Source organism: Amycolatopsis sp. NPDC003731 (assembly GCF_053586895.1).
Window position 1 is genome coordinate 1 of sequence record NZ_JBSFNC010000074.1, and the last position, 43,892, is coordinate 43,892.

General features: G+C 72.5%; 39 protein-coding genes and 1 pseudogene. 15 read left to right on the forward strand and 25 right to left on the reverse strand.

Annotation, left to right across the window (positions count from 1 at the left end; translation table 11 throughout):
* Positions 1-121: 121 nt before the first annotated feature.
* The gene (ggt, locus tag ACWDN5_RS27185; RefSeq protein WP_449678258.1) at positions 122-1,918 is read right to left on the reverse strand and encodes a gamma-glutamyltransferase; all 1,797 of its coding nucleotides are present in this window, start codon (positions 1,916-1,918) and stop codon (positions 122-124) included.
* A gap of 127 nt (positions 1,919-2,045) precedes the next feature.
* On the opposite strand from ggt, the gene ACWDN5_RS27190 reads away from it, so the two are divergent.
* From ACWDN5_RS27190 to ACWDN5_RS27205, 4 genes are read left to right on the forward strand one after another with little or no spacing between them, the layout of a single operon-like run.
* Positions 2,046-3,410, forward strand: coding sequence for a hypothetical protein (locus ACWDN5_RS27190; protein ID WP_449678259.1), 1,365 nt, complete (start codon positions 2,046-2,048; stop codon positions 3,408-3,410).
* 56 nt (positions 3,411-3,466) lie between these two features.
* Positions 3,467-3,796 carry a PadR family transcriptional regulator gene (locus ACWDN5_RS27195; RefSeq protein WP_310975069.1) on the forward strand — a complete coding sequence of 110 codons (330 nt, stop codon included), beginning with the start codon at positions 3,467-3,469 and terminating at the stop codon, positions 3,794-3,796.
* On the forward strand, positions 3,793-4,506 hold the full coding sequence (locus ACWDN5_RS27200) for a hypothetical protein (protein ID WP_449678260.1): 714 nt from the start codon (positions 3,793-3,795) through the stop codon (positions 4,504-4,506). Before ACWDN5_RS27195 ends, ACWDN5_RS27200 begins: the two co-directional genes overlap by 4 nt.
* Entirely contained in the window at positions 4,503-4,721 is a 219-nt protein-coding gene (locus ACWDN5_RS27205; protein WP_310975066.1) for a hypothetical protein, read from the forward strand. Before ACWDN5_RS27200 ends, ACWDN5_RS27205 begins: the two co-directional genes overlap by 4 nt.
* Before the next feature lie 84 nt (positions 4,722-4,805).
* Here the strand turns inward: ACWDN5_RS27205 and ACWDN5_RS27210 are convergent, their stop codons facing one another.
* Entirely contained in the window at positions 4,806-5,006 is a 201-nt protein-coding gene (locus ACWDN5_RS27210) for a hypothetical protein (protein WP_449678261.1), read from the reverse strand.
* A gap of 23 nt (positions 5,007-5,029) precedes the next feature.
* Positions 5,030-8,467 carry a caspase, EACC1-associated type gene (locus tag ACWDN5_RS27215; RefSeq protein ID WP_449678262.1) on the reverse strand — a complete coding sequence of 1,146 codons (3,438 nt, stop codon included), beginning with the start codon at positions 8,465-8,467 and terminating at the stop codon, positions 5,030-5,032.
* A gap of 200 nt (positions 8,468-8,667) precedes the next feature.
* Between ACWDN5_RS27215 and ACWDN5_RS27220 the strand changes: the two genes are divergently transcribed.
* Entirely contained in the window at positions 8,668-10,326 is a 1,659-nt protein-coding gene (locus ACWDN5_RS27220) for a CotH kinase family protein (RefSeq protein WP_449678263.1), read from the forward strand.
* Position 10,327: 1 nt separating this feature from the next.
* Here ACWDN5_RS27220 and ACWDN5_RS27225 read toward each other — a convergent pair whose 3' ends face one another.
* The 17 genes from ACWDN5_RS27225 to pyrR form a co-directional block, all read right to left on the reverse strand.
* Positions 10,328-11,188: a DUF3616 domain-containing protein gene (locus ACWDN5_RS27225; protein WP_449678264.1), complete on the reverse strand. Its 861-nt coding sequence runs from the start codon at positions 11,186-11,188 to the stop codon at positions 10,328-10,330.
* A gap of 19 nt (positions 11,189-11,207) precedes the next feature.
* The gene (locus tag ACWDN5_RS27230) at positions 11,208-11,684 is read right to left on the reverse strand and encodes a hypothetical protein (RefSeq protein WP_449678265.1); all 477 of its coding nucleotides are present in this window, start codon (positions 11,682-11,684) and stop codon (positions 11,208-11,210) included.
* Complete coding sequence (locus ACWDN5_RS27235) at positions 11,668-11,889, reverse strand: hypothetical protein (protein WP_449678266.1); 222 nt, start codon at positions 11,887-11,889, stop codon at positions 11,668-11,670. Before ACWDN5_RS27235 ends, ACWDN5_RS27230 begins: the two co-directional genes overlap by 17 nt.
* Positions 11,890-11,895: 6 nt before the next feature.
* A complete protein-coding gene (locus ACWDN5_RS27240) occupies positions 11,896-12,573 on the reverse strand; it encodes a Crp/Fnr family transcriptional regulator (RefSeq protein WP_449678267.1) in 678 nt (225 codons plus the stop codon).
* Positions 12,574-12,614: 41 nt separating this feature from the next.
* Entirely contained in the window at positions 12,615-14,711 is a 2,097-nt protein-coding gene (locus ACWDN5_RS27245) for a primosomal protein N' (protein ID WP_449678268.1), read from the reverse strand.
* A gap of 156 nt (positions 14,712-14,867) precedes the next feature.
* Positions 14,868-16,070 (reverse strand): methionine adenosyltransferase, encoded by a 1,203-nt coding sequence (gene metK / locus ACWDN5_RS27250; RefSeq protein WP_310975235.1) that lies wholly within the window; start codon positions 16,068-16,070, stop codon positions 14,868-14,870.
* Between the two features lie 92 nt (positions 16,071-16,162).
* Positions 16,163-17,383: a bifunctional phosphopantothenoylcysteine decarboxylase/phosphopantothenate--cysteine ligase CoaBC gene (gene coaBC / locus ACWDN5_RS27255; protein ID WP_310975051.1), complete on the reverse strand. Its 1,221-nt coding sequence runs from the start codon at positions 17,381-17,383 to the stop codon at positions 16,163-16,165.
* Positions 17,376-17,645 carry a DNA-directed RNA polymerase subunit omega gene (rpoZ, locus tag ACWDN5_RS27260; protein WP_005152353.1) on the reverse strand — a complete coding sequence of 90 codons (270 nt, stop codon included), beginning with the start codon at positions 17,643-17,645 and terminating at the stop codon, positions 17,376-17,378. Before rpoZ ends, coaBC begins: the two co-directional genes overlap by 8 nt.
* Positions 17,642-18,295: a guanylate kinase gene (gene gmk, locus ACWDN5_RS27265; RefSeq protein ID WP_310975050.1), complete on the reverse strand. Its 654-nt coding sequence runs from the start codon at positions 18,293-18,295 to the stop codon at positions 17,642-17,644. Before gmk ends, rpoZ begins: the two co-directional genes overlap by 4 nt.
* Entirely contained in the window at positions 18,292-18,609 is a 318-nt protein-coding gene (gene mihF / locus ACWDN5_RS27270) for an integration host factor, actinobacterial type (protein WP_003096398.1), read from the reverse strand. Before mihF ends, gmk begins: the two co-directional genes overlap by 4 nt.
* Positions 18,610-18,716: 107 nt before the next feature.
* On the reverse strand, positions 18,717-19,565 hold the full coding sequence (pyrF, locus tag ACWDN5_RS27275) for an orotidine-5'-phosphate decarboxylase (RefSeq protein ID WP_310975043.1): 849 nt from the start codon (positions 19,563-19,565) through the stop codon (positions 18,717-18,719).
* An 8-nt stretch (positions 19,566-19,573) separates the two neighbouring features.
* The gene (gene carB, locus ACWDN5_RS27280; RefSeq protein WP_310975041.1) at positions 19,574-22,888 is read right to left on the reverse strand and encodes a carbamoyl-phosphate synthase large subunit; all 3,315 of its coding nucleotides are present in this window, start codon (positions 22,886-22,888) and stop codon (positions 19,574-19,576) included.
* Complete coding sequence (gene carA / locus ACWDN5_RS27285; protein ID WP_449678269.1) at positions 22,888-24,009, reverse strand: glutamine-hydrolyzing carbamoyl-phosphate synthase small subunit; 1,122 nt, start codon at positions 24,007-24,009, stop codon at positions 22,888-22,890. Before carA ends, carB begins: the two co-directional genes overlap by 1 nt.
* Positions 24,006-24,500, reverse strand: coding sequence for a PH-like domain-containing protein (locus ACWDN5_RS27290; protein WP_449678270.1), 495 nt, complete (start codon positions 24,498-24,500; stop codon positions 24,006-24,008). The genes carA and ACWDN5_RS27290 overlap by 4 nt, the downstream gene beginning before the upstream one ends.
* Positions 24,500-25,786: a dihydroorotase gene (locus ACWDN5_RS27295; RefSeq protein ID WP_449678271.1), complete on the reverse strand. Its 1,287-nt coding sequence runs from the start codon at positions 25,784-25,786 to the stop codon at positions 24,500-24,502. Before ACWDN5_RS27295 ends, ACWDN5_RS27290 begins: the two co-directional genes overlap by 1 nt.
* Positions 25,783-26,715 (reverse strand): aspartate carbamoyltransferase catalytic subunit, encoded by a 933-nt coding sequence (locus ACWDN5_RS27300; RefSeq protein WP_449678272.1) that lies wholly within the window; start codon positions 26,713-26,715, stop codon positions 25,783-25,785. Before ACWDN5_RS27300 ends, ACWDN5_RS27295 begins: the two co-directional genes overlap by 4 nt.
* Complete coding sequence (gene pyrR / locus ACWDN5_RS27305) at positions 26,712-27,311, reverse strand: bifunctional pyr operon transcriptional regulator/uracil phosphoribosyltransferase PyrR (protein ID WP_310975031.1); 600 nt, start codon at positions 27,309-27,311, stop codon at positions 26,712-26,714. Before pyrR ends, ACWDN5_RS27300 begins: the two co-directional genes overlap by 4 nt.
* Before the next feature lie 248 nt (positions 27,312-27,559).
* On the opposite strand from pyrR, the gene bldD reads away from it, so the two are divergent.
* A complete protein-coding gene (gene bldD, locus ACWDN5_RS27310; protein ID WP_003096372.1) occupies positions 27,560-28,048 on the forward strand; it encodes a transcriptional regulator BldD in 489 nt (162 codons plus the stop codon).
* A 105-nt stretch (positions 28,049-28,153) separates the two neighbouring features.
* Here bldD and nusB read toward each other — a convergent pair whose 3' ends face one another.
* Genes nusB through ACWDN5_RS27325 form a run of 3 tightly spaced genes read right to left on the reverse strand, consistent with a single transcriptional unit; the run spans position 28,154 to position 30,306 of the window.
* Entirely contained in the window at positions 28,154-28,609 is a 456-nt protein-coding gene (nusB, locus tag ACWDN5_RS27315) for a transcription antitermination factor NusB (protein WP_310975013.1), read from the reverse strand.
* Positions 28,609-29,172, reverse strand: coding sequence for an elongation factor P (gene efp / locus ACWDN5_RS27320; RefSeq protein WP_310975012.1), 564 nt, complete (start codon positions 29,170-29,172; stop codon positions 28,609-28,611). Before efp ends, nusB begins: the two co-directional genes overlap by 1 nt.
* Before the next feature lie 45 nt (positions 29,173-29,217).
* Positions 29,218-30,306, reverse strand: a complete 1,089-nt coding sequence (locus tag ACWDN5_RS27325; protein ID WP_310975011.1) for a M24 family metallopeptidase — start codon at positions 30,304-30,306, stop codon at positions 29,218-29,220.
* A gap of 68 nt (positions 30,307-30,374) precedes the next feature.
* On the opposite strand from ACWDN5_RS27325, the gene ACWDN5_RS27330 reads away from it, so the two are divergent.
* A complete protein-coding gene (locus ACWDN5_RS27330; protein WP_310975010.1) occupies positions 30,375-30,788 on the forward strand; it encodes a B-4DMT family transporter in 414 nt (137 codons plus the stop codon).
* Between the two features lie 418 nt (positions 30,789-31,206).
* On the opposite strand, the gene ACWDN5_RS27335 is transcribed toward ACWDN5_RS27330, so the two are convergent.
* Positions 31,207-32,685: a beta-xylosidase gene (locus tag ACWDN5_RS27335; protein ID WP_449678273.1), complete on the reverse strand. Its 1,479-nt coding sequence runs from the start codon at positions 32,683-32,685 to the stop codon at positions 31,207-31,209.
* Between the two features lie 593 nt (positions 32,686-33,278).
* Positions 33,279-35,327: a hypothetical protein gene (locus ACWDN5_RS27340; protein WP_449678274.1), complete on the reverse strand. Its 2,049-nt coding sequence runs from the start codon at positions 35,325-35,327 to the stop codon at positions 33,279-33,281.
* 135 nt (positions 35,328-35,462) lie between these two features.
* Here ACWDN5_RS27340 and ACWDN5_RS27345 point away from each other — a divergent pair, with 135 nt between their 5' ends.
* The 8 genes and pseudogenes from ACWDN5_RS27345 to ACWDN5_RS27380 form a co-directional block, all read left to right on the forward strand.
* A complete protein-coding gene (locus ACWDN5_RS27345; RefSeq protein ID WP_449678275.1) occupies positions 35,463-36,515 on the forward strand; it encodes a hypothetical protein in 1,053 nt (350 codons plus the stop codon).
* Complete coding sequence (locus ACWDN5_RS27350) at positions 36,508-39,630, forward strand: hypothetical protein (protein WP_449678276.1); 3,123 nt, start codon at positions 36,508-36,510, stop codon at positions 39,628-39,630. The genes ACWDN5_RS27345 and ACWDN5_RS27350 overlap by 8 nt, the downstream gene beginning before the upstream one ends.
* Before the next feature lie 26 nt (positions 39,631-39,656).
* Positions 39,657-40,421: a hypothetical protein gene (locus ACWDN5_RS27355; protein WP_449678277.1), complete on the forward strand. Its 765-nt coding sequence runs from the start codon at positions 39,657-39,659 to the stop codon at positions 40,419-40,421.
* Positions 40,418-41,230: a hypothetical protein gene (locus tag ACWDN5_RS27360; protein WP_449678278.1), complete on the forward strand. Its 813-nt coding sequence runs from the start codon at positions 40,418-40,420 to the stop codon at positions 41,228-41,230. Before ACWDN5_RS27355 ends, ACWDN5_RS27360 begins: the two co-directional genes overlap by 4 nt.
* Complete coding sequence (locus tag ACWDN5_RS27365; RefSeq protein WP_449678279.1) at positions 41,227-41,655, forward strand: hypothetical protein; 429 nt, start codon at positions 41,227-41,229, stop codon at positions 41,653-41,655. The genes ACWDN5_RS27360 and ACWDN5_RS27365 overlap by 4 nt, the downstream gene beginning before the upstream one ends.
* Positions 41,652-42,473: a hypothetical protein gene (locus ACWDN5_RS27370; protein WP_449678280.1), complete on the forward strand. Its 822-nt coding sequence runs from the start codon at positions 41,652-41,654 to the stop codon at positions 42,471-42,473. Before ACWDN5_RS27365 ends, ACWDN5_RS27370 begins: the two co-directional genes overlap by 4 nt.
* Positions 42,470-43,684, forward strand: coding sequence for an OmpA family protein (locus ACWDN5_RS27375; protein ID WP_449678281.1), 1,215 nt, complete (start codon positions 42,470-42,472; stop codon positions 43,682-43,684). Before ACWDN5_RS27370 ends, ACWDN5_RS27375 begins: the two co-directional genes overlap by 4 nt.
* 19 nt (positions 43,685-43,703) lie before the next feature.
* A pseudogene (locus tag ACWDN5_RS27380) lies at positions 43,704-43,892 on the forward strand (hypothetical protein); the annotation flags it as partial.

Here is a 43,892-nt window from a genome sequence, read left to right on the forward strand (position 1 = left end):
GGTCGTCCGCCCAGGCCACCGGGTCGTCGTACCCGGTGGCCGGGACGTCGGAGGCGCCGTGGCCCCGGACGAATGAGTCATTCGCGACGTTCCGGCCAGGGGATACGAGCGACCTCAGCCCCTACCAGCGCGCTGGCCACACCACCTGCGCCGCGCCCTGGCCGCGCCGTACCGGCTCGGCCGCCGCCAGCCAGCGGCCGTCGCGCAACCTCTCCACGCCCGTGGCCGCTCCGATCTCCGCCGGGGCCGTCGAGAAGCCCTGGCCCCTCGCCTTCAGCTCCGCCGTCTCCGGCTGGTCCAGGAAGGCCTGCTCCACCTGGGCCGCCGCCGCGTTGCGCTGGGAGGCTCGCGGGGCCGCGATCGCCTGCTCCAGCGACAGCCCGCGGTCCAGGCGGCCGAGGATCACCTGGAGGACCGTCGTGATGATCGATGCTCCGCCCGGCGAGCCCGTCGCGAAGAACGGGCGGCCGTGGTCGAGGACGATCGTCGGGGCCATCGAGGACCGCGGGCGCTTGCCCGGGCCCGGGAGGTTCGGGTCCGGGACGCCCGGGGTCACCGGCGTGAACGAGAAGTCCGTCAGTTCGTTGTTCAGCAGGAACCCGCGGCCCGGCACCACGATGCCGCTGCCACCCTCCTGCTCGATCGTCAGCGTGTAGGCGACGACGTTGCCCCACTTGTCCGCCACCGTCAGGTGCGTCGTGTTCTCACCCTCGTACGGCGTCGGCGCCGCCGCGGATCCGGCCGCGCACGTTGCCGGGTGCCGCGGGTCCGCCGGGGCGACCGGGCTGGTCGCCGCCTTGTCCTTCGAGATCAGGCAGGCCCGGCTGTCGGCGAAGCGCTGGCTAAGCAGCTCGCGCGCCGGGACGTCGATGAACGCCGGGTCGCCGATCCAGCGGTTGCGGTCGGCGAAGGCGAAGCGGGTCGACTCCAGGAAGTACTGCAGGTAGTCGGCCTTGCTCGCGTGCTCGAGGTCGAAGTTCTCGAGGATGTTGAGCGCCTCGCCGACCGTCAGCCCGCCCGAGGACGGCGCCGGCATGCCGTAGACGTCGAGACCCTCGTAACGCGCGTGCGTCGGGTCGCGCTCGATCACGTCGTACGCGGCCAGGTCGCCGGTGGTCAGCTTCCCGGGCCGGACGTTCAACGTCGACGCCGGGTCGACCGGCGGCTTCTGCACCGTCTTCGCGATGTCGGCGCCGATCGGGCCGCGGTACAGCGCGGCGACGCCGGACCGCTCCAGCTGGGCGTACGTCGCGGCCAGGTCGGGGTTCCGGAAGACCGTCCCCGGCGCCGGGGGCGCGCCGCCCGGCAGGTACAGCGAACGCGTCGACGGGAACGCCGAGAAGCGCGCCGCGTTGTTCGCGATCTGCGTCTGGAACGTCTGGTCGACGACGAAGCCGTCGCGGGCCAGCTTCTCCGCGGGCTTCAGCGACTTCGCCAGCGAGCGCGTCCCCCACTTGCGCAGCGCCTCGGCCCAGGTCGCGGGCGTGCCGGGGACGCCGACGCTCAGACCGCTGGTGACGGCGTCGGCGAACGGGAGCGGCTGGCCGTTCTCGACGAACAGGTTCTGGTCGGCGGTCTTCGGGGCGGTTTCGCGGCCGTCCAGGGTGTGCACGCGGCGGGTCTTGGCGTCGTAGTAGACGAAGAACCCGCCGCCGCCGACCCCGGCGGAGAACGGGTCGGTGACCCCGAGCGCGGCGGCGACCGCGACGGCCGCGTCGACGGCGTTCCCGCCGTCGCGCAGGACCTGCGTGCCGATCGCGGTGGCGTCGGCGTCGATGCTGGCCACGGCACCCCCGAAGCCGACGGCGACCGGCGACTTCGGCGTGGGTGTGGCGGCGGTGGCGGGTGCGGCGACGCCGGCGGTGAGCACGGCGGCGACGGCCAGGACGAGCGTGGTGCGGCTCCAGTGCGCGGGCATGCGGGCGAGTCTGCCCCTTGGTCAAGGCAGCTTCAAGCCGTCATCCGACTTATGCACGGTTCTCGGAATCCCTCCCGGCCGCAAGACTGGACCGAGGAGATCGCTCAGCGAACGTGGAGGGAAACCCGTGCGCCTGTCCGCCCTGCTCCCCTTGCTCTCCGCCCTGCCGATGTTCGTGCTCCCCGGCGTCGCCGCGGCCGCACCGGCGCCGAACTGCTTCGACGCGACCGCCCCGCTGACCGTCGAGGAGCAGCGGCTGACCGCGACGATGCCGGCCGGCGGCCCCGCCGTCGGCCCCGAGCTGGTCCGGCTGGCCGGGCTCGACCCCTTCGTCGCCGCGGTCGAGCACGACCTCTGTGCCGCGCGCACCCCGCGCCGGGCCGAACGGGTCGTCACGCAGGCCGGGGCCCGGCTGTGGCGGACGGCGGTCGACCGCGCCCAGGGCCGCACCCCCGGCCTCGGCACGCTCGACCGCTTCGACGACCGGCCGCTGTACTGGGCGCGGCTGCAGCTCAGCAGCGCGATCCGGCAGTGGCGGCCGCCCTTCGCGCTGCCGGCCTCGCAGCGGACGTCGCTGCTGGCGGCGTTCGACCACGGATCGCGCGGCCTCGACGACGTCCGGTTCCCGCTCGGGAAAACGCGGCGGGTCATGGTGAGCGGCTTCGACCCGTTCCAGCTCGACGGCGCCGGTGTCCGGATCTCGAACCCGGCCGGGGCCTCGGCGCTGCAGCTGGACGGGCGGATCCTCAGCACGCCGTCGGGGCCGGCCGTGGTGCAGGCGGTGAACTTCCCGGTCGTGTGGGGCTACTTCGACGCGGGCATCGTCGAAGCGGCCTACGGCACGGCGTTGCGCGACCGCGCGCGACGGCCGGACGTGATCATGACGATCAGCCAGGGGCGTCCGGGCCGGTTCGACATCGAACGCTGGGCCGGCGCCTGGCGCGGTGGCTTCCCGGACAACGACAACGTGCCGGTCACCGGAGGCGTGCCGCCGGCCGCGGGCTGGCCGCAGCCGGACGTCCAGTTCATCGAGACGACCCTGCCGTATGAGCAAATGCTGGCCGCCCCGGCCGGCGCCTACCCGGTGAACTTCAACCCGGCGTTCTGCGTCTGGCCGGACGCGGCCCACCCGGGCGCCGGAACCCCGGTGTGCCGCTCGGACGCCCCGGCCGCGGGCGAGATCGCCGCCTCCGGCGGGGGCGGGAACTACCTGTCGAACGAATCCATGTTCCGCAGCAACCGCGTCCGCCTCGGCCTGGGACTGACGTCGGTGGCGGGCGGCCACCTGCACACGCCGGTGCTGGGCCAGCCGACGGCCCCGGACGCTCTGACCGACGCCGATTTCGAGGCCCGCCGCCAGGCGATCGCGGCCCAGGTGCGCACCTTGGCGACGGCCGCCGCGGGCGGTCCCGGCAGCGCTGCGCCGCCGGTGGTGACGGAATCGCCGCGGGTGGCGGTGGATTCGCTGCCCGGAACGGTGCTGCCGGGCTGAGCGCACTCCACGACTGACGGTTGTGCTCTACCTAGCCCCCATAGTAGAACTAGACCATGGCTCCGCGGATGACCCTGACCACCCAGCTCGTGCTGCGCGCGCTGCTCGCCGACCCGGCGCGGGAGATGTACGGGCTGGAGATCTGCGCCGCCGCCGAGCTGCCGAGCGGCACCATCCACCCCATCCTCGCCCGGCTCGAGCGCCTCGGCTGGCTGGAGAGCCGCTGGGAGGACGTCGATCCCCGCGAAGCCGGCCGGCCGCGCCGGCGCTTCTACCGCCTGAGCGGCGACGGCGTGACGTCCGCGCAGATCGCCCTCGCCCGTGCCGAAGCCTCGGCGGCCAAGCTCGCGCGGCTGCGCCCGGGGCTGGCCGGCGGTGCGCGATGAGACGCCGCCACCGGACCGCCCGGGACGCCGAAGACCTGGCCCTGGCGCGGCGCCTCGCGGACGCGCTCGAACAGGTGCAGCGCCAGGCCGGCAACGCCGCCGAGCTGGCCGTGGCGTGCCGGCTGGCCCGCACCCTGTCGAACAACCGGGCGCTGGCGTTCGCCCCGCAGCGCGAACTCACCCGCCGGCTGGCCGCCCAGCTCGACCTGGCCCACGACCTGGCCGTGTCCGAGGACTTCGACACCGCGGTGCACCTGGCCTGGGCCGCGGACGCCCAGGCCGTGGCCGCCCTGCTCGCGGACCGGACCCGGGAACGCGAAGAGTCCGTCATCACGGCGCGGGAAGCGGTCGTGGCGACCCGGCGCGCCCGGGCGGAACTGCACAACCGGGTCGACGCCGCCCGCAAGTACGTCTCGCCGCTGGGGAGCGATCCGGTCGGGGAAGCCCGGGTCGCGGTCGCCAAGGTCATCCGGCGGCTGGCGCGCGGCACCGCGACGGCCGGGCGGCCGGGCCTGGTCTGCCGGAACCTGCTGGGCGTGGCGCTGCAGGTGCTGCCGCTCGCCGAGCGGCCCCGGTTCGCGGAGGAGTTCCGCGGTGAAGCGGCCGCCCTCCCCCGCGGCCAAGCCCGTTACGCGGCCCGGCAGCTGCTGCACGCGTGGTCGTTGCGCCGGGCCCTGGTCCGCGCCCGGCCGGACCGGAGCCGATCGTGACGAGCCGGCCGGACAACGCCTACACCGCGCTCGTCCGCCACGTCATCGACGACGGCGCCCGCACGTTCCGGACCGCCCTGCTCGTCCTCGTGCTGGCGCTGGCCGTGGTCGGCATCGTCGTCAGCGTGGCGCTGACCGCGGGCGGCCTGGGAACCGCAGCGGTGGCGGCGACCGCGCTCATCGGCGGCGCAACCCGCGCGCTCCGGCGGCGATGACGGGTCACCCGCCACGCAAGCCACATCGCAACCGCCAAGCCACACCCAGCAGCCGCAGTGCGTACGCCGTGCGCTGGCAACCGGTCAGTTCGGCCGGCTCGGCGCGGAATTCCTCGGCGTAGCGACGCGGTGCGCCGCCGGGACCAGGGCCATGGCCAGTGCCCGAACTCGCTCACCGGTCCGGCTTGCAGTGAGGACGACGTCGAGCGCGTCGTCGCGGAACCGGGGCACGTCGAGGGCGCAGGCGAGGTCGCGCGCCCGGCGGAGGTCGGCGACCGCGTTCATCCGCGATGCTCCACAGTGGACTCCTAGCTGATGTGCTCGATGGCGATGCGCTGTCCCGGCTTGCCTTCGGTGTAGCGGATGATCCCGACCGTCTGCCGGTCCGGGGTGCCGCGCTCGGTGAAGCGGAGGTCCTCCTCGGCGCCCGGCACCGACAGCGGACCGTGGAGGTTGCCCAGCTGGGTGCGGGCGGCCGTCGCGCCGGAGTACCGGCCCTTCGGCGCGGTCCGGTACGCCGTCACCATCGTGACCAGGGCGTCGTGCAGGGAGATCGCGTCCGCGGCGGCGGCGCCGGCCGGGTCCGCGCCGGTGCCGGCGAACGCTTGCCGGTACCGCTGGTACCGCGGTGACGTCTCGCCGTCCGGGCCGGGCAGCGCCGACCAGCCGGCCGGGACGAACGCGGTGACCGACACCTTCCCGGCCGCGAGCTCGGCCCGCAGCTCGGTCCCGAGGTGCTCTTCGACGGATTCCGGGACGTACACCTCGACCGGGTCGGTGCACGACCGGGCGGCGACCGACGCCAGGAAGGCCGGGAGATCGGCCGCGCGCCCGGCGAAGAACACGGATTCGGCGCGGGTGGCGCAAATCCCCTGGGTGACGACCGCGAACCCGGCCGGCGACGCGTTCCCGGAGAGGTAGCTGAACGTTTCCAGCGGGCCCGACCGGCGGCCGAGCTCTTCGGCGATGTCCGCCCGGAGCGACCGCGCGTAGAGGTTGCCGGCGTCCCCGTCGGCGACCAGCACCCGCGGCCGCCACTGCGCCTGGGTGGCGACGTAGCGGCTCATCACGGCCACGAGCTGCCGGTTGGCGGGCCGCACCCGGACCACGCCCGGCAAGGTGGTGGCGTCGAAGTCGTCCGCGGTGGCGATCCCGGCGACCACGGGCAGGCCGCGCTCGCTCAGCGCGCGGACCGCCTCGAGCGTCGACGCCGAGCTGGCCCCCAGCCCGATCACGCCCACCGGGTCGCTCGAAACCAGCTGCCCGACCACCGGCTCCCACGCAGCCCCCGACGCGCCGGTGTTGGCCAGCAGCAGCTTGACCCGCGGCTCGGACCGGTTGGCCTCGACCTGGGCCGTGTACGCGCCTTCGAGCTGGTGCCGCATCGAGTCGACGGTGAGCGCGCCGGTGCCGGCCACCGGGAACGGGGCGAGGAACGCCACGGTGACCGCGGACCCGCCCACGCGCTGGTTTTCCTCGGCGATCCGGCGTTCGACCGCGGCCAGCTCCGGCCGGAACACGTAGCTGCCGTCGGTGACGCCGACGCACTCGTCGCCGAACGACACGCTGTTCGACGGTTGCAGGCCACGGGGACAAGGCCCGGACCACAGATCCCGGGTGAGGATCGCCACCGAAGTGCCGGCGACGAGGACGGCCGCGGTCGCGACGGCCACCAGCCGGCGGCGTGTCCGGCGGCGGCGGGCCGTGCTCGCGTCGAGGAACTCCCGCGACAGCGCCGGCAGCGGCGGCTCGTCCGGCCCGGCCAGCTCGCCGGCGAGCGCCAGCCGGGTGCCCCGGTACAGCAGGTTCGGCCGCCGGTCCGCCTGCTGCCAGCGCTCCGCCGCGGCCGCCAGGCCCCGCCGGACCAGCAGCGACTGGCGGCCCTCCTCCAGCCACGCCCGCAGCCGCGGCCACGCCTGGAGGACAGCGCTGTGCGCGAGCCCGAGCGCGTCGCCGTCCACGACGACCAGCCCGGCCGCGACCAGGGCGTCCAGCACCGGTTCGGCACCCGGTCCGAGGTCGTCGAGCAGGGTGTCCCGCGGGACCAGCCGGCGGGTGATGGCCGTTCCCTCGCCGACCGCCGCCATCCGCAGCACCAGCGTGCGCAGCACCGCGCGTCCCGGCTCGTCGAGCCCGGCGTGCACCTGCTCGGCCGAGGTCTCCACGGCCCGGGCCACCCGGCCGGACCGGGCGTACCCGGTGACCGTCAGCAGCCGCCCCCGGCGGTGCACCCACGTCTCGCGCAGGGCGTGCGCCAGCAGCGGCAGCACTTCGCCCTGCTGCAGGTCGAGCCCGTCGCCGCGGTCCGCCGCGAGGGCTTCGGCCTGGGCTTGGACGTCCTGGAGGACGATCGGCACCAGCCCGGCCTGCAAGGTCAGTCCCGCGGCCGCGGCCGGTGCCTGGACGGCCGTGCCGAGCTCGTCGCCCGAAAGCGGGCCGAGGAGGACCTGGTTGCGCTCCAGCGCTTCCCGCAAGGCCGGGAACGCCAGGCAGTGCCGGTAGAAATCGGCCCGCAGCCCGAGCAGCACGACGGCGTCGCCCAGCCCGCCGGTGAGGGCCGCGACGAAGCTCTCCCGGTCCTCCGGGTCGGCGCATTCGGTGAAGATCTCTTCGAACTGGTCGACGACCAGCAGGACCGGCGCCGTCCCGCGGTCGCCCAGCGCCGTGTACAGCGCGGACAGCGGGCGCGGGCCCGGCGTCATCAGCACCGGAGTGCGTTCCACGCCACCGAAGTCGCCGCGCGCGAGCCCGGCCGCGACGCCGGCGCGGATCAGCGACGACTTGCCCACGCCCGACGGCCCGACCAGGACCAGCGGCGGATCGCCCGGCTGCGCCTTGCCGATCCGGTCGAGCACTTCGCGCGTCTCGCGGGTGCGGCCGAAGAACCAGGCCGTGTCGCCGACGTCGAACGCGGCCAGCCCGCGGTAGGGGCAGACGTCCGCGGCACCGGTCGCGGCGGCGGAGTCCTCGCGGCCGTCCTGGTCACCACCGAGCCGGTACGCCGGGTTGGGTGCGAGCACGAACCCGTCGGCGACCTCGGTGGCGAGCCGGCGGGGCCGTGGAAAGCCCCGCGCGAGCAGCATTTCGCGGAGGTAGGCGTGCACGTGCTGCAGCGTCAGGTCGCGGGGACCGTCCGGATCGCCCTCGGTGAGCAGGCGGATCAGTTCCCCGCCGAACGCGGTGTGCCGCTCCCCGATCGGCGCCAGCGCGGCTTCGTTCGCCCCGGCCGCCGTCAGGACGTAACCGCCGTGGATCCGCGACAACCCGGTCGCCTCGGTGCCCGCCGTGTTCCCCAGCGTCGTGAACGCGCGCCCGGAGTAGCAGCAGTCCAGGACGACGATCTTCACGCGCGCCGGGCTTTCCAGCACCGCGTTGCGCACCTGGGCGTAGGGCGCCGCGGTGTGCGCCAGGTACCCGGCGCGTCGGTCGGTCGCGGCCGTGGCCAGGTAGAGGTCGCCGTCGAGCGAAACCAGCCCGTGGCCGCAGAAGTAGATCAGCAGCGCGTCTTCCGCGGCCGCGGTCTCTTCCGCGAGCGCCTCCCCGAACGCGAACGGCTGCGCCGGGTCGAGCAGGACCCGGACGTTGCCCGCCGCCATCCCGCACCGCTCGACCAGCACCGCGGCGAGGTCGGCGAGCGTCGTGCGCACGGCCGGGATCGCGTCCAGCCCGTCGGCGCCGGGGCTCCCGGTCGCGCACCCGGTCCCGATCAGGACCGCCCGGGCGCGGGCACCACGCAGGTCAGCCACGCCGCCTCGCCGTGGCCCGCCGGCCATTCCCGCTGTCACCCACGCAGAGCAGTATCTCTCCGCGGCCACCCCGCGTTACAGCATTCCGGCGCTCTCCCACCGGCTGCGTCCACAATGGGTGATACACCCACCCGAAATCGGATCCATCACGGAATTCCGTTCGCATTTCTGCCGCGGGAACCCGGTCGTACACTGGCCGGATGGGCGAGCAGGAGCAGCGGGCACTCGATTCCCTCTACGCGATCGACAATGTGGTGTCGATCAATATCACGATGCCGCCGGGCGACTGGGACGCCGTGCGCACCGAGCAGCCCGCCGGCGGTGTGTGCAACTTCGACTGGACCGGCGGGAGCCGTTACACCTGGCGGAAGGCGACCTCGGTCGAGGTGTCCGGGACGAAGTTCCCCGCGCGCACGTCGTTCGCCGACGTCGGGATCAAGAAGAAGTCCTTCTGCGGCTCGCTCAGCAGCGGCAAACCCTGCCTGCACGTCGACTTCGGGAAGTTCTCCGACGCGAACAAGGATCCGGTCCGGAAGCTGATCGGGTCGCGGTACCTGACGCTCAACAACTCCGTCCAGGACCTCTCCTACCTCCGGCAGCTGCTCGGCTACAAACTGTTCGAGCTCGCCGGTCTCCCCCATTCGCGCGGCAATTACGCCCAGGTCCGCGTGAACGGCGTGCCGATCGGGCAGGGCATCGCCGGGGTGAACGGTCCCGGTGTCTTCGTGAACGTCGAGCCGATCATGCCGCGGTACATCGAGCGCAACTTCGGCAACCTGAACGGCAACCTCTACGAGCTGGAGCACAAGGACGACTTCGTCGCCGAGCGGCTGCCGTTCATCGGCGTGGAATCGCTGTCGAAGTTCGACGACAAGGCCGACCTGCGGTTCGCCATCGACCACCTGGCCGCGCACGGGGTGGCCGGGGCCGCCGAGGTCTTCGACCTCGACCAGTTCGTCAAGATCTACGCGATGGAGTTCTTCCTCAAGCACTGGGACGGCTATTCCCGCAACACCAACAACACCTACGTGTACAACGACGTGGACGCGGTCGCCCGGCCGGGTGTGGCCGAGATCGACTTCAAGCTGATCCCGTGGGGCCTCGACCAGACCCTCCAGCCCGCCCGGCACTTCCGGCTCGACACCGCCGGGCTGCTCGCCAAGCTCGTGCGCGAAGACGCCGGACGGCGGGCGCAGGTGCTCGCCCGGATCCGCGAGTACCGCGACACCGTCTTCGGCTTCCGGACCCACCGGGAGGTGCTGCAGCCGCTGCTCGACGGGATGGCGACCCTGCTGACCGGCCTCGGCGTGCCGGACGTGCCCACGCAGCTCACCGCCGTGCGCAAGCAGCTGCGGCTGGCCACCTCGGCCGGCTACCTCTGCGGCGGCCTGCCCGGCGCCGACGGCGCGTACGTCCGCGAGGACGTCACCAACGAGTGCCTGCACGCCAGCGGCAGCGAGACCGTCCCGGCCACGGCGGCGGAACCGGGCGGCGGCGAGGTCGTCCACCGGTGGCGGCCGGCGAACGTCGACGACACGGACCTGTGGTGCTTCGCCCCGCTCGGCGGCGGGCAGTCGATCGCGAACAAGGCGACCGGCCGGTTCCTCCACGCGACCACCACGACGTCGAGCCAGGGCCACCAGCTGCTCTGCACGCGCGCGGCGGACAACGCCGCCCACGCCGAGGAGTTCTCGGTGACGCCGGTCGACCCGGTCGGTGATCCGTTCACGTCCAGCGGCTATTTCACGGTGACGAGCGTCCGGACCGGGCTGGGCGCGGCGTTCGGCACGGATCCCACGGCGGCCGGGAAACCGCGGGTCCACCAGGACCCCGGCCCGTCGAAACTGTACTTTTCCTGACTCAGAGAACCGCGTAGCCGCCGGCGTCGTCGACGATCAGGATCCGGCGGCGGCCGTCGATCGTGAACGGCGTGACGCCTTCGGGCTTCGCGCTGCGGTGAAAGGTGATCCCGAGCAGCGCGGCGTGCTCGTCGGCCCGGTTCCAGGTGGCGAGCCGGAACGGCGTGTCGCCGTGGCTGGTCGAACGGCCGAGCAGGAGCAGGAAATCGCCGGCCCCGGAAATGTCGCGGATCCCGCACCGCACGGCCGGCTCGGGCAGCCGCACGGGAATCAGCTCCGGTGGCCCCAGCGACGCGGTCGTCCAGCGCGGGCCGCCGACGTCGGCTGGCACCCGGACCAGCGTGACCCGGCCCGGGTGCGCCGGGCCCCGCAAGCCGAACAGCAGCGCGGTTCCGTCCCAGGCCAGGCCTTCCACGTTGAGCCCGCCCTCGTCCGGTGCCCGCCGCCCGGCCTCGGCCAGCGCGGGAACCCGGTCGAGCAGCCAGTCCCGGAAGCCGGCCATCGGCTCGGCGGGCAGGTCGCCGTGGGGGACGTACCGGACGCGCACCAGGCCGTCGCAGATCCGGTTCCCGTCCGCGGCGCACAGCGAAGAAGCGACGACGAGCACGATTTCCCCGTACACGTCGACCCTGGTGAGGCCTTCGGGATCACGCAGCATTCCCTTGCCCACCCCGGCCAGGGGCCGCCGGTGAATCCGTTCGACCGTGCCGACGGCGGAATCGAACGTCATTTCGAACAATGCGGTGGGATCTTTGTTGTCGACGAAGACGAACCGGCGGGAACCCACCCGCACCACCCCGGAAGCGTTGTACGGCACGTCGCCGTTGCGCTCCGGGAAAGGGGTCGGCCGGACTTTCGCCATCCACCCAAAATACCGCCGATCAGCCCGATCCTTGCCCGATCAGCTGCGACGGATTCCGGGCCGGACGGCGCAGATAGTCTCGGATCTTCGCGATGTCGGCGACGTCCTTGGGGCGCAGCAGCTCCAGTTTGTAGCGGAGGACGTCACCCGGGCGCGCCCAGCGAAGTCCCCCGATGACCTCCGCACCGTCCATCAGCTCGCCGACGTCCCACTGAGGCGTGATCCACCCGGCGGAGAACTGGATCCGACCGCCGCAGAACTGCCAGACGGGGTCCCCGCTGTAGGCGCCCACCCCCGGCGTGCCGGTGCGCTTCGCCCAGGTCAAGACGTCGCCCCGGGCCACCACGTCCAGGTCGCGGATGGTCGTCCGCAACCCGTGCGCCAGCAGCGGCGCGCTGCCGAAGACGACGAACTGATCGGGATCGAGGTCCAGCGCCACGAGTTCGCGGACCAGCCGGTTCCGGAAGAGCCGGTCCGCCTCAGGAGTGGTCGGCACGGCTGTTCCTTTGCGTCGGTTTGCGGAAGGGGCCACGCCCGAGCAGGCCGGCCAATGCGGTGATGATCGCAGGCCGCTCCGCCGGTTTGCTGTTCCTCAGCGCGGCTTTGAACATCAGGAGCCGGACGATCTGGTGCACGATGGTCCCGAGCACCACCACGGCGAGCGCCCAGACGCTCGAAGTGTGTTCCAGCATGGTGAGCACAGCCGGTCACCACGACGAGGTGGGGTGGCCGCCGGCGATCCGGCGCAGGGCGTCGGCATCGGTGACGCGAAGCAGGAGCCGTCCGGTATCGACCAGGCCGCTTTCCTTGAAGACGCGAACGATCTTCTTCGTCGCTTCCAGGGAGGAGCCGCTGAGCGAGGCCAGGTCCTTCTGGCTCAACCGGACGGTCGGGACGCCATCGACGATTTCGCAGATGTCGTTGCGGATCAGCTCGGTCAGGGCCTTGGCGATCCGCCGTTCCATCGCGAGGTCGGAATCCGAGATCTTCCGCGTCGCCTGCGCGAGCCGCTTGCGCACCGCCGCGTGCAGGGCTCGCTCGGCCCGGCGGTGCTGGTCGAGGAACTTCAGCAATTCGGCCGCGGGCACATGGAGCACCTCGACGTCACCCCAGGCGATCACGGTGGCCGAGCGCGGCTCGTCGTCGATGACGCCGAGTTCCCCGACTGTTTCCCCCGGTCCGCGGAACGCGATGATGCGAGCCGGCTGGCCGGACGTGACCTTCACGTGCCCCTTCCGGATCAGCAGCAGGAAGTCGCTGGCCTCGCCTTCCCGCATGAAGACGTGGCCGTCGCCGCGCCGGAGGACGCTGCCCACCCCTTCGAGGATGTGGATCTCCTCCTCGTCCAGGAGCCATCTACTCTCGTCAACGGGTACTCCTGCCATGGATTGAGTGTACGAATACACCTTGATCGAGGCAAGAGGACCTAGATCAGGTCCAGCGGATCCAGCTGGATGCGGATCGGTTCGGTGGCCTTCTTGGCGTCGCGGCGGGCCGCGGCCGCGTGGATCGACGCCGCCAGGGCCTTGCCCTCCGCGCGGGACACGCGCACCAGCGCCCTCTCGCGCTCGGCGTTGCCCTCCTCGTCCGGTTCGCCGATCGGGACCGGGCCCAGGACCTCGCCGGACGGCGGCAGCGGCAGATCCGCCAGGAGCGCCGCCACCGCGTCCGGGCCGCCCTCCACGCTCGCCATCCGCATCGCCGGGGGGAAGCCCAGTTCGCGGCGCTCCGCCAGCTCCTGGGCCGCGTGCCAGGCCGGGTCCCAGCGGACCAGGGCCTGGACCACCGGCAGACCCGCCTCGGCCCCGACGATCACCCGGCCGCCCGAGGCCGCCGGACGGACCAGCGCCGCCGCCGCCATCCAGCGGCGCAAGGTCTCTTCACCCGCGCGCAGGTCCTGACGGCCCAGCAGCGCCCAGCCGTCCAGCAGCAGGGCCGCGCCGTAACCGCCTTCCGCCACCGGCTCCGCTCCCGGCGTGCACACCACCAGGGCCGGTTTGCCCGGCACCGACTCCAGGACCTCCGCCGCCCCCGACGTCCGGACCGGGACGCCCGGGAACGCGCGGCCGAGCTCCTCCGCCGTCCGCTTCGCGCCGACGATCACCGCGCGCAGCCGGACCGAGCCGCACGCCGTGCAGCGGAACGCCGTTTCGGGGACGCCGCACCAGCGGCACGCCGGGGGTTTCGGCTGCCCGTCGAGCAAGCCGCCGGGCAGGGCCAGCGGGCCCGCGCAGCGGCGGCAGTGCGCGGGCGTCCGGCAGTTTCCGCAGGCCAGGCCGGGGACGTACCCGCGCCGCGGCACCTGGACCAGCGCCGGGAGGTCCGCCGCGAACGCCTGGCGGGCGGCCTCGAACGCCACCGCCGGCAGGCGGGCGACCCGGGCGGCTTCGTCGCGGGCGACGTCGAAGTCCTCGCCGACCGGCGTGACGCGCGGGGCCGCGGACCGCAGCGTCGTGCGGTCCGCCAGCACCGGGGCGGCCCAGCCGGACTCGACGAGCAGCTGGGCTTCCGCCGTCCGGGCGAACCCGCCGACCAGCAGGGACGCCTTCACCGCGTGCGCGCGGTCCATCAGGACGTCGCGGACGTGCGGGTACGGGGCGTGCTGGTCGAGGTGCAGGTCGTCGCCGTCGTCCCAGACCACGAACAGCCCGGGGTCGTGGACCGGCGCGAACATCGCCGCCCGCGTGCCGACGACCACCCGCACCGCGCCGCGCAGCACGGCCAGCCAGCGCCGGTACCGCTCGGCGGGCCCGAGCCCGGCGATCAGCGCGACCACGGCGTCCTCGCCCACGACGGCCGCGCAGGCCGCGTGCACCCGGGTCAGGTCGCGGTGGTCCGGCACCACCAGGACCGCGCCGCGCCCTTGAGCGGCGACCGTGCCGGCGGCCTCGGCGAGCCGGCGTGGCCAGTCTTCGCCCGGCAGGGCCTGCCAGACGGCGTTCGCGGGCTTCCCCTCCCCCAGGGCCTCCAGGAAGGCCGGGCCGCGCTGGTAGCGCGCCCAGGCCGCGGTGTCCGGCGGCTCGGGCGCGGCCGCGGGCGGCAGCGGCGGCTCGCCCTCGGCCTTGGCGTGCCGCGGCGGGAGCGCGAGCCGCAGGACGTCGGAGAGCGTGCCGCCGTAGCGGTCGGCGACCGCCCGGCAGACCGCGTGCAGCGACGGGGGCAGCACCGGCTCGGCCGACGTCACGCGGTCGAGGAAGGCCAGCTTGCTGCCGTAGTCGCTGGTCTCGCCGCGTTCGATCAGGTAGCCGTCGACCAGCTGCCCGGCGAACCGGACGCGGACGCGGCAGCCCGGCACGGCGGTCTCGTGCAGCTTCTCCGGCACCAGGTAGTCGAAGGTGCGGTCCAGGTGGGCCAGCGGGATGTCGACGACGACCCGCGCGACCGGCCGCTCGGGCGCGGGCGACTGGGCCCCCTTCGCCTTCTCCCCCGGCTTCGGCTTCTTCCGGGCACGCGAGGGTGCCGCCCGGGGTGCGGACGGCTGCTCCGGGAGGTCCCAGAGGGCTGCGGGCTCGGAACTGCTCACGCCTGATCTCTACCAGACCCCACCGACACCCCTGCCGCCGCCGGTCGTGAGTGGTAATGCGGGTTAGAACCCGCGTTACCACTCACGACCGAGCCGGGGACGGGAAATGCCGGAAGGCCGTCCCCCGGTCGGGAACGGCCTTCCGGTGAGCGTGCGTCAGGCGCCGGCCGCGGCCTTCAGGGCCTCGGCGCGGGCCGTGCTCTCCCACGGCAGGCCCAGCTCGGGCCGGCCGAAGTGGCCGTACGCCGCCGTCGGGGCGTAGATCGGGCGGAGCAGGTCGAGGTCGCGGATGATCGCGGCCGGCCGGAGGTCGAAGACCTCGCTGATGGCCTGCTGGATCTTCGACGGGTCGACCGTCTCGGTGCCGAACGTCTCGACGAACAGGCCCACCGGGGCCGCCTTGCCGATCGCGTACGCCACCTGGACCTCGGTCCGCTGGGCCAGGCCCGCGGCGACGACGTTCTTGGCCACCCAGCGCATCGCGTACGCGGCGGAGCGGTCGACCTTGGACGGGTCCTTGCCGGAGAACGCGCCACCGCCGTGGCGGGCCATGCCGCCGTAGGTGTCGACGATGATCTTGCGGCCGGTCAGACCGGCGTCGCCCATCGGGCCGCCGATGACGAACCGGCCGGTCGGGTTGACCAGCAGGCGCGCGTTCGAGGTGTCGATGCCCAGGCCCTCGAGCTCGGGGCCGACGACGTGCTCCTTGACGTCGACGCTGAGCATCCGGTCCAGGTCGATGCCGTCGGCGTGCTGCGAGGACACGACGACCGTGTCGAGGCGAACCGGCTGGTCGCCGGCGTACTCGATGGTGACCTGGGTCTTGCCGTCCGGGCGCAGGTACGGCAGCACGCCGTCCTTGCGGACCGCGGTCAGGCGCTTGGACAGCCGGTGGGCCAGCGCGATCGGCAGCGGCATCAGCTCGGGGGTGTCCGAGCAGGCGTAGCCGAACATCAGGCCCTGGTCGCCGGCGCCCTGGCGGTTGATCTCGTCCTCGTCCGACTCGACGCGCGACTCGTAGGCGGTGTCGACGCCCTGGGCGATGTCGGGCGACTGCGAACCGATCGCGACGTTGACGCCGCAGGAGTTGCCGTCGAAGCCCTTGGCGGAGGAGTCGTAGCCGATCTTGAGGATGACGTCGCGGACGATCGTCGGGATGTCGGCGTACGCCTCGGTGGTCACCTCGCCGGCCACGTGCACCTGGCCGGTCGTGATCAGGGTCTCGACCGCGACGCGGCTGCGGGGGTCCTTCGACAGGAGGCCGTCGAGGATCGAGTCGCTGATGGCGTCGCAAATCTTGTCGGGGTGCCCTTCGGTCACCGACTCCGAGGTGAACAATCTGCTGCTAGACGCGGTCACGGTGGCCGTCACTTCCTCACCTTGTCGTCGGATGCCCCGAAAGTTAGGCACCCCTTACCTTGCAAGCGTACTGACTATCGCTCGCGGGACGGTCAACGCTTCATGAAGTTCACAACAGCGTCCCACAGAGTGGACGCCAGTTCAGCCTTCTGCGCGAGAGGTAGGGGTTTTTCCGTGGCATCGGCCCCTAGGAGCCAGCCGGAATTGTCCTCGGTGCCGAACGCCTTGCCGTCCCCGACGGCGTTGACGACCAGCAGGTCCGCGCCCTTGCGCTTCAGTTTCGCGCGGGCGTGGTCCAGAACGCTGCCGTGTTCGTCGCCGGTTTCCGCGGCAAATCCCACGACCACCTGTCCGGGACGCCGGTTTTGCACCAATTCGGCGAGAATGTCGGCATTGCGGTCGAGCGTGATCACCGGGTCCGGCTGGTCGTCGGACTTCTTGATCTTGTGCTCGGCCCGGTTCGCCGGCCGGAAGTCGGCCACGGCCGCGGCCATCACGACGACGTCCGCGGACTCGGCGGCGGCGTGCACCGCCCGCCGCAGCTCCTCCGCCGTCGAGACGTGCTCGACGACCGCGCCCGCCGGGTCGGGCAGGGCGACGGTGTGCGCGGCGACCAGCGTGACGTCGGCGCCGCGCTGGGCGGCGACGCGGGCCAGCGCGTAGCCCTGCTTGCCGGACGAGCGGTTGCCCAGGTAGCGCACCGGGTCGAGGGGCTCGCGGGTGCCGCCCGCCGAGATGACCACGCGGACGCCTTCGAGGTCGCGCGGGAGGGCGTCGGGGCGGGCCAGCAGCAGCCGGGCGAGGTCGACGATCTCGGCCGGGTTCGCCAGGCGGCCCTTCCCGGTGTCGACGCCGGTCAGCCGGCCGGAATCGGGCTCGGTGACGACCATGCCGCGCGAGCGCAGCAGGGCGACGTTGTCGCGGGTGGCCGGGTGCTCCCACATCTCCGTGTGCATCGCCGGGAAGAAGGCGACCGGGCACCGGGCGGTGAGCAGGGTGTTGGTCAGCAGGTCGTCGGCGAGGCCGTGGGCGGCCTTGGCGAGCAGGTTCGCCGTGGCCGGGACGACCAGGACGAGGTCGGCTTCCTTGCCGACGCGGACGTGCTGGACCTCGGGCACCTCGGTGAACACGCCCGTGTGCACCGGGTGCCCGGAGAGGGCTTCGAAGGTCGCCGCGCCGACGAAGTTCAGCGCGGCTTCGGTGGGGACCACGCGGACGTCGTGACCGGATTCGGTCAGCCCGCGCAGCACCTCACAGGCCTTGTAGGCGGCGATCCCGCCGCCCACGCCCAGGACGACGCGGGGTTTACTCACCCTCGGTGTGCTCGAGCAGGCCGCCGTGGATCTCGCGCAGCGCGATCGAGAGCGGCTTCTCGCGCGGGCCCGGCTCGACGAGGGGGCCGACGTACTCGAGCAGGCCCTCGCCCAGCTGGGCGTAGTAGTCGTTGATCTGGCGGGCACGCTTGGCCGAGTAGATCACCAGCGCGTACTTCGAGCTGACCTTTTCGAGCAGGTCGTCGATCGGCGGGTTGGTGATGCCCTCGAGCTCTTCGTGCAGGGTGGCCTGGGTGGTCACGCGGGAGGCTCCGAATCTTCGGCAGACTGATCAGTAATCAAGTTTAGCAAGTGCTCGGCGGCCTCTCGCACGTCGGCGTTGACGACGCGGTGGTCGAACTCCCCCGCCGCCGCCAGCTCGCGCTCCGCTTCGGCCAGCCGGGCCTGGACCGCGGCCTCGTTTTCGGTGCCGCGCCCGGTGAGCCGGCCGACCAGTTCCTCCCACGACGGCGGCATCAGCATCACCAGCCGGGCCTCCGGCATGGCCGCGCGGACCTGGCGGGCGCCCTGCAGTTCGATCTCCAGGACGGCCGGGCGGCCCTCGGCGAGGGCCTTCTCGACCGGCTCGCGCGGGGTGCCGTAGCAGTTGCCGGCGAACTCGGCCCACTCCAGGAGCCTGCCGTCGGCGACCATCGCGTCGAACTCCACGCGGTCGACGAAGTGGTAGTGCGCCCCGTCGACTTCGCCGGGACGCGGTTTGCGGGTGGTGACCGAGACGCTGAACCAGACGTCGGGCTCCAGCTTCCGCAGCTCGCCCACCACGCTCGACTTCCCGACCCCCGAAGGCCCCGATACGACGGTGAGCCGGTGCCGGGGGAAGTCCCCCGTCACCGGCTCACTGCCGCGGTCGGCGCCCCGGTTCACCGGGTAGTCACGACCGGCGCCGTTCACTCGCCGCTGAACTCGGCCAGCAGCGCCTTGCGCTGCCGGTCGCCGAGGCCGCGAAGGCGACGGCTGGGGGCGATCTCCAGTCGTTCCATGGTCTGCTGCGCGCGGACCTTGCCGACGCCCGGGAGGGCCTCGAGCAGAGCCGAAACCTTCATCTTGCCGAGGACTTCGTTCTCCTCGGCCTGCTTCAGCACGTCGACCAGAGTGGTACCGCCCCGCTTCAGCCGCTCCTTCAGCTCAGCACGGATGCGGCGGGCGGCGGCGGCCTTCTCCAGCGCCGCAGCGCGCTGTTCCTCTGTCAGCTGGGGAAGTGCCACGTTTTCCTCCGGTAGTTCTCAAAACTGGGTGGGTGACGCGACGGTACCCACCCGTGAGCACCGGCCACAATGCGGGGGTGCCTGGTGGGGGCCGGTTCCGGGCCCTGCTATTGGTCGTTTTCCTGCGGGTCGGCCAGCACTTCGGCGACCCGTTCGACCGCTCGGCGCAAAGCCGCTTGCTCCGGACCGTGCTTCAGGATGTCCCGGGACGACGCGGGCAGCACGCCCGGCAGGGACGCACCGAACAGGGCCCGCAAATCGGCCACAGTGGCTCCCTGGGCCCCGAAACCGGGGGCCAGCACCGGGCCGTTCAGCCGCGAAAGATCCAGCTCTCCCGGCGGAACGGTGGCTCCGACGACGACACCCACATCGCCGAGCGGTTCCGCGCCTGCGTTGAGCGCCATCGCCGCATCGACGATCGCCTGCGCGACCGTGCGGCCGTCGGGCAGCTTCGCGTTCTGCACTTCGCCCGCTTCCGGGTTCGAAGTCCGAGCAAGCACGAAGATGCCGCGCCCCGCGGCGACGGCCGTTTCGGCGCATTGGGCCAAAGAGCCGAAGCCGAGATACGGCGAAACGGTGATCGCGTCGGCGGCGATCGCCGCACCCTCGGCGACGTACGCGGCGGTGTAGGCGCCCATCGTGGACCCGATGTCGCCGCGCTTGACGTCCAGGAGCACCAGCGCGCCGGCGTCCCGGGCGGCGGAAACCACCCGTTCCAGGACGCGGACACCGCCCGGTCCGAAACTTTCGAAGAACGCCGACTGCGGCTTCACGATCGCCGCGCGCGCCGCCAGGACCTCCGTGGCGGACAGCGCGAACCGTTCCAGGCCCGAGACGTCCACCGGGAGCCCCCAGGCCTCGATGAGGCCCGGGTGGGGGTCGATCCCGGCGCACAGCGGGCCGCGGGCCGCGACGGCCTTGGCCAGCCGCGCCCCGAACCGCTCCCGCCCGCTCACGACCCCGCTCACGACTTGGCCTTCAGCGCCGCCTGGAGCTCCTGCAGCGACCGGACGCCGATGTCGCCCCGGATCAGCGCTTCGATGCCGTGCACGGCCGCCGCGGCGCCCTGCACGGTGGTCACGCACGGGATGTCGCGCGACACCGCGGCGGTGCGGATTTCGTAGCCGTCGACGCGTGGACCACTGTTCCCGTAGGGAGTGTTGATCACCATGTCGACATCGCCGTTCAGGATGACGTCCACGATGTTCGGCTCGGCTTCGGTGGAGCCCTCGTAGTGCTTGCGCACCACGGTGCACGGGATTCCGTTGCGCCGCAGCACTTCCGCGGTGCCGGAGGTGGCGAGGATCTCGAAGCCGAGGTCCGCCAGCCGCTTCACCGGGAACACCAGCGAGCGCTTGTCGCGGTTGGCCACCGAGACGAACACCCGGCCGGACGTCGGCAGCGAGCCGTACGCGCCGCTCTGGGACTTCGCGAACGCCTTGCCGAAGTCGACGTCGACGCCCATCACCTCGCCGGTGGACTTCATCTCCGGGCCGAGCAGTGAATCCACGCCGTGCCCTTCGGGGGTGCGGAAGCGGTGGAAGGGCAGCACGGCTTCCTTCACCGCCACCGGCGAGTCGGCCGGCAGGTGCCCGCCGTCGCCCTCGGCCGGCAGGACACCGCTCTCGCGCAGGTCCTTGATCGTCGAGCCGGTCATGATCAGCGCGGCGGCCTTGGCCAGCGGCACGGCCGTCGCCTTGGACACGAACGGCACCGTCCGCGACGCGCGCGGGTTGGCCTCCAGGACGTACAGGACGTCGTCCTTGAGCGCGTACTGGACGTTCAGGAGCCCGCGCACGCCCACCCCGCGGGCGATCGCCTCGGTGGAGCGCCGGACGGCCTCCAGGTCGGTGTGGCCGAGGGTGATCGGCGGCAGCGCGCACGAGGAGTCACCGGAGTGGATCCCGGCTTCCTCGATGTGTTCCATGACGCCGCCGAGGTAGAGCTCCTCGCCGTCGAACAGCGCGTCGACGTCGATTTCGATGGCGTCGTCGAGGAAGCGGTCCACGAGCACCGGGTGCTCGGGCGTGACCTCGGTGGCGCGGCGGATGTAGCCGGCCAGGGTCTCCTCGTCGTAGACGATCTCCATGCCGCGGCCCCCGAGCACGTAGGACGGCCGGACGAGCACCGGGTAGCCGATCTCGTCGGCGATCCGCTTGGCGCCCTCGAAGGACGTCGCCGTGCCGTAGCGCGGCGCAGGCAGCCCGGCGTCGGTGAGGACCTCGCCGAACGCGCCGCGGTCCTCGGCCAGGTGGATGGCCTCCGGCGGCGTGCCGACCACCGGGACCCCGGCGTCGGCGAGCTTCTTGGCCAGGCCCAGCGGGGTCTGGCCGCCGAGCTGGACGATGACCCCGGCGACCGTGCCGGACGCCTGCTCGGCGTGCACGACCTCGAGGACGTCCTCGAAGGACAGCGGCTCGAAGTACAGCCGGTCGGAGGTGTCGTAGTCGGTGGACACGGTTTCCGGGTTGCAGTTGACCATGACGGCCTCGAAACCCGCCTCCCGCAACGCGATCGCCGCGTGCACGCAGGAGTAGTCGAACTCGATGCCCTGCCCGATCCGGTTCGGGCCGGAGCCGAGGATGAGCACCTTCGGCTTGTCGCTCTGGGCGACCACTTCGGACTGCGCGTCGGGATCGGACTCGTAGGCCGAGTAGTGGTAAGGGGTCTTGGCCGCGAACTCGGCCGCGCAGGTGTCGACGGTCTTGAACACCGGCCGCACGCCGAGGCGGTGGCGCAGGGCGCGGACGCCGTCCTCGCCGGCCAGTTCCGGCCGCAGGGCGGCGATCTGGCGGTCGGACAGGCCGGTGCGCTTGGCGCGCCGGAGGAGGTCGCCGTCCAGGACCGGCGCGTCGCGGACCTCGGCGCCGACCTCGCCGATGAGGGCGATCTGGTCGATGAACCACGGGTCGATGCCCGACGCTTCGTGCACCTGCTCGACGGTGGCGCCGAGCCGCAAGGCACGCTCCACTTCGTACAGCCGGCCCTCGTGCGCGGTGCGCAGCGAGTCCAAAGTGGATTCGACGGTCGCGCCTTCGGGGTCGGGCAGCGTCCAGAACCCGGTCGCCTTGGTCTCGATCGACCGCATCACCTTGCCGAGCGCCTCGGGGAAGCTGCGGCCGAACGACATCGCCTCGCCGACGCTCTTCATGGTCGTGGTCAGCGTCGGGTCCGCGCCCGGGAACTTCTCGAAGGCGAACCGCGGCATCTTGACGACGACGTAGTCCAAAGTGGGCTCGAACGCGGCCGGCGTCTCACCGGTGATGTCGTTCTGGATCTCGTCGAGCGTGTAGCCGATGGCGAGCTTCGCGGCGATCTTGGCGATCGGGAAGCCGGTCGCCTTGGACGCCAGCGCGGAACTCCGCGACACGCGCGGGTTCATCTCGATGACGACCATCCGGCCGTCGCGCGGGTTGATCGCGAACTGGATGTTGCAGCCGCCGGTGTCGACACCGACCTCGCGCAGCACGGCGATGCCGACGTCCCGCATCACCTGGTACTCGCGGTCGGTGAGGGTCATGGTCGGGGCGACGGTGACCGAGTCGCCGGTGTGCACACCCATCGCGTCGATGTTCTCGATCGAGCAGACGACCACGACGTTGTCGTGCTTGTCGCGCATCAGCTCGAGCTCGTACTCCTTCCAGCCGAGCACGCTCTCCTCGATGAGCACCTCGGTGACCGGGGATTCGGCGAGGCCGGTGGAGGCGAGCCGCTCGAGGTCCTCGGGCGTGTGCGCCATGCCGGACCCGAGCCCGCCCATGGTGAAGGACGGCCGGATGACGACCGGGAGGCCGAGTTCCTTGACGGTGTCCCGGACCTCGTCCATGTCGTGGCAGACGCGGGAGCGCGGGACGTCGGCACCGACGGTCCGGACGATGTCCTTGAACTTCTGCCGGTCCTCACCGCGCTGGATGGCGTCGATGTCGGCGCCGATCAGCTCGACACCGTACTTGTCCAGCACCCCGCGTTCGTGCAGGGCGACGGCGCAGTTGAGCGCGGTCTGCCCGCCGAGGGTCGCCAGGAGGGCGTCCGGGCGCTCCTCGGCGATGACCTTCTCGACGAAGTCGGGGGTGACCGGCTCGATGTAGGTGGCGTCGGCGAACTCGGGGTCGGTCATGATGGTGGCCGGGTTCGAGTTCACCAGGGAGACGCGCAGGCCTTCGCTGCGCAGCACCCGGCAGGCCTGGGTACCGGAGTAGTCGAACTCCGCGGCCTGCCCGATCACGATCGGCCCGGAGCCGATCACCAGCACGTGCTGGATGTCCGTCCTCTTCGGCATCAGGCCTTCTTCTCCATGAGCGAAACGAATTCGTCGAACAGGGGTGCCGCGTCGTGGGGGCCGGCCGCGGCTTCGGGGTGGTACTGGACCGAGAACGCCGGGACCTCCAGGGCCCGGACGCCCTCCACCGTGTCGTCGTTGGGGCAGTAGTGGCTGATCTGCGCCGCCCCGAAGGGGGACTCGAAGCGCTGGCCCGGCTCGCCTTCCAGCGCGAACCCGTGGTTCTGGGCCGTGATGGCCACCTGCCGGGTGGCCACGTCGATCACCGGGATGTTGATGCCTCGGTGGCCGTAACGCATCTTGTACGTTCCCAGCCCCAGCGCGCGGCCGAGGACCTGGTTGCCGAAGCAGATGCCGAACAGCGGGATCTCGCGTTCCAGCACCTGCTTGGTCAGCTCGGTCGCGTGCGTCGTCGTGGCCGGGTCGCCCGGGCCGTTCGACAGGAACACCCCGTCCGGCTCGATCGCCAGCAGCTCATCCAGCGTCGACGTCGAGGGCAGCACGTGGACCTCGATGCCGCGCTTGATCATCTGGCGCGGGGTGTTGGACTTGATGCCCAGGTCCAGCGCCGCCACCCGGAAGCGCACCTCACCGGACGGCGAGACCACGTACGGCTTCGGCGTGGTCACCTGGCCGGCCAGGTCGGCGCCCTCCATCTTCGGGCTCGCCAGCACCGAAGCGACCATGTCGTCGACGGTGCCGAGCGCGTCACCGGAGAAGACCCCGGCACGCATCGCGCCGACCTCGCGCAGGTGCCGCGTCAGCGAGCGGGTGTCGACCTCGGCGATGCCGACGATCCCCTGGCGCACCAGCTCTTCGTCCAGGGTCCGACGGGAACGCCAGTTGGACGGCGTGCGGGCGGGGTCGCGCACCACGTAGCCGTTGACCCAGATCTTCGAGGACTCGTCGTCCTCGTCGTTCCAGCCGGTGTTGCCGATCTGCGGCGCCGTCTGGACCACGATCTGCCCGTGGTATGACGGGTCGGTCAGCGTCTCCTGGTAACCGGTCATGCCGGTGCAGAACACCGCCTCGCCGAGGGTTCGCCCCTGCGCGCCGTAGGCAGCGCCGCGGAACACCCGGCCGTCTTCGAGTACCAGTGCGGCCTGAGCGCGCGCGTTCACTGGGCACCTCCCTTGATCTTGAGCTGTTCGATCCACTGTGGATAGTCGTCGAGGTCGTCGCCGCGGAAGCCGGTGTCGAGCTCGACGTCGCCGAGGCGCCAGGTGATGACGAGCAGCGCGTCCGTGCCCATCACCTTCCCGGCGATCTTCGTGTCGCGCCGGACGCCGGTGACGGCGTCGCGCGGGATCCAGAAGTCCGGGGCCCCGCCGCGTTCGACGGCAATCCCCGCGGAGTGCAACCGCCAGACCGCCCCGGTGCGCAGCCCCGCGCCGCGGGTGACGATCCGGTTCTGCCACTCCCCCGCGATCGTCGTCGACAGGTAGACGCCGGCGGACTCCAGCAGGGCGTCCCCCGCCTCGCCGGGGATGGCGGGGAACGGCGGCACCTGGGCGCTCTGCGAGCGCGACTTGCGCCGCCAGCCCACGTACATGCCCCAGAGGCAGAGCAGGAAGAAGGCGACGATCGCCAGCACCAGCCAGAGGCGTTCCATCAGCAGATCTTCCCGTCCCGCGCGGTGATCCGCCCGCGCAGCAGCGTCGCGGTCACCACGCCGGGCAGCCGCATTCCCTCGTACGGGGTGTTGGCCGCGATGCTGGCCAGCTCCGCGCCCCGGACGGTCCACTCGGCGTCCGGGTCCACCAGCGTCAGGTTCGCCGGCTCGCCCACCGCGATCGGACGGCCCTGGTCGGCCAGGTTGCCGATCTCGGCGGGCCGCTCGCTCATGACGCGGGCGACGCCACGCCAGTCGAGCAGGCCGGTGCGGACCATCGTTTCGGCCACGATGGACAGTGCCGTCTGCAGCCCGAGCATGCCCGGCCGGGCCGCGCTCCACTCAGTGTCCTTGTCCTGCACCGCGTGCGGCGCGTGGTCGGTGGCGACGCAGTCGATCGTCCCGTCGGCCAGGGCCGCGCGCAGCTTCTCCGCGTCGGGCTCCGTGCGCAGCGGCGGGTTCACCTTGTTCACCGGGTCGTAGGTCGCCAGGCGCTCGTCGGTGAGCAGCAGGTGGTGCGGCGTGACCTCCGCCGACACCTTCGTGCCGCGGTCCTTGGCCCAGCGCAGCACGTCCGCCGTGCCCGAAGTGGAGACGTGGCAGACGTGCAGCCGGGCGTTCGCGTGCAACGCCAGGAGGCAGTCACGGGCCACGATGGCCTCTTCCGCGGCGGCGGGCCAGCCGGTGTAGCCGAGCCGGGCCGCGCGCTCGCCCTCGTGGGCCTGGGCGCCGACGGTCAGCCGCGGCTCCTCCGCGTGCTGTGCGATGACGACGTCGAGCGCGGTCGAGTACTCCAGCGCGCGGCGCATCAGCAGCGGGTCGGCGACGCAGAGGCCGTCGTCGGAGAACACCGTGACGCGGGCCTGGGCCTTCGCCATCGAGCCCAGCTCGGCGAGCTTCTCGCCCTTGAGCCCGACGGTGACCGCGCCGACCGGGTGGACGTCGACCAGGCCGACCTCGAGCCCGCGCCGCCACACGTGGTCGACGACCACGGCGTTGTCCGCGACCGGGTCGGTGTTGGCCATGGCGAACACCGCGGTGTAGCCGCCGAGCGCCGCCGCGGCCGAGCCGGTGTCGATCGTCTCGGTGTCCTCGCGGCCGGGTTCGCGCAGGTGGGTGTGCAGGTCGACGAAGCCGGGCAGCAGGACCTGCCCCGCGGCCTCGATGACCGAAGCGTCTGCAGGGACGTCGACGGCGCCGATCGCGGTGATCACGCCGTCCTCGACCAGGACGTCGACCGGGTCGCCTTCGCCGTAGGGGCGGGCGCCCTTGATCACGGTGGTCACGCGGCGGCTCCTTCGCTGGCCAGGAGGTGGTAGAGGACCGCCATGCGCACGTGGACGCCGTTGCGGACCTGTTCGGTGATGGCCGAGGCCGGGGAGTCGGCGACCGCCGAAGCGATCTCCATCCCGCGCAGCATCGGGCCGGGGTGCAGGACGACCGCGTGGTCCGGCAGCAGCTTCTGCCGCTTTTCCGAGAGGCCGTAGGCGATCGAGTACTCGCGGGCGGACGGGAAGAACCCGCCGTGCATGCGTTCCGCCTGGACCCGCAGCATCATGACGGCGTCGACCGCGGGCAGCTCGGCGTCGAGGTCGTGCGAGACGGTGACCGGCAGGCTCTCGACGCCGTAGGGCAGCAGCGTCGGCGGCGCGACCAGCACCACCTCCGCGCCGAGGGCCGACAGCAGGTGGATGTTCGAGCGGGCCACGCGGCTGTGCAGGACGTCCCCGACGATCGCGATCCGGCGGTCCTTCAGCGACCCGAGGCGCTCCCGCAGCGTGGCCGCGTCGAGCAGGGCCTGCGTCGGGTGCTCGTGCGTGCCGTCGCCGGCGTTGACCACCGACGTACCGGGCTCGGCGAGCCAGCCGGCCAGGCGCTGCGCGGCGCCGCTGGCCGGGTGCCGGACGATCACGCAGTCGGCGCCCGCGGCGGCCAGCGTGAGGGCGGTGTCCCGGAGGGACTCCCCCTTGTTCACCGAGGAGCTGGACGCGGAGACGTTGATCACGTCCGCGCTCATCCACTTGCCGGCGATCTCGAACGACACCCGGGTGCGCGTCGAGTTCTCGTAGAACAGGGTGATCACCGTGCGGCCGCGCAGCGTCGGCAGCTTCTTGACCTCGCGGCCGAGCAGCGTGTGCTTCAGCTCGTCGGCGGTGTCGAGCACGGCCGTGGCGAGCGCCGGGTCCAGGCCGTCGGTGGCGAGCAGGTGCTTCACGAGTCCTCTCCAGCAGCATCGGAAGGGCGCAGCAGGACGGCGTCCCGGCCGTCGATCTCGGCCAGCAGGACGGAGACGCCCTCGGTGCGGGCGGTCGGGACGTTCTTGCCCACGTAGTCGGCCCGGATCGGCAGCTCCCGGTGACCGCGGTCGACCAGGACGGCCAGCTGCACCGCGCGCGGGCGGCCGTGATCACGCAGGGCATCGAGCGCGGCCCGGATCGTCCGGCCGGAGAAGAGGACGTCGTCGACCAGGATCACGACGCGGTCGTCGATGCCGTCCGGCGGCAGCTGCGTCTGCTCGAGGGCGCGCGGCGGGCGGCGGCGGAGGTCGTCCCGGTAGAGGGTGACGTCGAGGGCGCCGGTGGGCGGGCGGACCCCGGAGAACTCGCCGATCTTGTCGGCGAGGCGGACGGCGAGCGGCGTGCCCCGGGACGGGATGCCGAGCAACACGGGCGGGGTAGTGCTCTCCGCACCGTTCGCGGTCTTTTCGATGACCTGATGGGCCATTCGGGCGATCGTGCGCGCGACATCGCCGGCCGTCAGGAGCTCGCGCTCCCCGGCCGAACCAGCCGCGTCACGCGGGCGTGACGACAAACCGGACTCCTTCCCCGCCTCACCGGACGGGTCCTTAAAGGACGTCTGTTCCCCTGCTGGTCGGGGCTTTCCCACCGACAGTAGCAGGCACTTTGCTCAGTCTTCCGGGTGGTGTGAGGTGATTCGCGACAAGCTCGCGCTTGACCTGGTGACAACAATGCGTAACCATTACTCTGAGTATTCGACTCAGCGAGTCCCCCGGCCCGGTCACCCCGACCGGGAGGGGGTGAAGAACGGAGAACGACCAGATGGGCGATTACGCCAAGGCGCTCGGGGCCAAGCTCCGCGGGATCCGCCAGCAGCAGGGCCTGTCCCTGCACGGGGTCGAGCAGAAGTCCGGTGGGCGCTGGAAGGCCGTCGTCGTCGGCTCGTACGAGCGTGGCGACCGCGCCGTCACCGTGCAGAAGCTGGCCGAGCTGGCCGACTTCTACGGTGTGCCGGTGGTCGAGCTGCTGCCCGAGGGCCGGGTCCCCTCCGGCGCGGAGCCCGCCACCAAGATCGTCATCAACCTGGAGCGCCTGCAGCAGCTGCCGGCCGAAAAGGTGGGCCCGCTGGCCCGCTACGCGGCGACGATCCAGAGCCAGCGCGGCGACTACAACGGCAAGGTGCTCTCGATCCGCACCGAGGACCTGCGGTCCCTGGCGATCATCTACGACATGACCCCGGGCGAGCTGACCGAGCAGCTCATCGACTGGGGCGTCCTGCCGCCGGAGGCACGTCCTTCCAAGGAGGACTGATCGCCGGATGTGCTGCACCGACGCAGTGAGCGTTTCCAGCGGGGCACCTGGAGACGCTCACTGGTTCGTCGGGGGGCCCGCAGCACCGGGCGTGTTCTTCTTCCGTCAGAGCACGGCGCGCAGGCGGTCGGCGATCGTGCCGATCCGGCCCAGGACGCCGTTGACGAACCGCGGCGAGTCGTCCGTGGACAGTTCCTTCGCCAGGCCGACGGCCTCGTCGATCGCGACCGGGTCCGGCACGTCCTCGGCCCAGAGCAGCTCGTAGACCCCGACCCGCAGCACCGCGAGGTCGACCTTCGGCATCCGCTCCAGGGTCCAGCCCTGCGCGTGCTCGGCCAGCAGCTCGTCGATCCGGGTCTTCCGCCCGGTCACGCCCTCGACCAGGCTGATCGTGTAGTCCGCGATCGGGTCGACGTCCGTCGCGCCGACCCGGTCGGCCAGCAGCGTCACCGCGTCGGTGTCGCGCTGCGCGGCCTCGTACAGCATTTCCACCGCGCGGCGGCGCGCTTGCCGGCGGCTGATCGCGCCGCCGCGGTTCGGGTGGGGTTTCGACGTCGGCATCAGCTGGAGACGCGGCCCAGGTAACGGCCGTCGCGGGTGTCGACCTTGATCTTCTCGCCGGTGGAGAGGAACAGCGGGACCTGGATCTCCGCGCCGGTCTCCAGCGTGGCCGGCTTGGTGCCGCCGGTGGAGCGGTCGCCCTGCAGGCCCGGGTCGGTGTGCTGGACGACCAGCTCGACCGACGTCGGCAGCTCGACGTACAGCGGCTCGTTCTCGTGCACCGCGACCTGGACCTCGGTGTTCTCGAGCATGTAGTTGGCGTTGTCGCCGACGACCTCGGCCGGGACGGTGATCTGGTCGTAGGTGTCGCCGTCCATGAACACGAAGTCCTGCCCCTCCTTGTAGAGGTAGGTCATGTTCCGGCGGTCCACCGTGGCCGTCTCGACCTTCGTGCCCGCGTTGAACGTCTTGTCGACCACCTTGCCGGTGAGCACGTGCTTGAGCGTCGTGCGCACGAAGGCGCCGCCCTTGCCCGGCTTGACGTGCTGGAACGCGGTGACGGTCCACAGCTGGCCCTCGAGGTTGAGGACGAGCCCGTTCTTCAGGTCGTTGGTCGTGGCCACGAGCTTGCAGTCTCCTGTGTCGAATCTTCGGGTTCGGGGCCGCTGTCAGACGACCACGAGGTTCTTGGTGCTCAGGGTGAGGAGTTCGGGCTCCCCAGCCCGCACGACGAGCGTGTCCTCGATGCGCACGCCACCGCGCCCCGCGAGGTACACGCCGGGCTCGACGGTGACCGCCATACCGGCGGCCAGTGTACCGACGCCCGTCGCGGCGAAGCTGGGCGCCTCGTGGATCTGCAGGCCGACGCCGTGGCCGAGGCCGTGCGCGAAGTGCTCGCCGTGGCCCGCGTCCGCGATCACCGTCCGCGCCGCGGCGTCCACATCGGACACCTCGGCGCCCGGCACGACGGCGGCGACCCCGGCCGCCTGGGCGGCGTGCACGAGCTCGTAGACCTCCCGCTGCCAGTCCGCGGGTTCGCCGAGGACGAAGGTGCGGGTCATGTCGGAGTGGTAGCCGTCGACGGTGGCGCCGAAGTCCAGCTTGACGAAGTCGCCGCGCTCGAGCTCGGCGTGCGTGGGCTGGTGGTGGGGGATGGCCGAGTGCGCGCCGGCCGCGACGATGGAGGCGAAGCTGGTTGCTTGGGAGCCGTGCTCCAGCATCCGGTTCTCCAGGTCACGGGCGATTTCCAGCTCGGTCCGCCCCGGCCGTAGCCCGCCGGCCGCGACGAGGTCGTCCAGCGCCCGGTCGGCGGCCGCGCACGCCTGGCGCAGGGCCTCGATCTCGGTTTCGTCCTTGACCTCGCGCAGCCGCTCGACGAGGCCGGGGGTCCGTTCCAGGGGCACCTGCTGCTTGAGGGCCTCGTAGGTCTCGACGCTGACGTGCTGGCTCTCGAACCCGAGCCGTCCGTAGGTCTTGGTGTCCTTCGCGGCGCGGGCGACGAGGGCGGCGGCACTGGCCCGGTCGACGACGGTTTCGAGGTCGGGCACCTCGGCGGCGGATTGGGTGGTGTACCGGCCGTCGGTGCAGAAGAGCGTCCGGTCGTCCCCGCCCGCGTGGAGGAGGAGGGCGGCGTTGGAGCCGGTGAACCCGGTGAGGTAGCGGATGTTCAGCAGATCGGTGACCAGCAGCGCCTCGACACCGGCCCCGGTCAGGAGCCCGCGCAGCGCGGCACGACGTCGTCCATGGGTTTCAGGCACGGGTCCACCCTAGTGGGCGGGCTTGCCGGGGGAAGCGACTCGCCAGTAGGCCGCCTACACTCCGCAGGATGAGCGCCTGGGTGATTCGCGGACTGGTGATGGCGGTGCTGCACGGCACGGCGTTGACGCTGCTGGCCAAGTACGCCGTGTACCACCCGACGGACCAGACGCTCGCGGTCTCGCTGACGTTGGCGGTCCTGGTCGGCGCGGCGGCCCTGTGGGCGGCGCTGGACGCGTGGCGGGGTGTTTCCGACCGCGGCCGCGCGTGGTTCATCGCGGCGCTGGTCGCGGGCGTGGTCTCGGGCATCCTGTACGTGATCGGGCGAGCGGTGTTCGTCGACCAGACGGGGGTGTCGGAGCTGGGCGGAGCGCTGACGGGCGGAGCGGCGTTCTCGGCCCTGCTGGTCCTGGTCCCGGCGGGGCTGGGGCTGTTCGTCGGCGGGCGCATCGGCCGCTCCCCGAGCGCCGACGGCGAGCGCTGAGGGGACTTCGACCGTCGCCGGCCGCACCTGCGGAGCCGGCACCACGGCGAGTAGCGCCGGGCGACGTTCCCCCGCCAGATCACCCACATGCGGCGGCGGTCGCCCACCAACCCTGCAGCCCAGCCGCGATCCCCCATACCCGCGGCCGCCCACCCGCCGCGCGGCGATCACCCACATGCGGCGGCGGCCGCCCACCAATCCACATCCCAGCGGCGATCCCACACCCCCGCGCGCCCCACCCGCAGGCCGGCGGCACCAGGCGACGATCCCACCCCACCTGCTCCCCCGCTCGCGACCGCCCGCCCCGGCCGCGATGGCCCTCGCGCGGCGGCGACCCGCGGCCGCAGCCGGCATCCCGGCGGGACCCGCGTTGTTCGCCGGCGGGCGGATCGGCCGGTCCCCGAGCGCCGACCCGACCTCAGCCCACCAAGGAAGCGCCCGGCGGGTAGCCGTCCCACTGGGCCCGGGTCACCGGGCGGGCCGTCGAGCCGTTGCCGGCCACCACGCCGGGGTCGGGGGCCTCCCAGCGGTGGCCGTCCAGGATGAACGCGTAGCCGTGGCCCGGGGCCTGCACCGCCTCCGCTCCCGAACGCAGCCGCGCCGCCTGCGGGAGCGCCGCCAGTGCCTGCGGGGCCCGGTCGAGGACCTCGCCCGCCAGCGCCACCGCCACCGCGCGGCGGTCCACCCGGACCCGCGCGCCCGCCCGGACCAGGTCCATCGTGCGTTCCGGGGACGGCGCCGTCACGCCGTCGAACGTCGACGCCACCCGGGCCGGGTTCGCGCACGCCTGGCTGCCGAGCAGGTCCAGCCCGAAGTGCCGCAGGTCGGTCGGGGCGCGGGCGCCGCCGATCGCCGTCGCGCGCACGAGGTCGAACGGCACCCGGTCGCACGGGTCGGCCGGCGACAGCGGCGCGTGCCCGTCCGCGCGGCGCACCAGTCCCGGCCCTTCCTGCCACGGCCCGGGCACGACCACGGGCTGGTACGGGTGCTCGGTGAAGTCCGCGGTCCAGAACGTCAGCGTCGTCCCGCCGTCGGTCTCGTGCGCGACGACGAACGCGGCGAGCGCGCCCACCCACATCAGGTCCGCGCTGAACCCGTCGACGACCGACCGCGCGCGCGGCGCCGACGTCGACGCGACCGGCACGAACCCGCCGACGTCCAACGCCTGCACCCCGGACCCGAGCGCCGGGTCGCGCGAGCGGAGCAGGAACTGCCCCGCGCCGTTCGGGCCCGCGGCGCGGCCGGTGGTGTCGGTGAACATCAGGTAGAACCAGCCGTCGAGGTAGACGGCCGACGGCTGGCCGGCGCCGTAGACGTTTTCGCGGTGCACGTCGTGCGACGGCCCGAGGATCGGTCCCCCGCCCGCAGCGCGGGTCCAGTGGATGCCGTCGGCGCTGGTGGCGAGCCCGATGGAGTTGCCGAGCGCGTGGTCCCCGGCGGCGCCGGTGTAGTACAGGTAGTACGTCGAGCCGACGCGCAGCACCGACGGGTCGCAGGTGTGCATGCCGTCGAACTGCCCGGGCGCCCCGGAGAACACGGCGGCCGGGACCCCGCCACCCGGTCCGGTGAACGGCCCGTCGAACGACCGGGCCTGCGCGTAGAGGATGTCGTCCCCGGCCGGGCCGGCGCCGCCGTACTGGCTGCACCACCACATCCGGGTCTGCCCCCGGTCGAGCATCACCGACGGCCCGTAGTTGTAGACGGCGTCGAGCCCCCCGGCGGCGATCACGCCACCACTCTGCCGAGGGTCACCCGAAGGAAGTTTGACGTCGGTGGGCCGCGGCGGCCCGGCGGTCTTCCCGCCCGCGATGGCGGGCTGCTCGCCCGCGGCCTGCGGCTGGGCGTAACCCTCGGTGCAACCCGCGAGCAGGAGCCCGGCCAGAACACTGGCGAGCAAGGCACGAGCGGGTCGCCGACCCCCACGACGAAACGGGTGCACGGCATCGGAGTGTAGCGAGCGCCTTCACCCGTCCGAGCGACCGCGCTCCGGTTCGGGTTCCCTCCGCAGCGTCGTGCCGGACTGCCGTTCGCGGAATCGTCCGCCGACGCCGCCCGGGATGACGTCGCCGGGTCCCGGATTCGCACAGGACCAATGCGATTGTTATGCAACGGCAATTACGGCGACGGTATCGCACCGGCGCAATCCGCCGAACTGTCCGCCGACGCCGACATGCTCTTCTTTCCCCGGATCGCCGGTGTAACAGACCCCGGATTCCGAACGACTCCCTGACCGCTCCGATCATTGCTGCCGGCAATGGCCGGAATCGGGCGTTTCGCACTGACGCACTCCCGAGACCGGCCACCGGCGAAACTCGTTGTGCTATCGAAGGAATGTCTTCTGATCAATTGCCGTCGTCGCCGTTTCCGCCGCCACCTCGCATCGCCGATCACCTCCGCCCGGACATGGACGGTCGGGACGATCGGACGTGCTCTCGAATTCGTCGGTCGAAAGATCAGCCGACTCCGCCAGGAGAGGAGCGCAGGGTGAACTCAGCCGGGAAAACCGAGTGCGGAGAGCCGCGCGCGCAGGTCGGCCAGCACCGACCGGTAGCCGGATTGCCCGACGGTGCCGCCGGTCGTCTCCTTGAGCCACCTCTCGACCAGCCGCACCAGCTCGCCGGCTTGGGCCGCGTCCTCCGCCGGGCGTTCCGCGACGCCGTATTCGAGGGCCTGCACCAGCACGGGCGCGGCCCGCAACGCGAACAGGCAGTTGTCCAGTGCGGGCCGCAGGTGACGCGGTTCGTAGAGCGGCTCGGCCAGGACCTGGTGCACCCACGCGTGCGCCCGCCGCACCCACTGCTCCGCCTCCGCGCGCTCCCCGCGGTCCGTCAGCAAGGAGGCGAGACCGGATGCGGCGTCGGCGGCGAGGTAGCAGCTGCGGGCCAACGGCCGGATGTCGCGATCCTGGTTGTACAGCCGGGTCCGGGCGGGGATGACCGAGGTGGTGAACAACTGCAGGGCGGCACGGAGGTCTTCGGCACTGTCCTTGTTGGCCCCGAGGAAAGCCGCGTAGTTGTGGAGTTGGAAGCTGAGCCCGCCGTACTCGGCGTCCGGCGCGAACAAATCGACCTCGACCGCGTTCGCGAAGGCCGCCCAGTACCGGCGCAGTGCCACCCCGGCCTCGGGGCTTTCCAAGCCGGCCGACCTCAGCGCGTTGAGCTCGATGCAGGCCACCGCCAGCAGATCGGCGAGCAACCCCGGGTCGATCCGGTCCGCGGCGCCCGCTTCCAGGCAGGCGTCGGCGGCCGCCATGACCGCCGCCGCGGACGCCGGTACCGGGCGCCCGGCGTGCCGCTCCGCGCCGGCCCGCTGCACGGCCAACCGCAACCGGGTGTCCACCACCACCGGGTCGTCGGCGTCGAAGACCTGGTCGAGCAGCTCGGACAGGCCGCGCACCAAGTCGGCGAACTGGGCCCCGGCCAGCCAGGTCGAGGGGGCCAGCAGGCCCATCTGCCGGATGATCCCCATCGCCGCCAGCACGAACGCCCGCCGGGCCAGCAGCGGCACCGCGGCCAGTTCCGCCGCCCGGGGCAGCCGGAACGGCACCGCCATCGCGTCGGCCAGCGCGTCCCCGAACTCGTCCGGCCGGCGCAGGGACGCCCGCCCGTAGGCCCACGTCTCGACCAGTTCGCGGACGATGCCCGAAGACGGGACCATGGCACAGACCTGCTCCTGTCCCGGGATGCGTTCGGTCACCCAGAGGTGGGCCACGCCGTCACGGGTCCCCATTTCCACGAACAACCCGATCAGTTGGTCGACCATCCGGTCACCGACTCCGGCGGCCGGGCCGGCCGGTTCGTCGGCCGCGCTGTCCGGCAGGATGCCGCTGGCGTTGAGCCGGGCGGCCGCGATGCCGTCGAGGAAGTCCAGGTCCTTCGGGTGGGTGACCGGGTCGGGAGCGCGCCCGGCCGGAGCGGCGCCGATCTCGCACCGGGCCCGCGGCCGGTCCGAAATCCGCGGTGCCAGCGGAAACTGCGGCGCACTGAGCGACGCCCGCTGGATCACCCGCGCGGTGAGCGCCGCGGACACGAGCGCGGGCTGCGACCGGTACACCTCCACCGCCGTCGCGGCCCAGGCGGCGATCCACTGCACCGGGGCGAGGTCACCGCCGTCCGCGGCGCGCAGCATCCCCAGCGCCGTCCGGATGGCGCCGGCCGCCGGAGCGAGAAGCACGTTCGTCGCGGTGAGCACGATCGCGGCCTTCGTGTCGGGGCCGAAGCGGTTGATCGTCGCCGCGACGATCTCGTTGGGCAGCGCACCGCGGTCACCGGGCAGCACCGCGCGGTCGTCGACGAACCACTCGCCGTCGTGCTCCCGGCTCCGCAGCCGGGCCGCCGCGGCCCTGGTCGGCAGCGGCGCCCCGCGCGCGATCTCCGAGACGGTGATCGCGGTGAAGTCGCAGACCCAGGTCAGCGGGCGGAACGGGTTGTGGTCGGAGGGAACGCCGAACAGGGGCGCGACCTTGCGGGCCAACCGGGCGGGCACCAGCTCCGAGCGCTTTTCGACCAGCTGGGGCACCACTGCGGGCAGCAACACCATCCTGCACTCCACCTCCGCTCGGCTCATGGTGACACAGCGGAGTGAAAGACCCGCGCGCCAACCGGTCACCAGTGGATCAATCACAGTTCAGCCACGTCCTGGCATATAAATCTCTGCTAGTGTAGGAAGCTCTGCATGGTTGCGACCTCGTCCCCCATTCGGTCCTCCCGATCCACCCCCGAACTGACCACGGACGTGGTCCGTGCGGTCTTCGCCGAGCTGGGCGAAGTGCGGGACCAGCTACACGTGAGTCACCGGGTCGCCCGCTGCGATCTGTGCCTGGCGCTGCGTGAGCTGCGCTACGGCCCCACGCCCGCGGGGGCGGGCGACAACGGGCTGCTGCTGGCCGGCGACTGCGTGTGCCGGGACCTCGTGGCCGACGTCCTGCACGTCGTCACCACGTTCCTGACGGAGCACGGCGCAGCGATCACCAACCCGCCCGGCGCGGCCCGTATCCACGTGCGCAAACGCGTGCACGACGTGCTGCGGTCCTACCGCTGCGCGCACGGCGCCCAGGCCAAGCCCAAGCAGGCACGCGACAACCGCTACGGGCGGGCACTGCCCGACGAGGAGCACCGCGCGGTGTTCGGGCACCTCGTCGACGAGGCCGGGTACTCCGCTCCGCTGCCGGGCGGCGGGTACCTCGTGCGCAGGCTCGCCGAGCGGTGCGCGGCCGAGTTCGGCAAGCCGGTCCCGTACTACCTCGAACGGGTGCCGGGGATGCTGATCACCATTCAACGCGTGTGCAAGGCCGGTGCGCGGGTCAACGTCGGCACCAAGACCGCTCCGGAGTACGTGAGCTGGTACGACGCCTACATCGACCGCCCGCTGGGGCGCCGGCCGGACACGGCGATCACCTCCCTGTCCGACGACGGCGCGTCCCGGTGGGGCCGCGACCACGTCGCCGACCCGAGTGCCCAGTCCGCCTTCGCCGCGGTCGAGGTCGCCGGCGTCGACGCGCATCCGGACTCGACGGTCGTCGACACCGTGGTGACCCGGCTCGCCGAGGCGTCCCCCGGCGCTTGGGAGGGCACCCTGCGGTCGGCGCTGCTGGGCCTGGCCGACCGCGGCTTCCTGTCCCGCCGCCGCGCGGAGACCCTGCTGTCCGACCCCCAGGGGATGGACGACGTGATGGCCCGGGTCCGGACGGTCATCGAGGCACGAGGCGGAAGGGTGAACCGTGGCTGACACACCCACTACGCACGAGGACGCGGCCCGGTTGGCCGGGTGGCTCCGGGACGCCCCGGAGCGGGTCGACCCGGTGACGGCAGCCGAAACGGGGATCGACCTCCTGCACGAGCTCGACGCCGACGCCGGCCTCGAGCCCCTGCACCTCACGACCGGCTTGCTCGAGTTCGCCCTGCGCTCCGCACCCTCCCACCCCTCGGCCCCGGAGTGGTGGGGCGAGCTGGGCTTCGCGCGCGGCTGGATCGCCGAAGAGACCGGCTACCCGCCGGAATACGAGAGGGCCATCGCCTGCACGCTCACCGCTCTGTCGACGCCGGGTGTTCCGCCCGATGTCGCCGAGCAGGCCGCGGTCGAAACCGCGTACCTCACCGGGGCCCTGCTGCGCCTGGAAACCGTCACCGCCGAGCGGGCGCGGGAGCTGGTCGAGGCCCTGGACGGCATTCCGCCGTCCTGGGTGCCGGACGTGCCCACCACACGCTTCGAGCTGGCATGCGCGTGGGCGTGGCGCTGGGCCTACCCGGTGACCGAGGACGACGCGGACCTCCGGCGCGCGGCCGAGCTCCTGCGCCGGGCGCTGGCCGCACCGCAGCCGGCCGGGGTGGAAGCGGACTGCGTCGACGAATGGGACCTGCTCGCCACCATCCTCGAGCACCTCTACCGGGAAAGCGACGATCGCCGGCTGCTGGACGAAGCGCTTGCCGCCGCGGTGAAGGTGTGCGAACTGCTGCCCGAAGACCACGAGCAGCTCCCCGAGGCGCACGGCGTCGCGGCGGCCCTGGCCGAGGAAGTCTTCTTCAACAGCAACGGCGACGACGGCGCGGCGCTCGAAACCGCGATCGCGAACTTCGCGGCCAAGCGCGCCGCGATCGGCCTGGACGACGACGAGACCGTCTCGTACGCGATGCTGCTCCAGGTCCGCGGTGGCACCGCCGAGGACGTTCCGGCGCTGACGGCTGCCGTAGAACTCCTCGAGACGCCCGAGCGGGCACCGGGTGCGGAGATGGTGCTCGCGGGCCTGCACGAGCTGCTCGTCGACCTCGTGGGCCCGCGCCACGCCTGGCCGGCCATCGACTGGGCGACCAAGGCGCTGGCCCGGCCCGATCTCGGCACCGAGGTCGTCCTACCCCTGCACGCCTGCCGGCTCGCCGGGCTCGAGGTCGCGCTGACGGCGTTCGGCGGCAACGAGCTCGCGGCCCGGTACGACGTCGACGGCATCGTGGCCGGCGCCCGGATCGAGGCGCTGGCCGGCGAGGATGCCGCCCGGGCGGAGCTGGGACTCCAGGTCGCCCGGTTCCGCGGCCTGTGGACGGCCGACCGGTCCCCGCTCGACGTGGACCTGGTGCAGGCCACCTCGGTGGAGATGGCCGATGCGGTGCACCGGGTGCGCGAGCACGCCGGGGCCGACGCGCAGGACAAGCTCCACAGCGTGGCCACTCTGCTCGAAGACATGATCCCGGTGGCAATGGGCGATCGGGACCCGAAACCGTTCCGCGCCGCGCTGCAGGACCGGAGCCTCGAAGGCATGGGCGAGGCGACGGGCATGCTGAGCTGGCTGGAGCAGCTGACCGAGCTCCAGTCGACGGCCGACACCGGACAGCCGGTGGCGGCCCGGCTCCGGGAGCTGGTGGCGAACGCCGTCGCCCTGGTGCCGGAGGCGGACACCGACGCCGTCACGGTCCTCATGCGCGCCCTCGCCGATACGGCCGTCGTCGTGGAGAACGGCGATCCCGCAGCCCGGTCCGCCGGCTACCGGGAGGTCGTCCGGATCTGCGACGAACTGCCGGAAAACGTGGCCTCGAGCCCGTTCGTCCGACGCATCCGCGGCATGGTGGCCGCCCAGCTGACCGTCGGCGGTCACGACGACGACCAGGCGGAATCGGCCATCGAGGACCTGGAAACCGTCTTGGCGCACCCGGACGGACGTCTGCGGGAACACAGCGTACCCCTCACCGAACAGCTCGGACGGCTCCTCCGCAAGCGTGGCGCTCCCGGGGACGTCGCACGCAGCAGGCAGCTGGCCGTGCGCGTGCTGACCGAGCACACCTGGCGCACGCTGGTCCGGCCGGCCACGGAGGACGACTCGGCGCGCCGGTTCGCCCTGCAGGCGAGCGACTGGTGCCGGGAAGACGGTGCCCTCGACGACCTCGTCCGGGTCATCGAGGCCGAGCGGGGCGGGGCGCTGGCCCGGGGCGCCGGGGCCGAGGTGGTCCGCCGTCACCTCGTGGACACCGGCCGCGCCGCACTCGCCGAGGAGTGGGCGGCCGCGCACGAAACCGGCGACCAGTGGGACGTGCACCGCATGGACCTGCCGTCTCGTCTGTCCGAAGAGGACAGAAGGACGCTGGCCGAACCGTGGGGTCCGGAGGAGATCCGCTCCGTGCTCCGCGAGTCGAAACTGGACGCGCTCGTGTACCTCGTGCCCCGGCAGCCCACGGTCGGCGGGCTCCTGGTCGTCGTTCCGGCCCAGGGCCCGGTGCTCGCCCGCCGCCTGCCCCTGCTGAGCGGGCACTGGTTCCGACCGCCCCCGACGTCCGCCGCGGCGGAGGCGCTGGGAGGGTGGGCATGGCTCGCGGCCGGCGCGGCCGTGCTGGCCGCCGCCGAAGCCGCGAGCCCGCCCGGCCCGGGTGGCGTTCCCCGCGTTGCGCTGGTACCGGTCGGCGCCGCGGGCCGGGTGCCTTGGGCGGCCGCCTGGCGCGAAACGGGATCCGGTCGCCGGTACCTGGTCGAGGACGTCGAACTCACGTGTGTCCCTTCGGCTCGCCGGCTCGCCCACACGCACACAGCGGACGAAGAGCCGGTGCTCCTGCCGTGCGACCCGGACCGGTTGTCCCGATCGGACTACGACGACGCACTCGAACCGTCGAGCGCACGGCTCGTCGAAGGCGCGCGCACGGTGGTGCGCGAGCTGTGGCCGGCCGCGGACGGCTCGGTGTTGGTTCCGCTGTTCCGGCAGTTTCTCCGCGCCACCCCGGAAGATCCGGCCGGCGCCTTCCGCCGGGCGCAGCTGTGGCTGCTCGACCCGCAGCGAGTGCCGGCGGCGGGGGTGTCCGCCGGCCACCTCGGAAACCCGGCCGACGTCGTGAATTGGGGTGGGTTCGCGTGCCTCGGGGGATGACGGGCCGCCGTCCGTCAAACCGGACTGTGGAGTGGAACACCGAGGAGCTCACGTGGATCGCCGCCGCGACGGTCGTGGCCGCGCTGGTGCTGCTGAGCGCCGCGAGACTCGCCGCCGCGAGCCGGATCCGTCGGGACCGGGCCCTGATCGCGGACGCACTGGACCGCATGAGCGCGCTGGTGCCGGAACCGGCGGCCCGGCCACGACTGCGGGGCCTGGGCCGCGACGTGGTCGAGGTGCTGGTGTCGCAGGAGGACACCGCGCAGTCCCTGCGCTCGGAAGCACCCCTCGCCGACGGGTCGGCCGTGCTGATCATGGCGGATGCGGTGACGGCGACCGTCGAACCCATGTGCGTGGACCGGCCGGACGACAGCGTGTGGGAAGCGGCTGGCGTGGCTCCGAGCGTGACCGAGCACCCCGAGCTCCGCGAGATCACCGAGCAGCTGGCACACAGCAGCTCCCGGCTGATCGCGATGGGACGGCGGGTGCTCGGTGAGGGGGAACGGCTGGGGCTTCCCGAAAGGGACGCCGAGGATTCCCTCACGGCGGCACTCGACCGGGCGCAGCAAGCGGTGCGCGACGCCGAGCTGCTGGCCGCGGGCGGGCAGCTGCTCGCGGCGCTCGCCGCACTGACCGAGCTGGCGATCCCGGTACCGGAATCGGGTTTTCCTGGCCAGGCGGTGGCGGATGAGCTGCGCACGCAGGTGAATGCGCTGGCCCGGTTGGGCATCCGCCACCGCACGGCGTTGTCGCAGTTCCGGGATGCGGGCATCCAGCAGGAGTGGCGATGACGGTTCCCGCCCCGGAAGAGGCCTACGACAAGCGTGACCGGCGCGCCGACCGGCGACGCGGCCGCCGGGACGGCAAGCAGCGCATCCCGGCCTACAACGACGTGCTCGCCATGACCTCCGGGGACGGCGTGATCACCACGCCCTACCCCCAGTGCCTGCAGAGCAGCGCCGTGAGTGAGATGAACCAGGAGCTGGCGGATTGCCTGCGGCGCCGGAAACCGCTCCTGGAAACCCTCGAAGTCCTGCGCCGTCAGCACGCCAACACGAAGTACGACCTCGATCGCGCCTCCGACGGCATCACCGGCGCGGAGGCCCCGCTCACGGAAGAGGAACTGCTGCCGCGCAGCCGCGCCGAAGTCCGGCCGGACCAGGCGGTGGTCGTGCGCAGCCGGCGGGAAGCTGCCCGGGCGAGGCGGATCGCGGCCGCGCACGGCGGGGAAGCCGCGCTGCACGAGAAGCTGAACGAGCTGGACAGCCGGATCGCCGAGACCGAGCAGGCCGTCCGCTCCGACTTCGTGCTCGTGCAGGCCAAGGCCAAGCAGATCGGCGCCCGTTGCGCCGTGCGGGTCGGCACCTACTGGGAGCACCTGGTGCTGGCGCACGCGGAGGGCACCTACCTGGCCCCGATGGTCAGGTACGTCAGCCAGGTCCTGCCCTCGTGGGTGTTCGAACCCGTGGCGGGCGAACCGGATTCGCTGGGGCAAGGGGACTACGAACTGCACTACGTCATCGAGCGCGTCCGCCCGGAGGCGCGCGCACCCGAATCCGGACCCGGCACCGAGCCGGAGGGAAAGAAGCGACCCGCATGAGGCTGAGAAAACCCCGACCGGACCGCATCCCGCGCGCGCTCACCCGGCGGCTGCGGGACCTGCACAAGCGGGCGCTGCCGGAAATCGCGGACGCCCAGCTGCTCGAGTACGTCGACCGGACGGTCGGTTCGCTCGGCGACAGCGACGCCCCGAGGGCGCTCATCGACGGCTACGTCCAGGCGCACAAGGCGAAGTGGACGCTGCAGCTCAAGGCCAGCCACAACGAGCTCCTGGGCGAGATCGAGGAGCTGGCCGCCGACGCCCGCGCACTCGTCGAACACCGCCGGATCCTCTGCCAGGACCAGCGGGACATCATGGACGACCTCGACGCCGCGGTCGCCCACGCCCTGGAGCGGGTGACCGACCCGGACGCCCCGTACCACGAGCCGGTTCGCCTGAGCGAGCGACGCGGGAGGAATCGATGACGGAGCCCCAGCGTCCGGTGCGGGTCCTGAGCCAGCGCAGGCGGGTGATCCGCGGTGATGCGTCGCTCATCGTCGGCCTGCCGCCGACGACCGGGTTGCAGTACCTCGTGCTGCTCGCCGCCGCGGTGGTCGACGTCGTCGCGTTCAACCAGGTCCTGACGCAGGCGCTCGACGAGTACGAGTGGGCGTTGTGGGGGTTCGTCGGCGGGTTCACCGTCGTGTGCCTCGCGCTGTCGCACACGGCCGGCAAGAGCTGGAAGGAGGCTTCGGTCCAGCGGCACGCGCCGAACGCGGGCGTCATCGCCGTGCTGTGCACCGTGGTGTGGCTGGCGCTGGGACTGGCGGCCTTCGCCTTCCGCTGGTTCTACGCCGTGCCGGCCGGCGGGACCACCGCGGAGTACGACGACCCGACGGCGGCGCCGGCGGCCGACACGACCCTGCAGGCCAACTTCCTGCCCGCGATCTTGTTCCTCGTGCTGTACCTGGGCACGGGCCTCCTGTCCGGTGCCGGCGCCTACAAGGTGCACAACCCGGCGGCCCGGCAGTGGGCACGCGCGGTGGCCAAGCGCTCCCGGGCGGCCGCCCGGATGGCCGCCCTGGAGGCGGGCCTCGTGGCGGCGGAAGAGCTCACTCGGCAGGTCGAGGGCATGAAGGCACGGGCCGTTGACGACAAGGACCTGTACCTGGCGCTGCCGGGCAGCTCGATGGCGAAGGTCGTCGCCGACGCCGAGCTGAAGCTGCTCGGCCGCGGACCGGCGGCGGCAGACCGGCCGCAGACCACCGAAGACGACGAAGAAACCCGGAAGGACCAACGATGACTTTTCTCCGGTCCCGCGGCCGCCGCAGGCGCCCGTGGCGTGCCGCCGCGGCCACGGCCGCCGCCGCGGCCCTGCTGACCGCGTGCCACCAGGAAACCCCGGCCGGCTCCCCGCCGGACGGCGGCGGGGCGCAACCCGGTGAGTGCGTGCCTGCTCCGGACAAGCCGGTCAGCCTGGTGGTGGGCGGCCGCATGGGCAGCCAGCGGCCGACCCTCACCCGGGAAGTGCAGGACCTGCTGTCCGGAGCGGTGGCGAACCAGCAGGCCGTCCAGGTGTTCCGGGTGGACGGCGAGCCCTCGCGCGTGGTCAAGATCTCCCCCGTCATCGACGGCAAGAACGACGCCCGGCGCAAGCAGCAGGCCGGGGCCGCCGTTCAGCAGATCACCACCGCGGTCACCGGCGTCGTTCCGAAGAAGCCCGAGGCGGACGACCTGGCCGCGCTGTCCCAGGCGGCCAAGCTCACCGACGAGGGCGGCACCGTCGTCCTGATGGACTCCGGGCTTTCGACCGCCGGCGCCGTCTCCTTCCTCAACGACGGGATGTTCGACGCCGATCCCGGCGAGGTCGCGAACTTCCTGGCCGGCAAGCAGCTCCTGCCCCCGCTCCGGGACAAGACCGTGCTGCTCGTCGGGACCGGCCTCACCGCCGAGCCGCAGGCCGCCCTCGACGACAACCTGCAGAAGCGGGTCACCGCTCTGTGGAAGGCCATCGCCGACAAAGCGGGGGCCAAGTGCTCGGCACCGGTGGACGTGCCCAGCAAGCGGGAGGCGGTCAAAGTCGACCAGCCGGTCTCCCAGGTCAAGCTGCCCGCGCCGGTGACGTTCCAGCCGTGCGGCACGACCGTCCTGCGCGACAGCGGACCGGTCGGTTTCCGGCCGAACGAAGCGAACCTGCGCGACGAAAAGGCCGCGCAGAGCACCCTGCAGGCGCTCGTGTCCCAGCTGACCGGCGGCTCGCAGAAAGTGAACCTGGTCGGCAACACCGCCACCTACGGCAAGCCCGAGGACAGCGTGACGCTGTCCAAGCAACGGGCCGAAACGGTGAAGGCGCTGCTGGTCCAGGCGGGTGTCGCCGCCGACCGCATCAGCACCGTGGGCGACGGGCAGACCGGGAAGTACCACGAGCCCGACCTCGGCCCGGGCGGCACGCTGGACCCGGCCAAGGCCGCCCGGAACCGGTCCGTGGTGGTCGAACTGTCGTGCGCCAGGTGAGACTCGGGGTGACGGCCGGGTGACCGCACCGGACGACGACGTCCCGCCCACGGAACCCGACCCTGGGCGGGGCGCGGCGCCGCCGCCGGACGGCCCGCCCACGGAACTCGACCCGGGGCGGGTACCGCTGGACCGCGGCGCGCCGACCGAATTCGACCCCGGCCGCAGCCGGCCGCGCGGCAGCTCGCCCGGGCTGCCCCCGGGACTC

Excerpts from the sequence above, each read along its gene's own strand:
- ACWDN5_RS27210 (WP_449678261.1), bottom strand. The coding sequence starts at position 5,006 with ATGAACGCGGTCGCCGACCTCCGCCGGGCGCGCGACCTCGCCTGCGCC.
- bldD (WP_003096372.1), top strand. The coding sequence starts at position 27,560 with ATGGGCGATTACGCCAAGGCGCTCGGGGCCAAGCTCCGCGGGATCCGC.
- carB (WP_310975041.1), bottom strand. The coding sequence starts at position 22,888 with ATGCCGAAGAGGACGGACATCCAGCACGTGCTGGTGATCGGCTCCGGG.
- ACWDN5_RS27220 (WP_449678263.1), top strand. The coding sequence starts at position 8,668 with ATGGGCGAGCAGGAGCAGCGGGCACTCGATTCCCTCTACGCGATCGAC.
- ACWDN5_RS27225 (WP_449678264.1), bottom strand. The coding sequence starts at position 11,188 with ATGGCGAAAGTCCGGCCGACCCCTTTCCCGGAGCGCAACGGCGACGTG.
- ACWDN5_RS27345 (WP_449678275.1), top strand. The coding sequence starts at position 35,463 with ATGGTTGCGACCTCGTCCCCCATTCGGTCCTCCCGATCCACCCCCGAA.
- ACWDN5_RS27240 (WP_449678267.1), bottom strand. The coding sequence starts at position 12,573 with ATGGCAGGAGTACCCGTTGACGAGAGTAGATGGCTCCTGGACGAGGAG.
- nusB (WP_310975013.1), bottom strand. The coding sequence starts at position 28,609 with ATGCCGACGTCGAAACCCCACCCGAACCGCGGCGGCGCGATCAGCCGC.
- ACWDN5_RS27360 (WP_449678278.1), top strand. The coding sequence starts at position 40,418 with ATGACGGTTCCCGCCCCGGAAGAGGCCTACGACAAGCGTGACCGGCGC.
- ACWDN5_RS27290 (WP_449678270.1), bottom strand. The coding sequence starts at position 24,500 with ATGGAACGCCTCTGGCTGGTGCTGGCGATCGTCGCCTTCTTCCTGCTC.
- ACWDN5_RS27370 (WP_449678280.1), top strand. The coding sequence starts at position 41,652 with ATGACGGAGCCCCAGCGTCCGGTGCGGGTCCTGAGCCAGCGCAGGCGG.
- ACWDN5_RS27200 (WP_449678260.1), top strand. The coding sequence starts at position 3,793 with ATGAGACGCCGCCACCGGACCGCCCGGGACGCCGAAGACCTGGCCCTG.
- ACWDN5_RS27195 (WP_310975069.1), top strand. The coding sequence starts at position 3,467 with ATGGCTCCGCGGATGACCCTGACCACCCAGCTCGTGCTGCGCGCGCTG.
- ACWDN5_RS27365 (WP_449678279.1), top strand. The coding sequence starts at position 41,227 with ATGAGGCTGAGAAAACCCCGACCGGACCGCATCCCGCGCGCGCTCACC.
- ACWDN5_RS27340 (WP_449678274.1), bottom strand. The coding sequence starts at position 35,327 with ATGGTGTTGCTGCCCGCAGTGGTGCCCCAGCTGGTCGAAAAGCGCTCG.
- ACWDN5_RS27375 (WP_449678281.1), top strand. The coding sequence starts at position 42,470 with ATGACTTTTCTCCGGTCCCGCGGCCGCCGCAGGCGCCCGTGGCGTGCC.
- ACWDN5_RS27330 (WP_310975010.1), top strand. The coding sequence starts at position 30,375 with ATGAGCGCCTGGGTGATTCGCGGACTGGTGATGGCGGTGCTGCACGGC.
- ggt (WP_449678258.1), bottom strand. The coding sequence starts at position 1,918 with ATGCCCGCGCACTGGAGCCGCACCACGCTCGTCCTGGCCGTCGCCGCC.